The 57,671-nt window shown below is 68.7% G+C and carries 40 protein-coding genes and 6 pseudogenes (1 of these 46 running past the window's edge); 19 read left to right on the top strand and 27 right to left on the bottom strand.

All coding sequences use genetic code 11. The features are described 5' to 3' along the window. Nucleotides 1-635: the 5' portion of an ATP-binding protein gene (locus IH68_RS51045; RefSeq protein WP_159403867.1), read on the bottom strand. The gene continues 2,224 nt to the left of window position 1, outside the view; the window shows 635 of its 2,859 coding nt (coding positions 1-635); the start codon lies at nt 633-635; the stop codon falls past the left edge of the window. A 195-nt stretch (nt 636-830) separates the two neighbouring features. Here IH68_RS51045 and IH68_RS59335 point away from each other — a divergent pair, with 195 nt between their 5' ends. Then, nucleotides 831-956: a hypothetical protein gene (locus IH68_RS59335; protein WP_267883794.1), complete on the top strand. Its 126-nt coding sequence runs from the start codon at nt 831-833 to the stop codon at nt 954-956. 149 nt (nt 957-1,105) lie between these two features. Here the strand turns inward: IH68_RS59335 and IH68_RS56000 are convergent. Continuing rightward, nucleotides 1,106-1,279 (bottom strand): annotated as a pseudogene (locus tag IH68_RS56000) (IS5/IS1182 family transposase); the annotation flags it as partial. Nucleotides 1,280-1,328: 49 nt separating this feature from the next. Between IH68_RS56000 and IH68_RS0146685 the strand changes: the two are divergent. Continuing rightward, nucleotides 1,329-1,748 (top strand): hypothetical protein, encoded by a 420-nt coding sequence (locus IH68_RS0146685; protein WP_159403866.1) that lies wholly within the window; start codon nt 1,329-1,331, stop codon nt 1,746-1,748. A gap of 193 nt (nt 1,749-1,941) precedes the next feature. Here the strand turns inward: IH68_RS0146685 and IH68_RS0146680 are convergent, their stop codons facing one another. From IH68_RS0146680 to IH68_RS58845, 5 genes and pseudogenes are all read right to left on the bottom strand, one after another. Next, nucleotides 1,942-4,179, bottom strand: coding sequence for a pentapeptide repeat-containing protein (locus IH68_RS0146680; protein WP_051834096.1), 2,238 nt, complete (start codon nt 4,177-4,179; stop codon nt 1,942-1,944). 1,643 nt (nt 4,180-5,822) lie between these two features. Continuing rightward, nucleotides 5,823-7,199, bottom strand: coding sequence for a hypothetical protein (locus IH68_RS59330; protein ID WP_267883793.1), 1,377 nt, complete (start codon nt 7,197-7,199; stop codon nt 5,823-5,825). Further along, the gene (locus IH68_RS52220) at nt 7,129-8,970 is read right to left on the bottom strand and encodes a PHP domain-containing protein (RefSeq protein ID WP_037886452.1); all 1,842 of its coding nucleotides are present in this window, start codon (nt 8,968-8,970) and stop codon (nt 7,129-7,131) included. The genes IH68_RS59330 and IH68_RS52220 overlap by 71 nt, the downstream gene beginning before the upstream one ends. Further along, entirely contained in the window at nt 8,963-10,075 is a 1,113-nt protein-coding gene (locus IH68_RS51030) for a DNA polymerase Y family protein (RefSeq protein ID WP_234341826.1), read from the bottom strand. The genes IH68_RS52220 and IH68_RS51030 overlap by 8 nt, the downstream gene beginning before the upstream one ends. A 61-nt stretch (nt 10,076-10,136) precedes the next feature. Further along, a pseudogene (locus IH68_RS58845) lies at nt 10,137-10,457 on the bottom strand (DNA polymerase Y family protein); the annotation flags it as partial. Nucleotides 10,458-10,638: 181 nt separating this feature from the next. Here IH68_RS58845 and IH68_RS0146665 point away from each other — a divergent pair. The 5 genes and pseudogenes from IH68_RS0146665 to IH68_RS60060 all read left to right on the top strand — a co-directional run. After that, nucleotides 10,639-11,751, top strand: a complete 1,113-nt coding sequence (locus IH68_RS0146665; protein ID WP_030949337.1) for a tyrosine-type recombinase/integrase — start codon at nt 10,639-10,641, stop codon at nt 11,749-11,751. Further along, nucleotides 11,748-12,098 carry a helix-turn-helix domain-containing protein gene (locus IH68_RS0146660; RefSeq protein ID WP_030949335.1) on the top strand — a complete coding sequence of 117 codons (351 nt, stop codon included), beginning with the start codon at nt 11,748-11,750 and terminating at the stop codon, nt 12,096-12,098. Before IH68_RS0146665 ends, IH68_RS0146660 begins: the two co-directional genes overlap by 4 nt. 757 nt (nt 12,099-12,855) lie before the next feature. Continuing rightward, on the top strand, nt 12,856-13,881 hold the full coding sequence (locus IH68_RS0146655) for a hypothetical protein (protein ID WP_159403865.1): 1,026 nt from the start codon (nt 12,856-12,858) through the stop codon (nt 13,879-13,881). 656 nt (nt 13,882-14,537) lie between these two features. After that, on the top strand, nt 14,538-14,879 hold the full coding sequence (locus IH68_RS0146650) for a trypco2 family protein (protein WP_030949327.1): 342 nt from the start codon (nt 14,538-14,540) through the stop codon (nt 14,877-14,879). Between the two features lie 43 nt (nt 14,880-14,922). Then, nucleotides 14,923-15,498, top strand: a pseudogene (locus IH68_RS60060) (trypsin-like peptidase domain-containing protein); the annotation flags it as partial. A gap of 237 nt (nt 15,499-15,735) precedes the next feature. On the opposite strand, the gene IH68_RS55995 reads toward IH68_RS60060, so the two are convergent. After that, on the bottom strand, nt 15,736-15,954 hold the full coding sequence (locus IH68_RS55995) for a hypothetical protein (protein ID WP_159403864.1): 219 nt from the start codon (nt 15,952-15,954) through the stop codon (nt 15,736-15,738). Nucleotides 15,955-16,314: 360 nt separating this feature from the next. Here IH68_RS55995 and IH68_RS60055 point away from each other — a divergent pair. The 4 genes and pseudogenes from IH68_RS60055 to IH68_RS54620 all read left to right on the top strand — a co-directional run. Then, nucleotides 16,315-17,319: pseudogene (locus IH68_RS60055) on the top strand (tetratricopeptide repeat protein); the annotation flags it as partial. A gap of 556 nt (nt 17,320-17,875) precedes the next feature. Then, nucleotides 17,876-19,279 carry a tetratricopeptide repeat protein gene (locus IH68_RS0146635; protein WP_051834095.1) on the top strand — a complete coding sequence of 468 codons (1,404 nt, stop codon included), beginning with the start codon at nt 17,876-17,878 and terminating at the stop codon, nt 19,277-19,279. Between the two features lie 81 nt (nt 19,280-19,360). Then, nucleotides 19,361-19,516 carry a zinc finger domain-containing protein gene (locus IH68_RS60050; protein WP_420719041.1) on the top strand — a complete coding sequence of 52 codons (156 nt, stop codon included), beginning with the start codon at nt 19,361-19,363 and terminating at the stop codon, nt 19,514-19,516. Between the two features lie 168 nt (nt 19,517-19,684). Then, nucleotides 19,685-20,490, top strand: a protein-coding gene (locus IH68_RS54620; RefSeq protein ID WP_199932008.1) for an IS5 family transposase whose coding sequence is annotated in 2 segments (ribosomal slippage) — nt 19,685-20,018 and nt 20,018-20,490 — 807 coding nt in all. Because the reading frame shifts where the segments join, the coding sequence is not laid out codon by codon here. A gap of 31 nt (nt 20,491-20,521) precedes the next feature. Here IH68_RS54620 and IH68_RS0146620 read toward each other — a convergent pair. The 5 genes from IH68_RS0146620 to IH68_RS56850 all read right to left on the bottom strand — a co-directional run bounded on the left by IH68_RS0146620 (nt 20,522) and on the right by IH68_RS56850 (nt 26,231). Beyond that, nucleotides 20,522-20,974 (bottom strand): DUF6228 family protein, encoded by a 453-nt coding sequence (locus IH68_RS0146620; protein ID WP_030949305.1) that lies wholly within the window; start codon nt 20,972-20,974, stop codon nt 20,522-20,524. Between the two features lie 118 nt (nt 20,975-21,092). Beyond that, a complete protein-coding gene (locus IH68_RS0146615) occupies nt 21,093-22,208 on the bottom strand; it encodes an oxygenase MpaB family protein (protein ID WP_420719040.1) in 1,116 nt (371 codons plus the stop codon). A 796-nt stretch (nt 22,209-23,004) separates the two neighbouring features. Continuing rightward, on the bottom strand, nt 23,005-23,514 hold the full coding sequence (locus IH68_RS0146610; RefSeq protein ID WP_159403863.1) for a hypothetical protein: 510 nt from the start codon (nt 23,512-23,514) through the stop codon (nt 23,005-23,007). A 1,396-nt stretch (nt 23,515-24,910) separates the two neighbouring features. Then, the gene (locus tag IH68_RS0146605) at nt 24,911-25,906 is read right to left on the bottom strand and encodes a terpene synthase family protein (RefSeq protein ID WP_030949296.1); all 996 of its coding nucleotides are present in this window, start codon (nt 25,904-25,906) and stop codon (nt 24,911-24,913) included. Nucleotides 25,907-26,075: 169 nt separating this feature from the next. Then, nucleotides 26,076-26,231, bottom strand: a complete 156-nt coding sequence (locus IH68_RS56850) for a hypothetical protein (protein ID WP_159403862.1) — start codon at nt 26,229-26,231, stop codon at nt 26,076-26,078. Between IH68_RS56850 and IH68_RS57515 the strand changes: the two are divergent. After that, nucleotides 26,202-26,394: pseudogene (locus IH68_RS57515) on the top strand (ISL3 family transposase); the annotation flags it as partial. The gene IH68_RS56850 and the pseudogene IH68_RS57515 overlap by 30 nt on opposite strands. 52 nt (nt 26,395-26,446) lie before the next feature. Here the strand turns inward: IH68_RS57515 and IH68_RS0146595 are convergent. The 7 genes from IH68_RS0146595 to IH68_RS57510 all read right to left on the bottom strand — a co-directional run bounded on the left by IH68_RS0146595 (nt 26,447) and on the right by IH68_RS57510 (nt 35,909). Beyond that, entirely contained in the window at nt 26,447-27,952 is a 1,506-nt protein-coding gene (locus tag IH68_RS0146595) for a prenyltransferase/squalene oxidase repeat-containing protein (protein WP_159403861.1), read from the bottom strand. Between the two features lie 280 nt (nt 27,953-28,232). After that, complete coding sequence (locus IH68_RS0146590) at nt 28,233-29,825, bottom strand: prenyltransferase/squalene oxidase repeat-containing protein (protein ID WP_159403860.1); 1,593 nt, start codon at nt 29,823-29,825, stop codon at nt 28,233-28,235. A gap of 47 nt (nt 29,826-29,872) precedes the next feature. Further along, entirely contained in the window at nt 29,873-30,832 is a 960-nt protein-coding gene (locus tag IH68_RS0146585; protein ID WP_078912928.1) for a 4-hydroxy-3-methylbut-2-enyl diphosphate reductase, read from the bottom strand. Next, nucleotides 30,829-31,920, bottom strand: coding sequence for a polyprenyl synthetase family protein (locus tag IH68_RS0146580; protein ID WP_030949287.1), 1,092 nt, complete (start codon nt 31,918-31,920; stop codon nt 30,829-30,831). The genes IH68_RS0146585 and IH68_RS0146580 overlap by 4 nt, the downstream gene beginning before the upstream one ends. Continuing rightward, nucleotides 31,917-33,047: a flavodoxin-dependent (E)-4-hydroxy-3-methylbut-2-enyl-diphosphate synthase gene (gene ispG, locus IH68_RS0146575; RefSeq protein WP_030949284.1), complete on the bottom strand. Its 1,131-nt coding sequence runs from the start codon at nt 33,045-33,047 to the stop codon at nt 31,917-31,919. The genes IH68_RS0146580 and ispG overlap by 4 nt, the downstream gene beginning before the upstream one ends. After that, complete coding sequence (locus IH68_RS0146570) at nt 33,047-34,828, bottom strand: 1-deoxy-D-xylulose-5-phosphate synthase (protein ID WP_030949280.1); 1,782 nt, start codon at nt 34,826-34,828, stop codon at nt 33,047-33,049. Before IH68_RS0146570 ends, ispG begins: the two co-directional genes overlap by 1 nt. Nucleotides 34,829-35,327: 499 nt before the next feature. Continuing rightward, on the bottom strand, nt 35,328-35,909 hold the full coding sequence (locus IH68_RS57510; protein ID WP_030949277.1) for a hypothetical protein: 582 nt from the start codon (nt 35,907-35,909) through the stop codon (nt 35,328-35,330). Nucleotides 35,910-35,992: 83 nt separating this feature from the next. Here IH68_RS57510 and IH68_RS59605 point away from each other — a divergent pair. Then, nucleotides 35,993-36,126, top strand: a pseudogene (locus IH68_RS59605) (IS630 family transposase); the annotation flags it as partial. A 121-nt stretch (nt 36,127-36,247) separates the two neighbouring features. On the opposite strand, the gene IH68_RS0146560 reads toward IH68_RS59605, so the two are convergent. The 4 genes from IH68_RS0146560 to IH68_RS52215 all read right to left on the bottom strand — a co-directional run bounded on the left by IH68_RS0146560 (nt 36,248) and on the right by IH68_RS52215 (nt 46,478). Beyond that, nucleotides 36,248-37,090: an SDR family NAD(P)-dependent oxidoreductase gene (locus IH68_RS0146560; RefSeq protein ID WP_030949275.1), complete on the bottom strand. Its 843-nt coding sequence runs from the start codon at nt 37,088-37,090 to the stop codon at nt 36,248-36,250. A 431-nt stretch (nt 37,091-37,521) separates the two neighbouring features. Beyond that, a complete protein-coding gene (locus tag IH68_RS0146555; protein WP_051834092.1) occupies nt 37,522-39,378 on the bottom strand; it encodes an acyl-CoA dehydrogenase in 1,857 nt (618 codons plus the stop codon). Nucleotides 39,379-39,414: 36 nt separating this feature from the next. Continuing rightward, a complete protein-coding gene (locus IH68_RS0146550; protein WP_267883795.1) occupies nt 39,415-45,108 on the bottom strand; it encodes an SDR family oxidoreductase in 5,694 nt (1,897 codons plus the stop codon). A gap of 38 nt (nt 45,109-45,146) precedes the next feature. Next, entirely contained in the window at nt 45,147-46,478 is a 1,332-nt protein-coding gene (locus IH68_RS52215; RefSeq protein WP_159403859.1) for an acyltransferase domain-containing protein, read from the bottom strand. 1,155 nt (nt 46,479-47,633) lie between these two features. Between IH68_RS52215 and IH68_RS0146540 the strand changes: the two genes are divergently transcribed. The 3 genes from IH68_RS0146540 (at nt 47,634) to IH68_RS54610 (ending at nt 51,499) form a co-directional block, all read left to right on the top strand. Further along, nucleotides 47,634-48,974, top strand: a complete 1,341-nt coding sequence (locus tag IH68_RS0146540) for a tetratricopeptide repeat protein (RefSeq protein ID WP_030949268.1) — start codon at nt 47,634-47,636, stop codon at nt 48,972-48,974. 797 nt (nt 48,975-49,771) lie between these two features. After that, nucleotides 49,772-50,731, top strand: coding sequence for a helix-turn-helix domain-containing protein (locus tag IH68_RS0146535; protein ID WP_234341825.1), 960 nt, complete (start codon nt 49,772-49,774; stop codon nt 50,729-50,731). A 228-nt stretch (nt 50,732-50,959) separates the two neighbouring features. Then, entirely contained in the window at nt 50,960-51,499 is a 540-nt protein-coding gene (locus IH68_RS54610) for a lactococcin 972 family bacteriocin (protein ID WP_078912926.1), read from the top strand. A 1,729-nt stretch (nt 51,500-53,228) separates the two neighbouring features. Here the strand turns inward: IH68_RS54610 and IH68_RS0146525 are convergent. Together IH68_RS0146525 and IH68_RS0146520 are read right to left on the bottom strand one after the other, a co-directional pair. Further along, complete coding sequence (locus tag IH68_RS0146525) at nt 53,229-53,648, bottom strand: hypothetical protein (protein WP_030949261.1); 420 nt, start codon at nt 53,646-53,648, stop codon at nt 53,229-53,231. Then, entirely contained in the window at nt 53,645-54,532 is an 888-nt protein-coding gene (locus IH68_RS0146520) for an IS5 family transposase (RefSeq protein WP_051834090.1), read from the bottom strand. Before IH68_RS0146520 ends, IH68_RS0146525 begins: the two co-directional genes overlap by 4 nt. Before the next feature lie 558 nt (nt 54,533-55,090). Between IH68_RS0146520 and IH68_RS0146515 the strand changes: the two genes are divergently transcribed. Then, nucleotides 55,091-56,026: a hypothetical protein gene (locus tag IH68_RS0146515; protein ID WP_051834089.1), complete on the top strand. Its 936-nt coding sequence runs from the start codon at nt 55,091-55,093 to the stop codon at nt 56,024-56,026. 217 nt (nt 56,027-56,243) lie between these two features. Further along, entirely contained in the window at nt 56,244-56,426 is a 183-nt protein-coding gene (locus tag IH68_RS54600) for a recombinase family protein (protein ID WP_107057661.1), read from the top strand. 112 nt (nt 56,427-56,538) lie between these two features. Here the strand turns inward: IH68_RS54600 and IH68_RS0146505 are convergent, their stop codons facing one another. After that, entirely contained in the window at nt 56,539-56,967 is a 429-nt protein-coding gene (locus IH68_RS0146505) for a hypothetical protein (protein ID WP_030949258.1), read from the bottom strand. A gap of 248 nt (nt 56,968-57,215) precedes the next feature. On the opposite strand from IH68_RS0146505, the gene IH68_RS56845 reads away from it, so the two are divergent. Then, entirely contained in the window at nt 57,216-57,467 is a 252-nt protein-coding gene (locus IH68_RS56845) for a hypothetical protein (protein WP_159403858.1), read from the top strand. Nucleotides 57,468-57,671 lie beyond the last annotated feature (204 nt).

Raw genomic sequence — 57,671 nt, 5'->3', positions numbered from 1 at the left:
AACTGATCAGCTGCCGCGCAGGAGTCGAGGGCGTCGCTGTGGCTGTAGCCGTGTAGGTCGGCGAAGAGGATCCCTCCGGGAAACCAGCGGCGTTCAAGGGCTTGGTGAGCTCCCTGGATGGCAAGAGCTGTCTTGCCGACCCCCGGCATGCCCGCCACGGATGAGACGACGATCGCCGACTCGGCTGCGCAGCCGTCAGGGTCCAGCCAGTCCAGCAGTTCCTCCAGCACGGCCATTCGGCCAGTGAATGCGGCCACGCGTGGAGGTAGTGTCACCGGCCCGACGGGCGTGGCCGCAGGCGCGGCTGTACGGGGGCGCCCGCCGCGTGCAGCGGAACGCTCCTCCTGTGCGCGGGTGAGGAGTTGCTCCCACCACTCCTTCGACCGGGCCGCGTATCCGCCGCCTTCTTGCACCGCCCTGCCCTGTAAAAATGCCGCCAGAACGCTGAAGTAGGGGGCTTGCCTCGTGCCGGGGACTGTCTTCCTCGTCAGCCAGTCGCTGATCGTCGACTTGGAGATGATGAGGCGGCGTTGCTGTTGGCTGCCCAGCGCCACCAATCTCTCGAGGGTCGGCCTCCGTGCCTCCTCGTACACCTTGTGCAACTCATCCCAGAATCGCTCGGCGTGTTCCCCCATGGACATGCCCCGCCTTCCGGATCCACTCCGATTCCGGACGATATACCCGACCGGACGCCAAAACAGCCGTTTCTACCAGGCATGTTGGACATCGGAGCGGACCGGATGTCGCCGGAATCCCTCCGGAAGGGGGCTCATGGCACCAGCTCGGCAGCGATCGGCTGCCGACTCTGTACCCATCAGGGAGAGGTCGTCATGAACCGCAAGATCACGGTCAAGCGCGAGACGCGTTCCGAAGCTCTGACGTTGATTGCGCGCATCATTGCCGGTGCCGCGTCCGGCACTATGCGGGCGTTGGTCGGCTGGTGGCTCGACCGCTGAGTAATGTCCCGACCGAGCTGCGTGATCTGCCGGGGAGCAGGCCACCCTGGCAACTGCCGCCGGGTATCGGGCTGTCGGGAGTAACCGCCTGCCGCCGGTTTACGGAATGGAGCGAGGCCCGGGTGTGGGCCAAGCTCGACCGCCTGGTCCTGGACGAACTCGGTTCCAGGTGTGGCCACGAAGATGATCGCGGCCAGCACCTCACGGCCCTCTCGCCAACGATGTCCACCACCCTGCGGGCGTTCCGGAGCCGGTGGAACGACCCGCTGGAACAGCTCCCACAGGTCTTCTGGCGCCGACCGTTCGACAAGCGCAGCGGTCATCGCCTCAGATTGCCGCAAGATCACGCCAACTGAAATGGCGTCTAATGCGATGACGCTGCGCAGCTGGGCTGCGGTGAAGTCTCGGGCCAACGACGCTGGTCTCAGCGACGAGCAGGTGGAGGAGAGCATGTACATGCTCGCCGAGCGGGACTACGTTGACGTGACGCTTCGGGCCAGCGGCGCCCATGACTATCACCTGACCCGAAAGGGCTACCGCGCCGGGATCTCCACCGTGCTACCGAAAGCCGAGGAGCACCGCCGAGCGGTCATCGCCGAGCTTGTCAACGACCAGCCGACGAGTAGCGCGGTCATCGATTGCCTCGCCGCACGCACAGAAACTCCGCCCCTGGTGGTGGAGCAGATTCTTAACGATCTTCAGGCCCAAGGAAAGCTGTCTTACGGACGCTATATGGGAAATTCGAGCAGGCTGCACTCGGTCAGCGCGACGCTCCGGCGACTTCTGAACTAGCGCCACCAGGCGTTGAAGACGGCACTCCACGCCTCAAATGGATGCAGATGCTCCGGCTTCAAGTCGGCTCGGCCTGCTGGTACCCATCATATATTCCAAGTGCAGGTGCGCGGTATTCCTCCGCCGCACGAAGACGTAGGGGGGTATGCCTCAGCGGCTGGCGACCGGCTGAACGACCTGTAGGCGGCGTGGATCAGCGTTTGATGCGCCCGCGGATGGCGAGGGCTCCGAGGGCGAGCAGCGTGGGTTCGAGGAGGCGTGAGGCCATCTCGATGTAAGTGCCGGCGGTGGTGAGGTTTTGCCCGGAGGAGCGGAAGATCACCGAGTTGACGGCGACGAGGGTGGCTTTCTCCGCGCGGGTCCAGGTCATGCGCTGCGACCATGTGGCTTTCAGGGCGGGGTTAGGGGTGCTGGTGGTGAGGCTGATGTCGCTGCCGTGGAGAGTCCCCGCGGTAACGGGGTCGGGGGTATGGGTAGGTAGGCCGACACCCATAAGGAGCAGCACAGTTAGCGACATCGCGGCGAGCAGCCAGGTGAACGCGCGGGAGGCACGCAGGCCGTAGCCGGACAGCAGCCAGTAGCCCCACAGCAGATGCCGTTCGCCTTTCGGGGTGCCGGTGCGGTCGTGGCGGCGCATCTCGCACTCGCCGTAGTAGAAGTCGGCGGCTCCGGGTTCGTTCTTGCCGTCCTCGAAAGCTTTGCGCAGTTGGCGGTAGAGGGCAGCGACGTCTTCGGGGTCGGGTGTGAGATCGGGGTCGGGATGGTGGGGGCCGGGATGCCACTGCCGTGTTGTGTTGGTGATACCTGAGGGTGGGGTGGGCAGGTCGGCGGTCTGCGCGCGCCAATGGTGTTCCTCCGCCAGCGTGCGTCGGCGGGTCCACCGCGCTGGCCAGATTCCGCGATGCTGCCAGCCGGTGGGGGTGGGTGCGAAGGTGCAGCGGCCTTCCAGGCGTAGTTGGTCGAGGTGGAAGGCTCCGGAGAACAGACAGTCACTCAGATCCGTGTCGGTCAGGACCAGGTGCGCGGCGTCCACGCCCTGTACCGAAGCCACTCTTACTCCTGCTGAGCCGGAGAAGCCGTTCTCCTCGGCGGCTCGGCCGAAGTTGGTGGTGAAGGGAATTGGGTGGGCGGTGACTGCTGCTGGGGCTGACAACACCGCATGGCTGAAATTTGCTGTGGCGTAGCGCAAGCGCACGGTTGCCGTCGCCTCCCACCGAGTCCTCACGCAGTACACCTCACGCGCTGCGATCTCCAACGTTACTGGCACCCCGAACACGGCACCTGACAGATCCAACGCCCCCGAGCAGACAATCGGTCCCAGCCACGAGTTAGCCAAGAACTGCACCTTGACGAACCCGGCGGTGCCGGAGAATTGCGCCTCGCCGAATCGGACATCGCTGGAGAACTGTGCCTCGTCGAACCGAGCGTCACCGGAGAACTCTGCCTCGGCAAATTCGGCGTCACTACAGAATTGCGCCCCGCCGAAAACGGCACCACCGTAGAATCGCGTCCTGACGAACCTGGCGGTGGACGAGAACTCCGCTTCGGTAAAATCGGCGTCGCCGTCGAACTGCGCCTCGGCAAAACCGGCGATGCCCGTGAACTGTGCTTTATTGAATCGGGTGTCGCCGGTGAACTGTACCTCGCCGAATCCGGCGCCACTTGAGAAGCGTGCCTTGACGAATCCAGCGGTGCCGGAGAATTGCGCCTCGCCGAACCAGGCAGTGCTGAAGAACTCCGCCTCGTCAAACCGAGCGTCACCGGAGAACTCCGCCCGTCCGAATCCGGCGTCGCTGGTGAACTGCACCGCTTCGAACCCGGCGCTACCGGAGAACTGTGCGCTGACGAACCCGGCGGTGCCGGAGAATTGCGCCTCGCCGAACCAGGCAGTGCTGGAGAACTTCGCCTCGCCAAACCGGACGTCACCGGAGAACTGCGCCCCTTCGAACCCGGCGGCGCTGGAGAAATGTGCCTTGAAGAAAATGGCGCTGCCAGAGAATTGTGCCCCGCCGAACCAAGCGGCGCCGGAGAACTGCGCCCTGGCAAACCCGGCGATGCCGGAGAACTCCGCTCCTCCAAAACGGGCGTCGCCAGAGAACTGCGCCCCGTCGAATCGGGCGTCACCGGAGAACTGTGCTTCCTCGAACCATGCCTTGCCGAGACGAGGTTTCGCGGTCGTGGGGTCGCGGAGTGCATCAAGGAGCCGGGTCAGAAGCTCTTCAGTTAAGGGGGTGCCGCGGTGGTCGACGTCGGTGCCGGGCGCAAGGCCGGCCAGGTAAGCATCTCGGTCTGCGTCGGTCAGGTGGGCGAGGCACAAGGCGCGGCCTGGAATGCGAATGCCGCGGCAGAAGGGATCGGTGGCGGAGCCCGCGCCTTGAGCGCAGTGCGGCCAGGACAGCGGCACGAGGATATGGGGAGGGGGTGTGCTCATGGCGTGGCTGCTCCACTGTCATGTACTGGTCCGGGTCTCGTCAGGAGGACGAATGGCCGCGCCCGGCCAGTTCCGGCTGGAGAGGCGCAGGCGCACATCGACAGAAGCAAGCCCGCGCTTGCGCTGCCGCGTTGGCGGTGGCACACCGAACGGGGTTCGCTTGGCGTGACGGACGAGAGGGGGTGAGTACGGCGGTGAGGCGCGGCTGGCCAGGTATGCGTTCCAGTCGCGGCAAGCCGGGAACCGATCCGGGAGCCACGTCCCGAACTCGGCTCCCAAGAGGCCCGAGCCGCGATGCGAATCGGGCCCCTGACCTGCCGTTTCTCTGTTGGGGGGATTTGAACCCACGGCCTCTTCGTCCCGAAGCAATCTTGGTAGCGGTGAGGCCAGCAAGGAACGGGGCGCTGACCTGCGCTATCTGTACCTGAAAGTGCGTGGACGTGCGCCGTTGTACGTGGCCCTTGTCATGCACTTAGGCACGCAGGACTGCGACGGGTAGGCACCTCGCGGTCAGCGACGGCTTTCCATCCAGAGGATCAGAACCGTGACTACTCCGCTACCGGCTCGGTAGGCAGCACCCCGGAGAGCCTCGTTGTTGAGGTCTTGGAGGCCGACAGACCAGAGCCGCCGCGCCCAGGCTCGGAGCTTCGTAGATGTCCTGTCTGCGCGGGGTTTACCATCTTTCATGTGCTTCCCTTCTGTCCTTTTGGGTGATGGATGGGTGGCTGCAAGGGAGCCCCCCCGGCCAGTGGCGTAGGAACCGTTGCCGGGACGGGGCTCCTCTTGCGTTGGGCCTCAGTTGACGCCCACTCACATGCCCAAGATTGTGCCATCTGGGGCGAGTTGTCGCCTGCAAGGGTCGCAACTGATGCCTCAAACGGCCTTCCGGGCTCCGGCGGAAGTCGCGCCTGCAAGGCCCGGCTACCCCGTCGTGACGTGGGAAGTTAAGCCGTTGTTGCAAGACATGCAGAGCCGTTTGGAGGCAGACCCGCTGTACCCCCGATCGGGCTGATCGGGGGTACAGCGGGGGTGTTCAGGTGGCCGAAAGCTGATGCCGTCCCGGCCGGTGGCGTAGGCGACGGCCCTCGCGCAGGCCGCGGACGCCGATGACGTGCCTCAATATGACGAAATGGGCCTAGTTTCAAGGTCGTGTCCCGCGACGCGAGGCAGGGAATGAAGCGTGACGCGGTCCGCTTAGGTCTCTGCGGCACGGACAGCGGCGGTCCACGAGGCGCCCCGACAAGGCGAGTTGAATGCTCGATCCGGCGGGACTGCCGTCCCTGACCTGCGGATTCCTTGGCCTAGTGCCACCGAAAAATGTACTTGCGTTTCATAAAATGAGACACGCGTATCGCTGCATGGACGGCCTGCGTGAGAGCCTCCATGAACGCCCCGACCTTCGCGGTCGGGGCGTTCGTGCAACCGGTGACGGTTGGATCACGGTTGGCCTGGGCGAGTAAGTCGAGTTGATGCGTAGCCGGCGCTCCTGGACGTACGTTCCGGCGCATGAGCAATGAGTTGCAGAACGAGCAGGATCGCGCGCTGGTCGAGCTGGCCGCGGAGTAGTTGCTGAAGACCTCGAGCGCGGCATTCCGGGGGCGTTGTCGTGGGCGCGGGTTGAACCTTTGTTTCTCCGCGGATCGTCACCGGAATCGCCCCGGTTGATGAGCGCGTGCGTGGCCCGCCAGGGCGTGTGCGCGGTGCACGATCATGTTGACCGAGCCGCGGTCGCGCTCGATGTGCCCCTCCAGCACAACTGCGGGGGCGCCGAGAACAACCTCGCGTGTGCGGTCCCAGACCGGGGGCGAGAACACCAGGTTGATCATGCCGGTCTCGTCCTCCAGGGCTCCGAACGCCACCCCCTTGGCCGTCGGGGGCCTTTGGATGTACTTGGCCAGTCCGCCGACCTGTACCCGGGTCTGGTCGGCCAGGTCACGGGCCGCGCGTGCGGGCAGCGCGCCGCGCGAGGACAGCAGGGGGCGGAGGTGCTGCGCGGGGTGGGCGGTAGCACTGGCGCCGGAGGCGTCGAGGTCGGCGGCGGTGGTCTCGGCCGCGGTCATGGCCGGCAGCTCCGGCGCGAGTGCCAGGTCGCCCAATCCGGGAAGGACGTCCTGGATCTCGCCGGTGTAGGTGCCAGCGGACCACAGCGCGGTGCGCCGGTCCATGCCGAGCCCGTCGAACGCGCCGGCGGTGGCCAGCTGCTCCATCAGCTTCGCCGGCAGCCGGGTGCGGCGGGCGACGTCGGCCACCGAGCGGAAGGCCGAAGGGCCGCGCGCGGTCAGGATCCGCTCGGCGATCAGCTCACTGATCCCGGTCACCGAGGTCAGTCCTCGGCGGATCGCAGGCCGCCGCGTCGGCTGATCGGCGTGAGGCTCGAGCGTGGCGTGCACGCCGGAGCGCTGGATGTCGACGCTGCGGACCTCGATGCCATGCTGCTTGGCGTCCTGGATAAGGGTCTGGGAGTCGTAGAAACCCATCGGGAGATGCGCCATAATCCCAGCCAGCATGGCGTGCGGATAGTGGTGCTTGACCCAGGCGCTGGCATAGATAATACCCGCCATCGACTGCGCGTGAGATTGCGGAAATCCATAATCCGAAAACGCTTCTATCATGCCGACAATGCGCTCGGAGGCGACGCGGTCGATGCCCTTGCCAGCCATACCGGTGAGCAGCCGGCCGCGCAACTGCGCCACCCTTTCCGGGGAGTTTTTGGCGGCCATTGCCTTACGGAGGCGGTCCGCTTCACCCGGGGTGAAACCTGCGCAGTCTATAGCCAGCGCCATGGCCTGCTCTTGCCACAACGGTACTCCGAGCGTTTTGGACAGTGCAGGCTCGGCGAGCGGATGCGGATAAGTCACCGGCTCCAGACCGGCCCGCCGCCGCAAATAGGGGTGCTTTGATCCCGCCTGAATCGGGCCCGGCCTGATGATCGAGGCGGCCACCGCGAGGTCATCGAAACAGCGCGGCTGCAGTTGCGGCAGCGTCGAGACCTGTGCCCTCGACTCGGCCTGAAAAGACACCGATCGTCCGGCCTGCGGCGATCATGGCATACACGTCCGGGTCGTCCTGCGGGATGGAGGCCATATTCACGGTGATTCCATGGTGTTCGGCGATCAGGTTGCACGCGGTGTGCAGGGCGGCCAACATGCCCAACCCCAGGATGTCGATCTTTAGAAGTCGGGCGGCGGCCACATCGTCTTTATCGCCCTGCAGGACCGAGCGGCCTTCGCGTGTGGCCCATTCGACCGGCATGATGTCCCCGATCGGCTGGCGGGTCAGCATCATCCCTCCGACGTGGACACCCAAATGCCGCGGCAGTGTATGCAGTTGCCCGGCGAGGGAGCGCACATCGTCGGGGATGTCGGCCTCGGGGCCGGGGGGATCGTGGTGGATATGACGGGTCATCTCGTTGATCCGTGCCATCGGATAGCCGAGCGCACGTGCCGAGTCCCTCAGACTCAACCGGGGCTGGTAGGTGATGAGGTTCGCCACCTGGGCGCAGTGCGACCTGCCGTATTTGGTGTAGAGGTACTGGATGACCTCCTCTCGGCGGTCGTTCTCGAAATCGATATCGATGTCCGGGTCGGCCTTTTCCGCGTGCAGGAATCTTTCGAAGAGCAGGCCGTGTTTGAGTGCGTCGACGGACGTGATGCCCAGGGCGTAGCAGACCACTGAGGACGCGGCGCTGCCGCGGCCCTGGCACCAGATCCCCTGCTCGGCCGCGTACTGGGTGATGTCCCAGCAGATCAAGAAGTAGCCTGGCATGCCCATGTTGCAGATGACGGACAGCTCGTAGTCGAGCTGTTTCCAGGCCGCCGCGGCAGAGGGGGCGGTGCGCGGACCGTAGCGGCGGGCACAGCCGGCCTCGGCGAGGTGGCGCAGGTAGCTGTCGGGTGTGTGGCCGGCGGGCACGTCGAAGTCCGGCAGCTGCGGGCGCAGTTTGTTCAGGTCGATGACGCTGCTGCGGGCGAGGTCGACAGTCGATGCGACGGCCTGCGGGTAGCGGGCCATGACGATGCGCATCTCCTCGGCGCTGCGCAGGTGCGCCGTCGGGGCCGGCGGCAGTTCCCCGATGGCGGTGTCGAGGTTCTCGCGGCGGTGCAACGCGGTCAGCGCCGCGGCCAGACGCGCGGAACGCGGAGCCGCGTAGCGGACCGCGTTGGTGGCCACCACCGGCAGCCGCCACCGCTTGGCCGCCGCGTGCAGGGCGGCGTTGCGCGGGCCGTCCTCCGGCAGGCGGTGGTCGACGAGTTCGGCGTGCAGATGGGTGCGGCCGAAGAGTTCGGTCAGCCGGTCGATCCGCGTGTGGAGGGCGTCGGTGTCGTACGCCGCTTCACCGACCGTGGGACAGCCGGTGAGGATCGCCCACTCGCCCTCGTGTGCGGCAGCCGCCAGCGCGTCGAGGTCGTAGAGCGGGGCGTTCTTGGCGCCGGCCAGCTGCCCGGCACTGATCGCCGCGGACAGGCGGGTGAAGCCCAGCAGGCTGCGGGCGAGAACAACGATCGACCCGAGGCTCTGGTCGAGGGTGAGTTCGGCGCCGTAGATGGTGCCGACGCCGTGCTCAACGGCGGCCTGCGCCAGGCGCCTGGCGCCGTAGAGCCCATTGGTGTCGGTGATCGCGATGGCCTCGGTGCCGAGGCGGCCGGCCTCGGCGACCAGCGCCTCCACGTGGTCGGCGCCGAAGAGAAAGGAGGTGGCCGAGTGCACATGCAGCTCCGCCCAGCCGCCGCCGGGCGGTGGCGTGGTGCGTGGATGGGGGAAGCGCAGCACCGTCCCGTGGCGGTCAGCCATAGAGGGCCTCGACCGCCCATCGGCCCTCCCGGATGTGCAGGAGCCAGGCGCGGCCGTCCGCGCACGCGAGCTGCAGCCGAGCCAGGCGGCGGGCCTGGGCGGGGATCCACCAGTCCTCCAGCACCGGCCACGGTCCGGTCCACCCGGTCACCGCGACCGGCGCGACGCCGTCGATGGACAGCGCGGCCGGGGGCTGGGAGAGCAGAGCGCGTCCGCTTACCCCGACCGGGCTGCCATCCGCCGCCAGCAGCCGGGCGGGGCGCGGGGTGGGATAGACGACGGCCGGATGCGGGGCCGGCAGCCGCCCCGGCCACGTCCCCTCCACCCGGGGGCGCGAGCGCGCGTCGCCATAGGGGATGGTCACGACCCGCTCGCCCGGGCCACGCCCGCCGGCGAGTTCCTGGCGCACCACCGCGCGGTGCCCGAGCATCGCCTGCAGCTGTCCCGCGGCGTGCTCCAGCTCCTGCGGCGCGATCCGCGGCCCGAACAGCAGCGACTGCCTGTCGGTCGCTGCCGACAGTCCCTCCGGGACCAGCCGCAGTGTGGTGATCCCCGCCGCGGCGGCATCGAGCTGCCCGGTCTCGGCCCAGGCGGAGATCTGCCAGCGCACCCGCTCGGCCACCGCCAGCGCCGAGAGCCGCCCCTCGTGCCGCCACAGCCGCGACAGACGCAGCCCGGTCGCGAGCCCCACTTCGACCTGCAGCCTGGCGCACACCGCGCCGACCCGCGCGAGGCGGGCGTGTCGCTGTTCGGCGAGCGCTTTGGCGATGAATGCGACCGGCTCGAGGTTGTCCTCGGCCGGCTCGAACGCCTGCGTCACGCTGTAGTCCTGCTCCGCCCCGGACACGTTCAGCGGCCGGGCCTCCAGGCCCCGGGCGGTGCGCTGGGCCGCGGCGGCATCCTGCCCGAACCGGGCCAGCACCCGCTCGCCCGGCAGTGCCGCGAACGCCCCCAACGTGGCGATGCCCAGGCGGGGCAGCAGCTGAGACAGCCGCGGTCGGCCCAGCACCCCCACCGGATACGGGGCCAGAAAGGCCGCGGTCTGCCCGATCGGCACCAGCTGGCCGGCCTGAGGGGCGCGCACCGCCAGAGCGGCGGCGAACACGCTCCGCCGCCCCGGTACGCGCCTCGATCCCGGCTTCCGCCAGCACGGTGGTGATCTGCTCGGCCAGGGCGTCCTCGCCGCCGAAGTACCGGGCGGGCCCGCGGGCGGGCAGGGCGACCAGACCCGGCCGCAGGACCTCCATGTGCGGGGCGATTCGCTTCTCCAGCAGCCGCAGCACTGGCTCGAACGCCCGCATCTCCCCTTCGGGATCGCGGTCGAGCAGTCTGAGCTGGGGGCAGCGTCCAGATGCCTGCCGTACCCGCATCCCGCGCTTCACACCCTGGCGGCGAGCCGCCTTCGAACAGGCCACCACCCGCTCCCGCGCGACGATCGCCACCGGCTCCGCATGATCCGCACCCGCGGCCACCACGGGCCAGTCCATCGCCCAGATCACTAGCGCACGCACGTTCTCCGGACTATTCATCTGATGCAACACCCCGCCTGCAACGTCCGGTTCGCGACGTCGGGCACGGAGCGGTGTGCTGTCGCCACGACCTGCAGGGTTGCCCCAACGCTGGCCCTAGCACAACAATGTTGCATCTGATGCAACAGCGGGAGGTGGTATGCGCCGACTGGACATGCCGGGCGCGGCGCACCTGGTGCTCGCCGAGGGGGTGATCCATCTCGACGAGGCCGCAGCCGTGTTCGAGGCGATGCTGGAGGGCTGGGCGAGGCAGCAGCAGAGCCGGTTCCTGCAGCCCACAATGATCAATCCGCGGTTGTCGCTGCTGCGGCGCTTCCGGGACTTCAGCGGCGACTACCCGTGGAGCTGGGGACCCGGCGATGTCGAGGACTTCACCGTGGCGCTGTGCGCCAAGCAGCGAGCGCACTCGACGATCCGGGGCTACCAGATGGACGTGGGCTTGTTCTGCGACTACCTCGTCGATGCCCGCTACGGCTGGCAGGCGACGTGCCTGGAACGCTTCGGCCAGGCCCCAGTACAGATCTGCCACGAGTACAACACCGTCGCCCATCTGAATGAGTACGAGGGCCGTCCCGAGCGGCGGCCGATGACGCACGAGGAGCTGCAGGCGTTCTTCGATCATGCGGATGCCCGGGTGCAGCGGATCGTGGACAGGGGCCGTAAGGGCGCGATGGCGGCGTTGCGGGACGCGATGCTGTTCAAGGTCAAGTACGCCTGGGGGCTGCGCCGTCGGGAGCTGGTCCGCCTGGACCTTCCGGATCTGCGGCCGAATCCGCACGTGCAGGAGTGGGGCCGGTACGGGTCGCTGCACGTGCGCTACGGCAAGGCGGTGCGCGGCAGTCCGCCACGCCGGCGCACCGTGCTGAGCGTGCCGGAGTTCGACTGGGCGATCGAGGGCCTGACCCAGTGGGTGGAGGAGGCCCGGCCGCGGATGCGCGGGGCGGGGCATCCGGCGTTGTGGCTGACCGAACGGGCCAGCCGGGTGTCGGTGGACTACGTGGACACGCGGTTCGCCGAGCTGCGCGACGAACTCGGCCTGGACAAGGCCCTGGTGCCACATTGCCTGCGCCACAGCTACATCACTCACTTGATCGAGTTCGGTTATCCGGAACAGTTCGTGCGCGAGCAGGTCGGCCACCGCAGTGCGTCGGCGACGGCGATCTACACCTCGGTGAGCAACGACTTCAAAAACCAGATACTGGCCCGGGCATTGGCCCGGGTCTACGCACCACAAGGAGGCGGCCCGCGATGACGCGGAAGATGACCTTTCACTGGCACCTGCGGCAGCTGATGGCCGCCCGGGGCATGTTCCAGACCTCCGAGCTGGTGCCACGGCTCGCCGAGCGGGGCGTGCACCTGTCCCGTGAGCAGGTCTACCGGCTGGTGACCCAGCCGCCCCAGCGGCTGAACATGGAGGTCTTCGTTGCCCTGTGCGACATCCTGACCTGCACACCCAACGACCTCATCGAACCGTTCGAACTCCCGCAGTCCCAGCGCCAGGACGCCGCGGTCGGCGACCAGCATGCCGGGAGCACCGGCGTCGGTGAGCTGCGGCCGGTACGCGCCCGGATCGTCAAGCCGCCCGAGGAGTCGAACTGAGCTACCAGCGGCCCCGCGGGCGCTGCACAGAGTGCCGGCGTGACGGGCTGGAGCTGCGCCTGGTCGGCGAGAGCGGCGGGTTGTGCAAGGCGTGCTACGCGCGACGGCGCCAGGAGCCGTGCATTCGCTGCGGACGGCTTCGGCCGGTGAACCGGCGCCTGGCCGAGGGGCCGCTGTGCCTGCGCTGCTACCGGCACGAGCCGGACGTGCAGGTGATCTGTATCCGCTGCGGCCGACGCAGCTGGGCCGACTCGCGCACGCCGGACGGCCCGTTGTGCGGCAGCTGCAGCCCACGCCGGCTGGTGCGCTGCGCACGCTGCCGGAACGTGCGCCCAGTCTTCCGCGTCGACCTGCCCGACAGCCCGATCTGTAAGCACTGCTACGGGGCGCTGTGCCGCACGGTGCACCCCTGCCCGAGCTGCGAGCAGCCCACCGTGGTGATCTTCCCCGACCCGCGGGCACCGGGGCGGCGGGTGTGCGCCAGGTGCGCCGGGCGCCGTTCACCGTTCGCCTGCCGGCGATGCGGCAGCGAGGAGCACCACTACGGGCGCCACTGCGCGGCGTGCGTGCTGGCCGAGCGCGCCACCGTGCTGCTCACCGCCCCGGATGGGGAGGTGCACCCACGGCTGCAGCCGGCGCTCGATGCGCTCCTGGCCGTCGAGCGGCCCAAGTCGACGATCTACTGGATGCAGATCAGCAAGGCCGCTGTCCTGCTTGGAGACATGGCCGCCGGACGGTGCCGATCAGCCACGAGAGCTTGGACGCCCTGCCGCGCACGGGCTGGGCGGACTTCCTGCGCGACTTCCTCGTCGTCGTGGGTGTCCTCCCCGAGCGCCAGCTCCACCTGGCCCGCCTGGCGCCGTGGCTGGACAGTCTGCTCGCCGACCGGCCGGCCGAGCAGGCTCGCATCGTGCGCACCTACGCCACGTGGCAGGTTCTGCGAAGGCTGCACGCCAGCTCCGCTACCGCGCCCGTCAGCTACGCCCGGGCGCACCGCGCCCGCTCCTGCATCAGCCGCGCCGCCGACCTGCTGGCCTGGCTGGAGCAGCGCGGGCAGGACCTGCCCACCTTGCGTCAGGCAGATCTGGATCAGTGGCTGCGCGAGGCCCCCGGTGGGCGCAACTACGTAGCGCCGTTCCTGACCTGGGCGCGCTCCCGCCGGCTGACCGGCGACGTGACCGTGCACCGGCCGCCGGAGAGCGAGCCGACCGCGGGGATCGATCACGACGACCGCTGGGCGCTGGTGAACGAGCTGCTGCACACCCAGCATGCGGCCATCGAGCTGCGCGTCGCCGGCCTGTTCGTCCTGCTCTTCGCCCAGCCGCTGTCCCGGATCAGCACTCTCACGGTCGGGGACGTACACCTGGGAGACCGCCGCGTCGAAGTCCGCTTCGGTACGGACATGATCGTCCTGCCGGATCCGCTGGCCGACCTGGTCCGCGACCTGGTCGGCCGCCGCGGCCACTCCAGCTACCCCGATCAGCAGCGCACCTGGCTCTTCCCCGGCGGCGCCCCCGGCCGACCACTCACCGATCTCGCCCTGGGCCGGCGCCTTCGCGATCTCGGAATGCCCCGCATCCGCAGCGCACGCAACAGCGCCCTGATGCATCTGGCGGCCCAGCTGCCGTCGCCGATCCTGGCCAGCCTGCTCGGCCTGCTCGGCCTGCTCGGCCTGCACCCAAGCCGCGCCGCCGCCTGGGGAAATCTGGCCAAACGCGACTGGGCCGCCTACACCGCGCACCGCGCACACCGACCAGACCGGCGCGACAGCACGGACTCGTAGGGCGCCCGCCTGCCTCCGCAGGCCAACCTGTCTCGGCGATCGTTTCCTCACAGCACGAGAATCGGATATTTGTTCGATCCAGGCAAGGTGGCCAGCCGGTATTCACCTGATTGGCAACAAGCCGCACCGCAGGTCGATCCAACTGACCTTCTGGTACGTGCTGTTGGCGAGGGGGCGCGTCGCGGGAGTGGTGCACGGCGCAAATCGAACGAACGCGGACCGAGCGTTGTTGTTGGCCGGCGGACGGCCTCCATCAACCGCCGTATGGCAGAACTGCGCCTGACCCGCGCAGCCCTGCACGAGCCGGCGCAACGAGCCGCCGACACCGAGCCGGCCTCGTGCACCTGCGCGGATACCTGCCGCATCATCAGCCCTCGTGCGCGAGACGCCTCGCCGCAAGCGATCCAGGCAGCGAGTCGCGAGCCGCGCGTGGGGGTGTGCTGATCCGGACCGTGGCATCGCAACTGCCCGGCCGGGAGTGCGGGCAAGCACCCGGCTTCCCCGGTTATCGCAACATCCATGTGGGCCTGCAGCGGCGGGAGCGGTGCGAGGAACTCCTCGACCTGCAGGGGAGGTGCTGCTGGTTTCGCTGTCTCAGCCGTGGGGATTGAGTAGCTGATGTCCGGTTTCGAGGCCGGACAGGACGGGGGCCTGCAATGCCGGACACGCATGGCACAGGCGATGACTGGCTGGACCTGGCGGACGCGATCATGTTGCTGCGCAACCAGATCGTCAGCGCCCAGTCCCGCATCGCGGATCCCAATGGGCAGGGGGACCGGGGCGTTCGCTTCGGGCTGGGGGAGATCACCGTGGAGCTCGGCATGGAGCTGGGCCGGAACACGGGGGCGGACGGTTCGCTGCGGTTCGCCGTCGTGGGCGTTGGAGCCGCTCTCGGCGGAAAGCGCGAGAGGACCGAGACCACCACCCACAGGGTCACGGTGCGCCTGAACCCGCACACGCCGGACGGCCGCCCGAGCGAGGTCGGGGACCGGGAATAGCGACCAGCGCGGACAGCAAGGCGAGATCCAGGGGGCGTGGGGCATGGGGGAGTTGGACCGGCTGGTACAGGTGCGCCTGCGCCCGCCAGGGGAAGGGGACAACCCGTACTTCGGCAGTGGCTACATGGTGGGGCCGCGGCTGGTTCTGACAGCCGCTCATATCCTGGGCGCCGACGGGTCCGTCCCTCGGCGGGGAGCGATCACGGTCTGTCGGTCGGGCTCTCTGTCTGCTGAGCCTGCCAGTGGTACGGACCGGGAGTTCCCGGCGACCGTGCGCTGGTACCACAAGGACAAAGACGTGGATGCGGCACTGGTCGAGGTCGACGACACCGACGGCTGGCCCGTGCCCGAGTCCCTCCAGGACACCGGCACCCGCCCGCCGCAGCGCTGGGGCCGCCTCATCGGCACCCGCCCGCACCCGGTGAGCCTGTTCGGCTATCCCCGCATGTACAGGGAATCCGGCCCTGGCCCTCGCCGGGGCATGCAGCTTGACGGGCGCATCTCCCCCACCAGCGAATACCTGGCTGGCCGCTACGAGATCACCAGCACCGATCCCACCCTCAAGCCGGACCTGGAGCCAGCCTCGCCCTTGACCCGCTGGTCGGGCATGTCCGGGGCTGCGGCGCTGGCCTACAGTCGCGACGGCGACCTGCTGTGCGGCGTCACCCGCTACGACCTCAAAGCCGACGGCGGCACCATCCTCACCGCCACCCCCACCAGCAGCCTCCTGGCCGCCCCCGGATTCCGCGCTGCCCTCACCCGCCACACCGGCTGGACCCCGGCCCTGGAACCGGTCGAACCCGCCCACCTGCTCGCCCCCGCAGCCCTCCACCGCGACCTGCGCTCCCCGGCCATGCTACTGCGCGCCGACACCGAGGCAGTCGCCTTCCACGGCCGCGACAGCGAACTGCAGCGCCTGCGGGCCTGGTGCAAAACCGGCCCCGGTGCTCTGTCCGTCCAGGCGATCACCGGCCCCGGCGGACAGGGCAAGACCCGCCTGGCCCGCCGCCTGGCCGGCCTCCTGGACGAACAGGACTGGGCAGAGTTCGGCCGTCCTAGGTGGGTTATCGGGCACGTGCACTCCCGCCTCACCGACCACGACATCCACACCGACTTCACCCCCCTGGACACCGCCCTGCCCTTACTGCTTATCGTTGACTACGCCGAGGCCCGGCCGCAGCTCCTGCACAGCTTGATCCAGCACCTGCAGGCTTCCCGCCACAAGGTCCGCGTGCTGCTGCTGGCCCGTTCCGACGGGCCCTGGCGCACAGCCGCCTTCAGACTCACCACCGACACCACGCACCAGATCCTCAATGCGACTGTCGTGAGCGAACTGGATCCGCTGCTGCCCGCCGCTCCCACACCCCTGGCCCGTACCCGTGCGTTCACCCGCGCTGTGACCGGGCTCGCCCGCCTGCTGCCCTTGGTCCCTGACATGCCTGCATACGACTGGGGCGCCCTGGCCGCCGCCGTCCAGGCCCCGGACGACATCCGCAGCCCGCGCTACGACAACATCCTCACCCTGCAGATGACCGCCCTGACCACACTCCTGCAGGACGGCCCCGCCCCCGTCACGATCACACCGGTCCAGAACACCGAGGACGTCCTACTTCAGCATGAAGCGCGCTACTGGGCTAGAAGTGCACAAACCCCCGCCTTCGAATTGGACGCCCTGACGCCGAAGACGCTGGCACACGCGGTGGCGGTCGCGGCCGTATGCGGAGCCGCCACCGACGACGAGGCCCGCAAGGTGACCCGCACTATCCGCGGAATCCCCGAGACCCAGATCGGCACCACAACAGAGTGGCTCGCCGCGCTGTACCCGCCGGACGCCGGGCGCTACTGGGGCTCCCTGCTCCCGGACCGGGTCGCCGAATACCACGCCTCCACCGTCCTGACCGGCCCCGGCACCCGCCTGCCCGTGCTCATGAAAGCCGCTGCCCCAGACCAGAAGGCGCAACTCATCATCGTCCTAGCACGCGCTGCCGTGGCCCACTACAACGCCCGGCGCACCCCCGCCAGCCGCCAGGTCCTGGACGACTTGAACACCACCTTGGACACCATCACCCCCCACCGCCGAGTTCTGGAGAGCGCCCTCGCAGCACTGCCCACCTCCCACGTCCTCGCGTCCCTCGCAGCACGACTCACTGGTGACCTCGCGGCAACCCAACGCAACCGAGCACAGGAAGAACTCGCCCTCCTCGCCCACTCGCTGACCGCCCTCGGTAACTGGTTGGGGACGGCGGGGCGGCCGGCGGAGGCCCTGCAGGCGACCGCAGAGGCGGTGGCGATCTATCGGCGACTGGCCGATCCAGTCACCGGCAACCCCGCCGCCCACGAACCCGCCCTCGCCCACTCGCTGACCAACCTCAGCATCGAGCTGACTGCGGCAGGGCGGCGAGCAGAGTCCTTGGAGGCGGCCAGAGAGGCGGTGGCGATCTATCGGCGCCTGGCCGATCCAGTCACCGGCAACCCCGCCGCCCACGAACCCGCCCTCGCCCGTTCGCTGTCCAACCTCGACCGCAGGTTGTCGGAGGAGGGGCGGCCGATGGAGGCCATGGAGGCGGTCGCAGAGGGGGTGGCGATCTATCGGCGACTGGCCGACCCGGACATCGGCAACCTCGCCGTCCACGACCCCGACTTCGCCGCCTCGCTGTACGAACTCGGCCGCGGGTTGTCGGAGGAGGGGCGGTCGGCGGAGGCTGTGGAGGCGACCGCAGAGGCGGTGGCGATCTATCGGCGACTGGCCGACCCGGACACCGGCAACCCCGCCGCCCACGAACCCGCCCTCGCCCGTTCGGTGTACAACCTCGGCCTCCATCTTTCGGCGGCGGGGCGGATGGCGGAGTCCTTGGAGGTGGCCGCAGAGGCGGTGGCGATCTTTCGGAGGCTGGCCGGTCCAGTGACCGGCAACCCCGCAGCCCACGAACCACCTCGGCGACTCGTTGTCGACGGCGGGGCAGCGGGCGAAGGCCCTGGAGGTAGCCACAGAGGCGGTGGCGATCTATCGGCGACTGGCCGACCCGGACACCGGCAACCCCGCCGCCCACGAACCCGCCCTCGCCCACTCGCTGGCCAACCTCGGCGTCTGTCTGTCGGAGGAGGGGCAGCGGGCGAAGGCCCTGGAGGTGGACCTCGGCGACTCGTTGTCGACGGCGGGGCAGCGGGCGAAGGCCCTGGAGGTAGCCACAGAGGCGGTGGCGATCTATCGGCGACTGGCCGACCCGGACATCGGCAACCCTGTCGCCTACGAACCCGCCCTCGCCCTCTCGCTGTACAACCTCGGCGTCTGTCTGTCGGAGGAGGGGCGGCGGGCGGAGGCCCTGGAGGTGGCCACAGAGGCGGTGGCGATCTATCGGCGACTGGCCGACCCGGACACCGGCAACCCCGCCGCCCACGAACCCGCCCTCGCCCGCTCGCTGGCCAACCTCAGCATCGGGTTGTCGGCGGCAGGGCGGCGAGCAGAAACCCTGGATGTCAACGCAGAGGCGGCGGCGATCTATCGGCGCCTGGCCGACCCGGTCACCGGCGACCCCACTGTCCACGAACCCGACTTCGCCGCCTCGCTGACCAACCTCGGCCACGGCTTGTCAGACGCGGGGCGGCATACAGAGGCCGTGGAGGTGGCCGCAGAAGGGGTGGCGATCTATCGGCGTCTGGCCGACCCGGACATCGGCAACCCCGCCGCCCACGACCCCAACCTCGCCCGCTCGCTGAACAACTTCAGCGTCTATCTGTTGGCGGCGGGGCGGTGGGCGGAGGCCCTGGAGGCGGCCACAGAGGCAGTGGCGATCTATCGGCGTCTGGCCGACCTGGTCACCGGCAACCCCGCCGCCCACGAACCCGACCTCGGCCGCTCGCTGACCAGCCTCGGCAACTGCCTGTCGCCGGCGGGGCGGCATACAGAGGCCGTGGAGGTGGCCGCAGAGGGGGTGGCGATCTATCGGCGTCTGGCCGACCCCGTCACCGGCAACCCCGCCGCCCACGAACCCGACCTCGCCCTCTCGCTGACCAACTTCGGCAACTGCCTGTCGCCGGCGGGGCGGCAGGCGGAGGCCCTGGAGATAGCCGCAGAGGGGGTGGCGATCTATCGGCGTCTGGCCGACCCCGTCACCGGCAACCCCGCCGCCCACGAACCCGACCTCGCCCACTCGCTGCACAACCTCGGCGCCCATCTTTATGCGGCGGGACGCTGGGCGGAGGCCCTGGAGGTGGCCGCAGAAGCCGTGGAGATCTACCGCACGCTTATAGCCGTGGAACCCGCAGGGTTCATCTCGATGCTGCGTAGCGTGTTGAGATTGCAGGCCGGGGCACTCCTCGGCCTCGGTCGTCTCCAGGATGCGCAAGTCGTACGCGATTGGCTTGCGGCGAATCCTGGAGATCCCGACTCTCACAAATGAACCTCTCCGAGAGAAAGATCGAATACGGCCGCCGAACCGGCCCCGACGCCTGATCAACTCTCAGAACCTGTCCTCAACCAAGTGGTAGCGGACCTCCGTTCCGGGTCCGGGCGTGATGACCCCCAGGACACCACCAAGACGGACGCCGACGACGTCGAGCGCCATCCCTGCCCGCGCTGCGGAGCCCGACCCGGTTCGCCCTGCCGCTCACGCTCCGGTGCGGTCGCCGGGATCTGAGGTTGGAAAAGGTTCACTGCTTGGATCAAGAAGAATCCGGCGGCTGCCTACGCCTTCTGCGTCACCGCCGTAGGCCTAATCGGGCCTTACAACGGCTAACACAATGAGGTGGATCGGCGCTGATCGCCGTGTCTGAGGCGGGAGTTGAACGTTCCGTCGGGTGTGGGGATGTCGCCGTGGATCGTGTCGGATGAGCTGTGGGATCGTCTGGAGCCGCTGCTGCCGCAGCGTGAGCGGCGGTTCCGGTATCCGGGCCGTATGCCGCTGCCGGACCGGGAAGGGCTGTGCGGGATCTTGTACGTGCTGCACACCGGAATCCAGTGGGAGTACCTGCCTCAGGAGCTGGGCTACGGCTCGGGTATGACCTGCTGGCGACGGTTGCGGGACTGGAACGAGGCCGGCGTCTGGCAACGGCTACACGAGGTCCTACTCGCCGAGCTCAATGCCGCCTCACGGCTGGACTGGTCCCGCTGCGTGGTCGACTCTTCCCATGCCAGGGCCCTAAAAGGGGGATCCACACGGGCCCGTCGCCGGTCGACCGGGGCCGAGCCGGCTCGAAGCACCACTTGATCACTGACGGGCACGGCACGCCGCTCGCAGTCCTGCTGACCGGCGGCAACCGCAACGACGTCACCCAGCTCCTGCCGCTGCTGGACGCGCTCCCGCCGGTCCGCGGCCGTGTCGGGCGACCGCGCCGCAAGCCCGACTCGCTCTTCGCTGACCGCGGCTACGACCATGACCTCTACCGCGACCAGGTCCGCGAACGCGGCATCATCCCGGCCATCGCCCGCCGCGGAACCCGACACGGCACCGGACTGGGCATCTATCGCTGGGTGATCGAGAGGAGTTTCGCCTGGTTGCACGGCTTCCGACGCCTGCGGATCCGCTGGGAACGACGAGCCGACATTCACGAAGCGTTCCTCAAACTCGCCTGCTGCCTGATCACCCACCGGCAGATCAAGGCGCTGTGCTGACCGTCAAGGACGTTCAGCCGGACGCCCTCGCTCACTTCAGCGGCTCGAACTCCAGGAAGCTGCGCATCTCGACGGCGAGGTTGCGCATGTCCTCCCCTGGAGCGTGATTCGTCGTCGCCTCGAAATGCCACTCGTCGTCGGGGATGCGGTCGTGCAGCCCCCAAGTCAACTGCACGCACGATCCTGTGTGCTCAGCAGACAGCGTCAAGTCCCTTTCCAGTGACCGCCAGGTCCGGGCACCGATCCACCCACGGAAGTCCTCCGAGAGCTCGTCCAGAAAGACGTCAAGACCGTCACCGCCCCAGGTCCTCACCGTGACCTCGATCCGCACCCCGTCACTGTGTGCTGTCACGACGAAGTCCCGCATCGGGTCGTCCGGCTCGTTCGGGAAAGAGCGCGTCAGCCGATCGAAGCACAGCTTGATCGCTCGCGGGCTCTCGCCGCCCACACGGACGGCCGGACTCGTCTCGCCTTCCTCCTGCATAGGCGCAGGCTACGGGTACACGAGCCACCGTGACCAAGGCGTTTGGCACGGTTGCTGAGCTACCGCCTGTGACAGGAGTGCGAGCGCAGAACACATCGCTTCATTCTGTTAGCCGTTGTTAGGCCGGGGTCAGACCGGTCGGGACCTGCCACTGATAGCGGCGGCCCTTGTTGGTCAGACGCAGGCCCTGCTTGAAGACGGCCAGCCCCAGTTCGTTGGACGCCCTCGCCAACAGTGGCACGGTGTCACCGGCCTTTGCGTATCCCATGCTCAGCGGGGACTGGGCGGCGAGGACGAGCCGGGTGTGGTCGGCCGGCGGGACTGAGACGAAGTCTGCGGTCCGGTCCCCGGCGAGGTGGCGCACCAGAGTGGGGCCCACGCCGGCGAACAGCGGGGTGGGCAGAATCTCGCGGATGAAGTCCAGGATGCCCTTCGTCAGGACGGTGCCGGCCTCGGAGGGCCGCTGCTGGCGCCGTAGAACGGCGTCCACCAGAGCAGCACCGTCGTCGAAGGAGGAGGGGTTGACCTTCTCCTCGACGCCGAGGACCTGGCCGATGATCCGCCAGATGTGGAAGAAGGCGTCCCTGTCCTGGGAGGGGAGCTCGATGCCGAGCCGGGCCAGCCCGCGGGGGATGATGACGGAGAAGCACATCAGGGTGGCGGCCAGGTCTTCCTGGTTGACGGGCACGCCCCAGGAAGTGTCCCAGTCCTCCCTGCGCGACAGGTGGTAGCGCATCGTGGCGTGCAGGAGGCGGATCTTCTGGGCTGTACGCACCCCACGCGCGCCCGGCGCGAGGCTGCCGGTCTCCAGGACATCGACGACGAACTGCGCGGTCTCCATCAGCCGGCGGAAGACACCCTGGGTGAGGCGGGTGGAGTGGTAGAGGACCTGTGTGCCGTCGCCGCAGCTGTAGCACAGGGGCAGGGAGCCGCACAGCAGCGTGCTGGTGATGTGCCCCTGGTAGCGGCCGAGCAGGCCCTGACCGCGTGCCGTCAGCTCCGGGTCGGCCCACTGGGGCAGGACTGCACTGCGGGTGAAGTATTCCTGCAGTTTCGGCGGCAGCCCGTCCGGGACGCGCTCACTGTTGCCCTCCAGGGCGAGGAGGGCCTGGCGGACCTGTTCCTGCCGGCCGAGCGCGTAGACCTCCTCGATCGCGGCGTCGGCCATGGGATCGCCGGTCTTCCGCAGCGGGGCCAGCAGGTCATCGGTCCACTTCATAGCGGGCACGCGCATCTCCGTTGCCATAGCGCTGTAGGCGGGTGGGGAAGGAAGCAGACAGCCCGCCAGGCCGTGACTTCGTAGCCGGGCGTGCAGACCGCTCGACCTCCGTTCTACTGGCCTTCGTTGAGCACCTGGAGCCCTCATCACCCGAACAGATCAGGCTGAATCGATCCGTCGTCGCTCTGGCGGGGCCTGTTCCACTCAGCGGCGGGACGCGCCGGGTGCGAGCGACTGTGCCCGGCGGGGCCGTGATGCCTGGCTCCCTCTTGGTCACGTCTGAACGACGCACGGGACTTCGCCGCCTGCCGGGCCGCGGCGGACACCGGCTTCAGGAAGAGCGAAGTCAGCGACTCTGGCGACCGCAAGGAGCAGGCATCGAAGTCGGCGCCGCCTTCTGCGTGGTCACAGGCCAAGGGGCTGCTGCACTCACCGGAATTGGCGAGATGTGCGGGCTCCGCACCGGCGATGCCTGCCACGAGCATTAGCGGAGTCCTCTACGTCTGGACGAAGAAGTGACCAGGAGTCAGTGGAAAGCCGGACGATCCGTGGTGGGACCGGCTGGAATACGGCGGAAGTGTGCCTCTGAGGCAAGATTTCGCAGGTCAACGCATTGTGACGCCATGCCGGGCTGCTGCGGAAAACCGCATGCTTACCGCGTCAGCGGCTGCCTCTTCCGGCCGTATTCCAGTCTGGCCCCCATGTGGAGCGTCCCGTTCACCGGCCCATATACGGGTCTCGGCAGGATCCCCACCCATACCTCGGACAACGACGGACCTGTCCACCCGTCACGGCAAGGACCGTTGCAGTACTAGCCGCTGTAAGGCGTGTTGTCCGTGTTGACCCGGCAGACGATCATGTTCGTCTCGGGGTTCAGGCACGTGATTTTCAATGCAGAGTCGAGGAGAGCCGAGAGGGGCCCTGCGATGCCATTGAAGGTTTTGACGTCGCTCGCCCCCGGCGTGGCGTCTTGCGTCGGGCCCGTGGACCCCACCAGGGTCGCCTCACCGGTGGCCTTGTCGATCACCTCGACAGTGACAGGCGCGTGGAGGAGCATCTCCAGATCGCCGCCTGTGGCCTTCTGCAGGACACTGCTGGGCTTGAGGGTGGCGTTCGGCACCTTCAGGGCGATGAGCACGCCGCTATCGGGGGTGCTCGGGGACGTGTCCGCCTCCATCCAGACCCCCCGGACCCCCAGGGCAAGTCCGTCCGGACCGGTCTGCGCGATGAGGTGGGTGTTGCCCTTGAATTCGAGCGTGAGGGCGCCCACGACGTACAGCTTCAGCGGAACATAGTCGGCCCGCATGAGGGGGATGTCCACCCACACAGGTGACACGGGGACCCGGGGCAGGGCAGGTGCCGCATGGGCGCTTCCGGACAGCATCGTCCCGGTGCAAATCGCCACTGCAGCGGCCACGGCAACTGCCCTCTTCCTCACGAACCCATGGCGGCCTCGCTCGCACCTGGACATGCGTTGCTGAACCATCCGGCTTCTCCGTTCTCTGCTGCGACAGGACATGCGGCGCCCGACGAAGCCAACGCCTATGCCTGGCGGGCCCGTTCATGACGGCACGGAGTAACAACTAGTGCACATAGGGTAATTGGGCAAAATCTTGCGGCTCGCCCTGTTTCTGCTGCTACATTCACGCGCGCCTGAGCGCCCTTGACGGGTCGGGCCGCACCCCGGTTGGCGACGATGGGGTACTGGCGGTCACCCCTTCGACCGCCTGACGTACGACTGCGGTCCCCGTTACGAGGCACGTGACGGGGACTGTGGCGCGTCCGCTACTGGCCGACAGGAGTCCGGGATCAAGCCGATGCCGGCCGCCGCATGGCACGCGCGTCCGGCGTCCCATCGGAGTACCCGATCAACGGTCTTGCGATCATTCACCCTTCCAAGGCCGTGCCGATCTTCCGAGGTGTCGTTGGTTCAGAGTGCTCCAGCTGGTACCGCCGACAACCGACCCAGCGGAAGGAAGCCGACCACGGAGGAGCAAGGTGGCGCCCTTCAAGGAGCGGACGTGCGTGCTACCCGGCCTAGCGTCGTGTCACGCAAACGAGTGAACGCTCCGATCGGTCCTGTCGCAGTGCAGTTGGCAGGCGGAGGGCTACTGGCCTGCTGGTCTGCCAGGTCGGTTGAGAACGTTGACCCTCGCTGTTCTCAAGCGACCTGGTGTTCGAGCAAACCGGAGTCGTGCTGATGGACCGAGTAGTTCCCCACGGTCGCTCGGGTTCCCCGCTCAGCGCGCGACGGGATGAGAATCCGTCGGTACGAAGGAGAACGAGTGGGAATCCGACTGTCTCGACTCATTAGATCTTGCAGTGACAGAGCCGTTGACCTGCGGTGGCAGGTTGAGTTGCGACTCAGGGAAAGCAGCGTGAGGCGGCCTGAAGGGGCTGAGTCCGGCGCCGGGGGCGCGTCTCATCGATATTGTCGGGGCCAGTCTCAGGTTCGTGGCCAATTGGCCACTGGTAGGCCAATCGCCGCGAGATTCGGCCATGAAATTTGAGACCCTACACGGGCCGTGTAGGTTCTCAGGACGCGTGTCATACGGCGCCGCTGTGACCTGCGGTTCTGTCTGCCGTCTCACGCCGTGTCGTGCGTCGGTTGTCTCAGCTGCCGTGTCATTTCCTCAGCTCTCGTGTTCGATGCGAGCTGCAGACCCGAGCACCGCCCTCTGCTGCGGCTGAGGGGACCGGATGAGGCTGGTCCTTGGTCAGGAATGGTCTGATGTCCAGCCAAAATCTTGGAACTCGGTGCCAGGCTGACATGTGAGAAACCCTTGGTGCCGGTAGAACTCAATGGCCCAGCGGGCCGTGTTCAAGATCCCATGTTCTGGACAGTCAGTATCGGTGCGGGTGTCGTGGGAGTTGGCTAGGCAGATGGCGAACTCCTGGTCGACCAGCCGGTTCACTTGCTGGCGGGCAGCGTCCACTGCCGTCGCTCGTGTTTGCCCTGTTCGTTCTTCGTCTTTCGCGAGAATCGTCATGGAGTTGATATTCTTCTCGGATAGTTCCTTACGGTAGCTGCGCATGTCGTTGGCGAGTCTTACGCAAACCGCTGCGTGACGCATATGAACGGTCAGGTGGTCGATGTGGCGAAGCGCGGAAGCATCGCCTGTTCCGATGAGCATCGTCCAGAGGCAGGGGATCACTCCGATGCTCCGCAGACCGTTTTCGATGTAGTCCGCGTACGTCGGCTGAGTACCGTACTGCACGTAGTTCTGCCGCCATTCCTGCTCCTGCAGCATGGCGAGGAGGGTGTCGCTCAGGCTCCGTGCCAAGTATGGGCGTGCGGCGGTGAACACGTCAGAACGAGACAGCGCTTCGCATACTTCGTGCAGCAGGGCCGCGAGCGGATCTTCTCGTGAGCCATCGGGCACATCGGCGATCCCACGAGCGATGCCCACGTATCGCTCGAACCGGGGAGCGAATTCCTGGGCTGTCAGGGCGCCTTCGTCGACCAGGTCATCGAGTGCGAAGGTCCACAGAGCCCACATGCTGCTGGCCACCAGTGCCTCGATGCTGAGCCAGGGGGCGGGTTCGGCAAAGTACAGGCAGGTCGCATAGATCCGCTGTGGGTTGACCTCCGGCCAGCCGTGGGCCCAGCCTTCTAGCTGCTGGGTGGCTTGCCGTACGCGTTGAGCGCCCGCCGTGTCGTAACGCATGGCGGTGAAGTGTCCGGCGTCGCTGCACTGTGGCTTGTGGTTCATGGGCGCGTCTCCGGTGGATGTCGGGACAGTTGCGCGGCGAGGTTTCGTATGCGGGGCGGCTCGTGCTCTGACCGGGAAAGTCCGCGGGGTGGCGGTCCTGGCGTTTGGACCGTGTCCCGACGAGTGGTGGGATCGGTTAGGGACCTGGACATTGTGAGAGGGCGGGCGCCTACTGGGATGACACCTCGACCGAGTGGCGGTCGGCGACTTGGTTCCAGGCGAGGAACCCGGCGGTGGTCGCCAGCAGCCCGTTGCAGTCCCCGTCCATGACGAGCGGGGCACGTCCCAGGACCGAGCGAGGACGGCCGCTCGCGACCTGCCCCACCGGCACAGTCTCACCAACGGCCTCGAAATCGACCGAACCGCTGTCGACGTCGGCGGCCTACCACAGCGGCCGCACCGAAGGCGTCAACACCCGCACCAAGAAGATCATGAGACAGATGCACGGACTCGCCGGATTCGACTTTCTCCGGCACCACACCCTCCTGCCCCTGACGGACACCCGGCGTCACCACCGACTACGGGCCAGAGGCGAACGATTTACAGTCCCGGTGAGTGGGTGGTTGGGCTGGTGGTTCGTGGGAGGTGGTTCAAGGCGATCAGGGTGGGGGTGTTGGCGAGTTGCGGGAAGTCGTAGGGGATAGGGCGGGGACCGACTTGGTCGGGTGGGGAGGCGAAGGTGCCGTCGTTGCGCTGCTGGTCGATGAGGTAGTGCAGGGCGTGGTTGATCGAGCTGGGTCGGCGCGTGTGCCGGATGATAACGGGGAGGGCTTGAACGGAGGAGAGGAGGTCGCTGGGGGGGCCGGGTTGGTGCCCCCAGCCACCGTCGGGGTTCTGGGCGGACTCCAGGAATGTGGTGGCTTTGTTGATCGCGTGGGTGATGCTTGCGGCGCGGCGGTGCCCGGGGAACGCGAGGTGGCGTGTGTCGTCCATGGCGTCGATGACGTGAAGGATGACGGCTGATGCGCTGAGGGTCCAGCTCAGATCGAAGTTCCCGTCGCGGTGTTGTGCATCGAGGATGTAGTCGAGTGACCGGTTCAGGGTTGGAGTGTGGTGTGGCCAGTCCGGTGACAGGGCGATGATGGCTTCGGCGGTGAGTTCGACTTCGGGCCGGTGCCCTTTGACATAAGTGGGGAAACCACCGGCGGGATCGGCGATGTTCTCCAGGTATCTGCGTGCACTGCGCAGGGGGCCGCGGTGCGCCGCCGGGCTGAGTTTGCGGAGGAACGCGATGCATTTGGAGGTGTCGTCGACATCGGTCTGGGTGGTTGTGCGTGTGTAGCCCCAGCCGCCGTCGTGTCGCTGTGTCTGCGTGATGAAGTGTCCCATCTTGGCTAGCGCGGGGTGGTTCAGGTTTGTCGCCTCGGCTAGGGCGACTCCGGCGAGAGCGGTCCCCCAGATCTCCTGTTCGGTGCAGAACGGGATGCCTCCGTCTGGGTTCACCGTCTGTACCAGGGCTTTGATTCCGTTGCGGATGATGTCGCCGTGTGTTTCGGAGGGGTGGAGCGCGTGCAGGGCGACGAGGTGGACGAGCAGGTGTCCCTCCCACACACGGTCACCGTCGTTGTCTTGGAGAAGATTCGCCAGGTAGGTGAGATCGGTGTGGTCGGGTGCTCCACCACGACCGCGAACATGCAAGATCTTCATCGCGCAGAGGAGTAGATCGGTCCATCGGGCTTGGCCGCCGTATCGAAGCGTTGTCGGATCCGTCGATGAAGAGGTATCTAAGGGGACTGCACCGATGAGCGCGAACAGGGTGCTGAGCAGCAGATACTTTCGCTCTCCGGTGAAGTGCCGGAAGCCGCGAAGGTGTTCCTCGATCTGCTGGCGGTCGCAGTTGTCACCCAGAGCCGCTGACCTCGACTGGGCCTCGAGGAAGGAGTCGGGCCTGCCGGTGCGAAGGTAATGGCGGAGCCTGAGCTGAACATCCGGGTAGGTGCCGTCCTTGCCCAGCAGGTCGAGCAGCAGTGCAGACTCCAGCATCCGGCTGCCGCATTGATCGTGAATGTAGCCGGCCTCGCTGAGCAGGGCCGCATGGTGTCTCACGAGCCGCTGCTGGACGGAGCGGCACTCTGTGAGGAGGGTGGTGGGTATTGCTGTCCGTACATCCACGTTGTCTGCCTCCTTGGCCTGGGTATGCGTTGCTGGGCCGACCATGGCTGGGCTGTGTTCATCGCTCGGGTGTTGATGCGTCCGGCACCGCGGGGACGACGCTGGCGCAGAAGCCGCGGGGTGAGGCCAGCAGCACGCGTTTGCGCGGCGGCTTACGAGGTCCTTCGGGTCACGGTGTCCGCCGGGTGACGCAGGTGGGGGATGGCGTGCGTGGTCAGGGTGGTGGCTGAGTCCAGGGTGTGGAGTGGCCTGGTGGCCGGGCCCGGGCCGGGCCGACCGGGTGCGGGCCCGTCAGGGCCAGGAGAGCGGCCCGGGCCCCGCCGGTGGCGAAGGCGTGCGTGTGGAGGGGAGGGTGGGCGAGGAAGGGCCGGGGGCCGGCCATGATCGGCTCGCCGTCCCAGTGGCCGGCCGCGTGCTGCGTCTCCACCAGGTACGCCAGCCCCCTCGCCAGGGCGTCGCGGTGAACCTGAGGGGCCCGGACCAGCGCGGACAGCGCCAGTCCCGTGGCGGCGGGCGAGCTCGCCGAACCGGGGCGGGCGGGCCACCCGCCGTCCCGGTTCTGAGACACGATCAGGTCCCGGTAGGCCCGCTGCGCCTGCAGGGAGTCGCAACCCACGACGTGCGCGATCTCCGCCGCAGCGTAGGCGGGCGGGCTGTACCACTGGGCCGTCCAGCAGCCTCTCGTGTCGTGGCAGGCGCGCAGCCACTCCACGGCCGCCCCGGTGGCCGCCCCGGTGCAGCCGGTGCGGTGCAGGGCATCCACGACGTGGGCGACGACGTCCTCGGCCGGGAGGTCATCGTGCGACTGCCAGGTGCTCCACAGCCCGTCCGCCCCCTGCTGTGACAGCAGGAACGCCTGTGCGGACGCGAGCCGGGCAGGATCGGGGCCGTCCGGGGCCAGGGCGAGCAGGACGGCCGCGGTCGTGTCGTTGTCCGATTCGAGAGCACTCGTGCAGCCCCAGCCGCCGTCGCTGTTCTGCGCGGCTTCCAGGAAACGGCGTGCCGGCCCGGCTGCGTCGCGGTCGAGGTGGCCGTGTCCGCCCATCGAGCGCAGGCACAGGGCCGTGTCCCAGACGTCGAAGGCCAGGAACCGCCAGGTGCCGTCCGGTTCCTGGGCGCTCAGAAGCCATCGCATCGCCTTCTCCCGAACGTCGCCCGCACGCGCGAAGCCGGACTCCTCGGCACGGGCGGACGCCCACAGGGCCAGCGCCGTCACGACCGGCATCCCGTCGAACGACCCGTCGCAGCGCTGCGTGCGCACCAGCGTATCGACCGCTCCCACCGCGGCCGGCCTGCCCGTGCTCGTCTGGACCAGGATCGCGGCGGCCGCGGACAACGACCTCTGCCACTTCCTGAGCGGCAGTCCACCCAGGGACCACTGCGAGGACGCAACCGACGGCGCGCTCGGGACAGGGGTGAGCCCCGCGGCCAGCGCAACCGCCTCGATCAACGCCCAGCGGCCGGGATGCTCGCCGGCCACCTCCCGCGGCAGCGCAGGACGCCGGTGCGGATCAAGGACGACATGACGCAGCCAGCCCTCCACCTCGCGGGTGAAGGCCGAGTGATCCTGCGGCTCGGCTGTGCTGAGCCACCGACGGGAGCGCCTGACCGTGTCCTGCGCGAGGCCAAGCTCGCGCAGCACGATCGCGCACAACGCCGTCTCGAAGATCCGCGGCTCCGGCAGCGACCACCAGCCACCGTCCGCCCGCTGCTGCGACACCGCGAGCCCGACGGCCCGGTCCACCACCCGCTGGGCCGCCGCGTACAAGGCGGGGGCGGGTTCTTCCTGCGGCCTGTTGTCCGCCACGTGGTCTTCTGGAACGCCCCCGTGCGCTCGCGCTTTGGCCGAGTGCGTCATGACCGCCTCACCGTGTTTCGATGCAGTTCGCGGGGAAGGGCGAAGTGCTGGCTCTCGTCCGCAACGTTGAGCAGCGCAACGTCCTGATAGCCGTGGACGGCAAGCCGGTCAAGTACCTGTTCGACGAGCACCTCGGGCACGGACGCGCCGGATGTGACACCTACTGTCGCCACATCGTCCAGCCACGCGGCGTCGATCTCCCCGGCGGTGTCGACCAGGTACGCGTCCTGGGCGCCGGCTTGTTTGGCGACTTCGACCAGACGCTGGGAGTTGGAGGAGTTGCGGGAGCCGACGACGATGACGAGGTCGGCTTCGGCACCCATCTGCTTCACCGCGAGCTGGCGGTTCTGGGTGGCGTAGCAGATGTCGTCGCTCGGCGGGGAGAGCAGGTTGGGGAACTTGGTCTTCAGAGCGTCGACCGTCTGCATCGTCTCGTCGACTGAGAGCGTGGTCTGGGAGAGCCAGACGACCTTGTCTGGATCACGGACTTCGACGCGCTCGACGTCGCCCGGGCCGTCGACGAGGGTGATGTGGTCGGGTGCTTCACCCAGGGTGCCGATGACTTCCTCGTGGCCGTCGTGGCCGATCAGGAGGATGTCGTAGTCCTCACGCGCGTAGCGGACGGCTTCGTTGTGGACCTTGGTGACGAGCGGGCAGGTCGCGTCGATGGTCGTCAGGTCGCGCGCGGCGGCGTCGGCGTGAACGGTCGGGGCGACGCCGTGGGCGGAGAACAGCACGAGGGAGCCCTCGGGGACCTCGGCCGTCTCGTCGACGAAGATCGCGCCCTTCTTCTCAAGTGTCTTGACGACGTGCGTGTTGTGGACGATCTCATGGCGGACGTAGACCGGCGCCCCGTAGACCTCCAAGGCTTTCTCCACGGCTTGGATGGCGCGGACGACGCCGGCGCAGAAGCCGCGAGGGGTTGCCAGCAGCACGCGTTTGCCTTTCGTAGTCACGAGGTCCTCCGGGTGGCGGTGTCCGCCAAGTGGCGCAGGTGCGCGATGACGTGGGGGTTGACGAGGGCGGCCGAGTCCAAGGTGTGGAGCACGGCGTGACGGCGCTGTTCGATGAGTTCTTCGACGTGGGCGCGGGCGCCGGTGACGGTGAGGATGCTGCGGATCTGCGCGGCCTCCGCCTCGGTCAGGGCGGGGCTGCCCAGCAGCCGGTGCAGAAGGTTCCGGTGTGGGGGTGCGGCGTCGCGCAGGGCGAGGGCGGTGAGCAGGGTGTGCTTGCCTTCGCGCAAGTCGTCCAGGCGGGACTTTCCGGTGATGTGCGGGTCGCCGAAGACGCCGAGGAGGTCGTCGCGGAGCTGGAAGGCTTCACCCAGGGGGAGGGCGTAGGCGGACAGTTCGTCCAGCAGCGGCCCAGGTGCTCCGGCGAGGGCGGCGCCGATGTGCAGCGGTCGCTCGCAGGTGTACTTGGCGGTCTTGTAGCGGATGATTGTCTGGGCCCGTTCGACGTCGTCCGTGGGCTGCCCGCCGGCCGCAACGTCGAGGTACTGGCCGTACAGGACCTCGTCGCGCATGGCGTCCAGTACAGGTAGCAATCGCGCCAGTTGGTCTGCGGTGAGGCCGGCGGTGTGGATGAGTTCGTCGGTCCAGGCCAGGGCGAAGTCGCCGACGAGGATGGCGGCGCTGGTGCCGAACCGGTCGGCAACCGGCCGCGAGTGGTCTACGGCGTGGCGGTCGGCGAAGGCCCGGTGCACGGTGGGCTTGCCGCGGCGGGTGGCGGAGGCGTCCATGACGTCGTCGTGGACGAGGCAGAAGGCGTGGAACATCTCCAGGGCGGCTGCCACTTGGAGCACCGGGCGGGGTGGGGGCGCGGTACCGCCGGCGGCGTGCCAGCCGAGCACACACAGCACGGGACGAAGCCGCTTGCCGCCTGCCGTGAGGAAGTCCGTCAGGGCTTCGGGGAGTTCGGTGGGTAGCCGGTGCGTGGCGGCGTCGGCCTGCTTGCGCTCCAGGAATTGGGTCAGGATCGTCTCAGCGCGGTCGCGGGCTTGGGGCAGGTCGACTTCGCCTGTGGGGGGTGGTGCGAGGGTCATGCCTGATCGCCTTCCGTGGGAAGGTCGCTGGTGAGGTGGAGGGCTTCGTCGAGGAGTGCTTCGACGATGTTGGATTCGGGGACGGTCTTGATGACCTGGCCGTGGCGGTAGATCTGGCCTTTGCCGTTGCCGCAGGAGACGCCGAGGTCGGCTTCGCGGGATTCCCCGGGGCCGTTGACGACGCAGCCCATGACGGCGATGCGCAGGGGGTGGGGGAAGCCGTCGAAGGCCGCTTCGACCTGGCTGGCGAGGCGGTGGATGTCTACTTGGAGGCGGCCGCAGCCGGGGCAGGAGACGATCTCCAGTTTCCGTGGACGTAGGCCGAGGGAGGACAGGATGTGGCAGCCTGCCTTCACCTGCTCCACCGGCGACGTGGACAGCGAGACCCGGATGGTGTCCCCGATGCCCTCCGCCAGGAGGATCCCGAAGGCGACCGCGGACTTGATGGCGCCCTGGAAGGCGGGGCCGGCCTCGGTGACGCCGAGGTGCAGGGGGTAGTCGCAGCGTTCGGCGAGCAGCCGGTTGGCGGCGATCATTACCACCGGGTCGTGGTGCTTGACGGCGATCTTGAGGTCGGTGAAGCCGTGTTCCTCGAAGAGGGATGCCTCCCACAGTGCGGATTCGACGAGCGCCTCGGGCGTCACGGATCCGTACTTGGCCAGCAGGCGGGGGTCGAGGGATCCGGCGTTGACGCCGATGCGGATCGGTACCCCGGCGGCACCAGCAGCCTTGGCGATCTCACCGACCTTGTCGTCGAACTTCTTGATGTTGCCGGGATTGACGCGCACGCCCGCGCAGCCGGCGTCGAGGGCGGCGAAGACGTAGCGGGGCTGGAAGTGGATGTCGGCGATGACCGGGATCGGTGACTTGGCGGTGATGGCGGGCAGGGCGTCGGCGTCGTCCTGGGAGGGGACCGCGATACGGACGATGTCGCAGCCGGCCGCGGTGACTTCGGCGATCTGCCGCAAGGTGGCGTCCACGTCCGCGGTGAGCGTGGTGGTCATGGTCTGCACGCTGATGGGTGCGCCGCCGCCGACGGGGACATCGCCGACACGGATCTGCCGTGTGCGGCGGCGCACCGGCGTCCGCGCGGGCAGGGCGGGCAGGCCGATGTCGATGGCCGTCATCAGGGCCTCCGGGCAGGATGGGAGAGGACAGGGCGTGCGGAGGGGAAGCCGGCGGCGGGATCCGTGATCAGCGCTCGTACGGATCGGGCGATGCCGGCAGCGTCCAGTCCCGCCTGGGCGAGTAGGTCGTTTCGCGGGCCGTGGGGGATGAAGGCCCGGGGCAGGCCCAGCACGGTGACCGGCGTGTCCACGCGGGCGTCGCGGCATGCCTGGGCGATGGCCGAACCCACGCCGCTGGTGCGGGAGTTGTCCTCAACTGTGACCGCGAGGCGGTGACGGGCCGCCAACGCGGCCAGTGCGGGGTTGACCGGCAGTACCCACCTGGGGTCGGCGACCGTGGTCCCGATGCCCTGTTCCTCCAGCAAGGCCGCCGCGTCCAGAGCCGCCCCGGCCAGCGGGCCGGCCCCGACGAGCAGTACCTCCAGGGGGCGGTGCGGGCTGCGGTGCAGGATGTCGATCCCGTCCATCCGCGCCAGCGCCGCGATGTCCCGCGATGCCGTGGCCTTCGGGATCCGTAGCGTGGTGGGCCCCTGGTCGTGGGCGACGGCCTCACCCAGCAGCTCCTCCAAGCGTGCGGCATCCCGCGGGGCGGCCACCCGCATGCCCGGCACCATGGAGAGCAGCGACAGGTCCCACATGCCGTGGTGGGAGGGCCCGTCCGGGCCGGTGATGCCGGCCCGGTCCAGGACGAAGGTGACCGGCAGCCGGTGCAGGCCGACGTCCATCAGTACCTGGTCGAAGGCCCGGTTCAGGAACGTCGCGTAGACCGCGACCACCGGGTGCAGGCCGCCCATCGCCAGACCTGCCGCCGAGGTGACCGCGTGCTGCTCGGCGATGCCGACGTCGAAGACCCGCTCGGGGAAACGTTGCTGCATCGGGTGCAGGCCGGTGGGCCGCAGCATGGCCGCGGTGATCGCCACCAGGTCGGGCCGCTCGGCGGCGAGTTCGCAAAGGGCCCGGCCGAACACCGCGGTCCAGGACGGCAGGCCGTCGCTGCGGGAGCGTCCGGTGGCCGGGTCCACGGTGCCGACGGCGTGGAGACAGTCCGCCTCGTCTTCCTCGGCCGGGGTGTACCCCTTGCCCTTGACGGTCACCACCTGCACCAGCACCGGTCGGTCGATGGTTCGGGCCCGCCGCAGCACTTCCTCGACCGCCCCGGTGCTGTGCCCGTCGACGGGCCCGAAGTAGCGGAAGCCGAGGTCGGTGAACAGGTTTTGGCACGCAGCCGCGTCCTTTCCGGACTTGAGCGTGTGCAGGTGTACTGCCAGGGCCCCGGTGGTCGGTTCGTAGGAGCGGCCGTTGTCGTTGAGCACCACGATCACCGGCCGGTCCTGAGCGGCGCCCAGGTTGTTCAGCGCCTCCCACGCCATGCCGCCGGTCAACGCGCCGTCGCCGACGACCGCGACCACCGCCCGCTCCTGTTCTCCGGCCAGCTGCCGGGCTTTGGCCAGGCCGTCGGCGTAGGACAGGGCGGTGGAGGCGTGCGAGTTCTCCACCAGGTCGTGCACGGACTCGGCCCGCGAGGGGTATCCCGACAGGCCGCCGGCCTGCCGCAGCGAGGCGAACCGCCCGGCACGGCCGGTCAGCAGCTTGTGCACGTACGCCTGATGGCCGGTATCGAAGATCAGGTTGTCGCGCGGTGAGTCGAAGACCCGGTGCAGGGCGAGGGTCACTTCCACCGCGCCCAGATTCGGGCCCAGGTGCCCGCCCGTCGTGCACACGTGCTCGATCAGAAACGACCGCAGCCGGGTCGCGAGCCGGCGGAGCTCCGGCTCGGACATGCCCTTCAGCTGCACCGGATCCGGGAATGGGCAGGAGACTTCTGCGCGAGTGGGTGGGGCCGGTAGGTGCGCCATTCGGCTGGTCCTTCCGCCTGATGGAGCGGCAAGCAGTACGGCACGGGCACGGCGAAGCAGGCCCCTGCTGAGTCGGCCTCACGCCAACACGCCGCGGCGAAAGGTCAGTTCAGCACCGCCTCACCCCGCCGAGCCAGGCGTGGAAGCCGTGAATAGGTCGCACAAGCCGCAACTTAGTGAATTTGTGAAACGCGGATGCGGGGCCTCAGTGCCCGCACGGCGTGGCGAGCGAGCCGCATGCCGTGGTGCTCCCGGTGCCGGTGGGGTGATCGCGAGGCCGGCGCGGTCACCCGGGCCGCAGCAGCTGGCACCACCGGCACCCTGCGGACTCTTCCGCACAGGTCGGCTCCCGGCCCGTGCGCGCGGCTTCATAGGGGGTGTGCCCAGGACGCAGGGGGTGGGAACCGGCGCCCGGCATACGCGGTCACGTCCGCTGGAGTGGTGTATCGACGGCCACTCGGTGATCTCGTTTCGAGGCTATGCAGTGAGTTCGGTGGGCAGGACGGTCTCGTCGGTTTCTGACTCGATCGGTGGAGGCGGGCCGTGGGAGTACGAGATGGCGCAGTGCACGCGCGGGCAATTGTGGAGAGCATTGGACGGGTTCGTCGATGCCGTGTTCGTCCAGCAGAGTGCGGGCGGTGTGGTGGAGCAGTTCGTGGTCGGTGGGCAGGATCCGCCAGCGAAAGCGCTGGTGCTGGCCGTGTTGTGAGCGGGTGGCCGGCGCGATGGCGGGGTGCGCGAGGCGCAGGGGTGATCCGGTCAGGGTCTGGAAGATCCAGCGCTGGGCGTGCCGGGCGTCGAGGGCCGGGGCCGCGCGCGGTCGCATGTGCAGGTCCAGCCACGTCTGCGGGTCGATGAAGCGGGGCCGGGTGGTGAACAGGGCGCGGCGGCGGCCGTAGTTGATGGGGGAGCCGTGCACATCGAGGTGCTCGGCCAGCAGGAGCAGTACGTGCAGCCCACCGGCGCAGTCGCTGCGGCAGGTGAGTTCGGCGGGGAACGTGGACACGGTGTGCCGCTGAAGGCGGTGCCGGTCAGCCGGGTCGCGTCCTGGATCGAGGGGATGTTGCCGGCCAGCAGGCAGGCAATGGTGAGGAGTTCTACGCCATCGCCGACGGCGAGGTCACACCCGAGGACGGCGAGCCAGAAGTCGTCTTCTGCACGGACGAGTTCGGCCCCTCAATCTCCAGCCCCACCCCGGCTGCCAGTGGAGCGGACGCGGCGGCAGCGAGACTACGCGCACCGCATCCGACGGCTACCTGTCGCGGATCTGTCCGGTAGGACGGGGCGAACGTTGCTTGATGTGGCACTCGCAGCCTCGGGGGAGTCCTGTCCTCAAGTGCCAGGTCAGGTGGCGGCGAAGGGGGAAGGCGGCTTGGGGTGGCCGGCGAGGCCGCTGTCTGGTACCGCGAGCCCACCGTCGACGACCAGCGCGTGCCCGGTCACGAACGACGAGGCCGGGGAGGCGAGGAAGAGCGTCGCGCCAACCATCTCGTCGGCGGTGGCCCACCGGCCGAGCGGGACATGGCTGGTGAGCCAGTCCGACACGGGGCCGGCCTCGCTGGCGAAAGCTGTCAGGTCCGTACGGGTCCAGCCGGGGCACACGGCGTTGACGCGGATTCCCTGGCGTGCCCAGCCGACCGCGAGGCTGCGGGTGAGGGAGAGCTGGCCGGCCTTGGTGGCGGCGTACGCCTCCATCATGGGGGTGCCGACGAGTCCGGCGACGGAGGACATCAGGATCAGGCTGGCGCGGTCCGAGTCGGCCAGGTGTGGGTGAGCGGCCCGGCACAGTGCGGCCGTGGCATTGAGGTTGATGGCGATGACCGTGTCCCAGTCCTGTTGGACTGTCTGTTGCAGCGGTGCCATCAGTGGGGTGCCGTCCTGCGCCGTTGGCAGGGTGCCCGCGTTGTGCACGATGACGTCGAGGCCGCCCAGTGCGGCGACGGCCCGGTCGACCAGGTCGGCGGCGGTACCTGGTACGTCGAGGTCGCCGTCGAGGGCGACGGCTTTCCGGCCCCGGTCTTCCAACTCCCGAACGGTACCGTCGAGGGCGGGCAGGGTGCGGGCGGCGACGGCCAGGTCGCAGCCCGCGTCGGCGAGGCCCTTGGCGACGGCCTTGCCGATGCCTCGGGAGGCGCCGGTCACCAGCGCCCGTGCGCCGTTCAGGCGGAACAGGTCGACAGCGTTCATCGAAGGGCCTTTCTTACGACGAATCGAAAAGAAGGGATGCGAGGAAGACAGGGGGGATCGCGCGCTCCGCTCCAGGTAGGCAGCGCGCTGCCTCAGGTCATGCCGGCGCCGAACATCGCCATGAGGGCGTTCGCCGGGCGGCGGGCAGAGCGCATACGCCACGTCGGCCTGTCCGAGTGCGGCGGGGGTGAAGGCAGCGAAGACCAGCACGCCCACGTCGGTGACGTCGGTGCTCGCGGCTCCTGCCGGCGAGGGGAGTGTTTGGAAGGCCAGGTCCGAGGCAGCCTCCTCGAGGCGGCCACGTGGCGTTTGAGTACGCCGGTAGTTCGCCGATCCACTGGGCGGTGACTCCGGGCTCGCGCCACGGCCGCGTCGGTGCGGACGGTGGGCGGCGGGTGGTGCCGTGCCGAGGGCTCCGATGCGGCGGCCGGTCATGCCGTCTCCGCTCGCGTCCAGGTCAGCGTGGTCTCCAGGGCGGCGTTGTAGTCCGTGGCTGTCAGGGGTGCCGCCGCGATGTCGTCGGGGTGGGAGAAGGCTTCCGTCAGCAGCGGCAGGTGCGGCAGTACCGCGTCGCACAGCCGGTCGGCAACGGCGGGCAGGGCTTCGACGTCCTGCGGTCGGAGCGTTCCGAGAGTGAGCAGCGGTCCGGCCCAGCGGTGGGCGGACGTGACGCCGTGCAGGGCGGCCAGTGGTGCGAGGGCCTGGGCGAGGGTGCGGTCCTGCGTTTCGTCCAGCGTCTGGGCCAGGTCCTGGGCCACGAGCCGCGTCGCATATGTCCCCCCGAGCAGACCGGCCTCCTCCAGCAGCGGGTTCCACGCGTCGAACGGGGTCGCGGCACCCGCGTCGCGCCGACGGGCCAGGCGACGCGTCAGCTCCTCCTGGTGCCGACGCAGGACCGCTGACCACCACCGGGGCGAGGTGACCGGCGGGTCGAGGGGCGGCGGGTCGGGCTCCGCGGCGACGGGTCCCTGTTCGACGAGGGCGCGGCCGATGTCGTAGAGGATGAGCTGGCTGTCGCCGCCGGCCGCGTCGAAGGCGTGGTGGAATCCGTGATACGCGGCGAGCCTGTTCATGTCCAGGTGCCCGGAGACGCCGCAGCGGTGTTGGCAGTCGGCGGTGACACGGGCGGCCATGCGCACGGCGACGGCCTTGTACGCGGCCAGCGGCCGGCTGACGGCGGCCCATGGAGTGAAGCTCATCGCCTCGCCGCTCTCCGCCGGCGCGGGGGCTGAGAGGGATTGGGTCCACACCTCTCGTGCACCGTGTGCTGCGCAGGTAAGGGCGAACGCGTCGGCCAGGGCACCCAGGACCACGCGCTGCTGGGCCCGGTAGGAGAGCAGGGGCACGCCGGGGGCCAGCCGTCCCTGAGTGCGCCGTTGGCGCGCGTAGTTGACGGCCTGCACGGCGGACTGCCGGGAGGTGGCCGCAGCGATCGCCGGCATGCACGCCCACAGGCCCTGTCCCACACGCAGGGTGCGCTGCAGGCGCTGCTCGGGCGACCCGGCGGGATCGTGGAACGCGCCGTCACCGCCGATGCGGGCACCGTCGGAGAGCCAGTGGGCGTAGGGCACCCGGACGTGGTGGAACCGTACTTGGACGTAGTCGAGGGGCAGGGCGCCCAGGCCGATCGGCGAGGACACTTCGATGCCGGGCAGCAGACCCTTGTCATGGGTGAGCGGGACCACGAAGGCGAAGACCCCGCGGTCGGTTTCCCCGGTGAAGAGACGGGCGAGAACAACGCCCGTCTGCGGGACGTCCAGTGTTCCCGCGCTGGCGAACTTGGCGGCATCCGGATCGGGTGTGTGCAGGACGAACCCTCCGCCGACCGGATCGAACACGGCACGGGTCCGGGTGGCGAGGTGGCTGTTCGCCTGGCCCGCCTCGGTGATCAGGTACACGCCCTTGGCCCGCCCGGCCCTCAGCGCCGCCATCTCGGGGGCCAGACGGTCGGGTTCGTCGGAAAGGTGCGCCATGGAACCCCGGCAGAGCACGTGGTGGACCAGGGCTGCCAGGCACAGCGGAGGGTCGGCGACCGCCGCCCAGGCTTGCGCGGCAGCCAGCCGTGCGGGGTCGACGAAGGGGTCGTGGCCCGAGGGCAGCACCTCACCCAACGCGCCCAGGCGGCGTAGCAGCTGCTCGCCCCTGCCGGTGCCGGCCGCCGAGGCGTCCGGCCGGCCTCCGGCGGCGAGTGCCTTGTGCAGGGCGGAGACGAAGGAGGGCTCACAGGGGCCGTACAGGAGCCGCTGTATCTCGTCGCGTGCGGCAGGGGAGAGGGACGCGAGGAGCATCTCGGCAATCTCCTTGTGGGCAGGTACGGTTGGGGATCAGGCGGGGCGTACGGTCAGTTCGGTGACGCGCAGTAGGACAGTGCCGTCCGGCGCGAGCGCGTCGGCCGATGCGGATTCGGCGTCAGCCACCAGAGAGATCGCGTCGCCGTGCGCAGCGAGCAGTGCGGCGTCTGGGCGGTCCGTGAACAGCTCGACCCGATCGATGCCGACCGGCGCGGCGCTCACGGTGTGCGGCGTCGGCGCGCCGGGGTCGACTTCCTGAAGAAGGAAGAGGAGCTGGATGGCCGCGTCCAGAAGGAGCACCGGGAGCCCGGGTCGCGAGAAGCTCGCCTCCCACGTATCGAGCCGGGGAGCGAAACGGGCCGTGGCCTGTCGCCCGATGACGCGTACCTGGTCGAGCGACGCGTAGGGACCGCTCAGAAACAGCGGTCCGCCTCCTTCTCGGTACCAAGGGGGTACGACGGGAAGTCCCCCGTCCGGCCCGGGGGGCACGGCCGACGGAGCAGGGGGCTGCCGGTTCGCGAGCTCGGCCGTGAGTGTGGCGTGAAGCCGCTCGCCTACGACAGCTTGGCCTCCCGGAGGCCGCAGCGCGCTGACGATGCGTACGGTGCCGTCGGTGCCAGCCCGTAACTGATGGCCGGTCGGCGGTTCGGCTCGTAACGGCAGCCGGAACGCCAGGTCGCGCAGGGCGGTGACCACTCGTCCGGTGTTCGCGGCGCGTACGGCCTCGCAGGCGAGCGCGGCGATCAAAGCGGCGGGGGCGACGGGTTCGCCGTGCAGGAGGTGGTGGCGCAGATGGCCGTCGTCGCCGGATACATCAGGGCGGAAGGACAGAGAACCATCGGCCGTTTTCCGCAGCGCCGACGGGACGACCAGCGCGTATTCCGGCTTGCCGAGGTAGACGACCTCGGCGTCGGGGTCGTGGGAGGCCAGTTCGTCGAGGTAGAGCCGGACACCGTCGTGATCGGAGACCCCCGACAGGGCTGCCTGGCGACGCAGCAGATCGCGCATCACCGGCTCGGCGGCGAAACCGGACTCGTCCCACAGCGCCATCGCCAGAGTGGTCTCGGCCACGCCGGAGAACGAACGGGCCCAGCGGGACGTGCAGTTGAGGAGCTCGTTGCCGGAGCAGTAGTCCGCCTCACCGGGCCAGCCGAGTACCGCAAGCAGCGAGCCGATGTTGTGCCACCTCGTGGGAGGGCGGCCCACGAGAGCACGGTGGAGGTTGAGATAGCCGAGGATCTTGGTGTCGCGGACCCGGCGGACCCGTTCGAGCGAGGCGGTGCGTACTAGGCCGCCCTGGTGCACCCCGGAGGCGTTGATCAGCAGGTCGATCCGATCATGCGCGCGGTGGACGCTGTCCATCGCGGCCTGCACGGCCGCCGGATCCGTCACATCGCAGGCGAGGTGGGTGACCCGGTCGCCTCCGCAGAGCGCAGCGAGGCGCTGGACGGTGCGCCGGGTCTCGGCGGCCGCCCTCAAGCGATGGTGTTCGGTGATGAGTTCGGCCAGGCCGGCCTCCGGACGGCGGGTGCGCTCGGCGGCGAGGAAGTCGGCACGGGAGACCACGGTGGCAGTCGGGGAAGGTGGTGTTCGGCCCAGCACATAGGTCCGTGGGCCGCCGATCTCACCGGCCAGGGCTGTCAGCAGCTCCGCGGTGATGCCCCGGCCTCCGCCGACAGCCACCACGACGCTGTCCCTGCCCAGAGAGGGCCGTAAGGCCGCTCGGGGTTCGGCGAAGCCCAGCGTGTAGGCGTGGCGTTCGCCTCCGAGGTGGACGGACACCGAGAGATCCTGGTGACGGCCGGACTCCTCGGAAAGAAGTGCCAGCCCCCGCTTCGTGTCCCGCTCGTCGGTCAGGACCGCGAAGGCCGCCGCGTCTGGTGCCTCCCGGGCCAGGCTCTTGACCAAGCCCGTGAACGGTCCCGCGGACGGATGAACCACACCTTCCCGTACGGCATCGAGCAGCAGGATCCCGTACGAGTCGCCTGTGCCGCCATGCCATCGCTGCGCGGCGAGGAAGGCCAGGTCGTGCAAGATGCGCAGCCGGTGCACCGCGGTCAGGTCGTCCGGCGAGGTGCGGGTGGCGGCCAGGTCCGCGACCACCCGGACGTGGCCGCGCTCCCCCGTGGGCAGGAGGGCCGCGAGCGAGGCGGGGGCGGGGAGCGGCGTTCCCGGCGCGGACGGAGGCGGAGCCTGAACGACTGTGGTGGTGCCGGGGAGGGGAACCCCGTCGAGAAGGCCACGGTCGGGCACCAGAAGAATGCTGTCCGTCGGCACTGCCGCAAGCGCCTCGCGCACGGAGCGAGGTGCCGCAGGGGCGAGCCGGCGGGCCATCCGCCACACCGGCGGAGGTTCGGCCACCGGGTCCTCGGGCCGTGAGTGTTCGAGCGCCGGAGTGGAGGGCTCAGGCATGGCGGAGTCGGTGCTGTCGAGATGGAGCTGCGTGCCCCAGTCAGCTGCGCTGCCGATCGTCGTCCGCCCGGGCGGGGCGGCGAGGTGCGCGAAGACGGCGGTCATGGCGTCCGCGCCCAGATAACTACGGCCGGAGTCGGCGAGGGGCACACGGCAGGACGGACGGGTCGACGGGTCGGGCCTGCCGGTCGTCGTGCGCAGCTTGGTCAGGATCGGCAGACCGTGTTCGCGGGCGGTGGACTCGCGGGCAAGGACGAGCAGAAAGGCGCCCTCGGTCAGTTGGGCGGAGGTGGCCAGGGCTTCGACGAGTTCGGGGGTGGAGTTGCCGTTGACCCCGGCCACCACCGCGAGATCGAGACTGCCGTGCCGCAGATGGCGCTCGGCGGTCCGCAGTGCGTCGGATGCCGCGTCGGGGCCGGTGTCGATCGTCGTACTCAGCCCGTGGAAGTCGCACAGCGCCGCCAGCCGGGCCGAGATGATGTTGGGCATGATGCCGGGGAAGGAGTCCTCGGTGCTGGGTGGCACCAACTCCCTTGCCTTTTTGGATATTTGTGTGAATTCGGGGCCTGAGCCGATCGTGTTCTCCAGGTCGCCCAGATAGCAGCGCAGCGCGTAGTGAATCGCTTGCCGGGTCGGCCCCATGTGTCCCGCGATCACGCCGGTTGTGTCGTGAAGTCGGTTGCAGACCTGGCGTACGGGGTCGGGCAGTCGGTGATAGGCGCGCAGCAGCATGATCTGGGTGCGGTCCATGTTGCGCAGCGTCGGCGGAGGAATCGGCACCTCGGCGAACCTCGGCAACGGGTAGTCGTCACCGAAGCCGCCTTCCGGGGCGGGCCCTGTCCCGCGCAGCCAGGCTGTGACGGCTCCGGAGTCCGCATCGCCCGGCAGGTCGTACGACGTTCCCACGACCACCGTGCGGTCGGTGTGCAGCGCTGCGCGCGAGCGGCGGCCCGTGGCCTTCTGACCGATGACGAGATGGGCGTTGGTGCCGCCGAAACCGAAGGCGTTGACCGCGACGGTGTGCGGCTGGGCGCCTGGCAGCGCGGTGGGCCGCGTCGGCGGGGTGAACCGGCTGCCGTCCAGGATGGGCAGGGGTTCGCGCAGATAGCGCTGGGCGCTGACGGTGCCGTGGGCGAGTCCGGTCAGGGCCTGGACCACCGAGACGGCACCCGCGGCCCAGCCGGCGTGGCCGACGATCGCCTTGTTCGACGAGAGCAGGGCGGGCGGTCCCTGCCCGGCGACTCGGTGCAGGCCGGCGAGTTCGGTGCTGTCACCGGCTTGGGTGCCGGTGGCGTGCGCGATCACCCAGGAGACGGACTCCGGTCCCGACGGGCTGTCGGCGTACGCGCGGCGCAGCGCGATCTCCTGGCCCGCCTGGTTGGGCGCGTAGATGGCCTTCCCCTTGCCGTCGCACGAGAGCCCGATGCCATCGACGACTCCGAGGATCCGGTCGCCGTCGGCCTGGGCCCGATCCAGGCGTTTGAGGACGAGTACCCCGGCGCCGTCGGAGAACAGGACACCACTGGCGTTGCGGTCGAACGACCTGACGTCACCGGACCGGGAGAGTCCGCTGAGTTTGGAGAACAGCACGACGTTGCGTGCCGTGTAGCCGAAGGCCCCGCCGCTCACCGCGATCGAGCATGCCCCTTCGCGCAGCGCCTTGACGGCCAGATCGATGCTGTAGAGCGAGGAGGAGCAGGCGGTGTCCACCATGACCATTTCGGTGGCGTCGGGGAGGATTCCGGAGACGGCGTTACGGCCGATGCGGTGCGGCAGGCACTCGGCCGCCGGCGTTCCGCCCCGACCGTAGTGATCCGCCAGGGCGGCCCGCAGCGTGCCGCTGTCGCCTTCCGCCGCCGCGTCCGCCAACAGCCGTTGATAGCCGGAGCGCACCAGGTGCTCCTCCAGTTCCTGGCTGCCGTCGGCGGTGAACCCGAACGCGGCGAAGTAGCGGTCGGCCGGAGAGCGGGCCACTCCGTCCAACGCCGTGTGCAGCCCGTGCCGCAGCCAGAGAGTGGTGTCCTCGCGGCTCGGCAAGGTGTCGCGTTCGAGCTCGGCCTGCAGGGCTGGGTGTGGGACGAAACCGGTGATGAAACCGGATTCGCGAGTGTAGGACCGGTCCTCGGCCGCAGGGTCGGGCGAGTAGAACGCGTCGGCGTCGAATCGGCCGGGCCGGCCGAACGTATGGTGCTCACCGTCCAGTACCCGGCGCAGTTCGTCGGGTGAGTTCGCGCCCGGGACAACGGCTGCCATGCCGACGATGGCGATGACGGCTTCGGCGTCCGGCTCGATGCCAGGGGCGGGGCCGGGATCCGGAGTGGGGGCCGGGGCCTTGGCCGGGGCCGACGCGGGTGCGGGAAGCGGTTCAGCGGCGGGAGCCGCGTCCTCTGCCTCCGTCCCTGGGAGGCCCAAGGCTGGGTGAGGGGCCCGCTCCGACTGGCGGGCGTGGTCCGCTTCTCCGTGTGGAACTGCTGAACCGGCGGCAGGCGCGGCCTGGATGGAGGGTGCGGCGGTCCGGGCCGCGCCGGTCCCCGTTTGCGCGCCGGTCCCCTTGTCCGGCCCAGGAGCCAACAGCATCGCGCCCAGCGACAGGCCGCCGTCGGCGAGGAGATTCTGTCCAGTGACCCACGAGGCCGCCGGTGAGGCGAGGAAGGCGACCACCTCCGCCACCTCCTCCGCCCGCCCGAGCCGCTCGCCGAGCGGTGTCGCCTCCCGGACTCGGTCCTTGAACCGCTCCGCCTCGGGGAAACCGTCCACGACGGGGCTCTCTAGCACCCCGCACGTCGCGGTGTTGACCCGGATGCCGCGCGACGCGTACTCCACCGCCAGATAGCGGGTCAGAGCCTCCACGGCCGCCTTGGCCGTACCGCAGGCACTGAAGCCGTGCATCACGAGCGAACCACCGCCGATGGAGGAGACGTTGACGATCGCCCCACCGCCCCGGGAGTCCATCAGCCGGGCTGCCTGCTGCGCGCACCACAGGCTGCCTCGCAGATCGGCGGTCCAGGCTCGTTCCCAGTAGCGGTCGTCGATCTCATCGACAGACCCCAGAGCCCCGGCCCCCGCGTTGTTGACGAGAATGTCCAGGCCGCCATGTCGTGCCCTGACCTGGTTGAACATGTCCTCCACCTGCGCCCGGACGGCGACAGAGGCACGGAGCAACTCAGCCGAGCCGCCAGCGGCGAGGATGCTCTCCAGCAGCGCGGGCGCCTCTTGCCGCGAATGGAAGTAGTTGACGACGACGTGGGCGCCCCGGGCGGCAAACGCGCGGCTGATCGCCTCCCCCACGCCCCGCGCCCCACCTGTGACCAGCACGACCTTCCCAGTGAGGTCCCCCGGACCGTGGCCGGTCTTCACCGAACCGCCTGCCCGTCTGCGTGGGCGATCACATGGTCCGCTATGGCGCCGAGCGAGTTCAGCTCGAGAATGCGCAGTCCGCGAGAACCCTCCGCCAGCTTGAACTCCTCGGCGACCCGGACAAGCAGCGCGGTCTGCTTGAGCGAGTCCACACCGAGCTCAGCTTCCAGGCGCGCGTCCGCGGTCAGAATCTCCGGCGGGTACTCCAGAGCCTGCCCGTACAGATCGCGCAGTCGGCCGAGTACGGCCTCACGGTCCGCTGACGCCGGCTCCGGGATGCCCGGGGCAGGCTCGTGTTCGTCGCCCTCGTCGGTCGGCGCCGGCGCAGCCTCCGGCGTGCTGGGAGGCGGGGGCGCCCAAGCGGAGTCTCCGCAGTCCGTGATGACTGACCGCAGCGCCTCGCTCTCCCGTTCCGGATCGAGCAGCGGCGCATACGTGGTGATGCCGGGCACCGTCAGTTCCGCGCACCGGGTCAGTGCCTTGAGCGCACCGGTCTCGACGTACCCTGTGACACCGCGCGCGTGTAACTGACGCACCGTGTCGGTGAAGCGCACCGGCAATACCAGGCACTCGCCGAGCAACCGCAGGAGATCGTCGCCGTCGGCGTAACGCCGGCCGTGGATCGGGGAGATCACCGGGTGGTCCATCGGTCGCTGTCCGATGCCCTCGGTCAGCATGATGAACCGGGTCACGGCACCCCGCATCGAAGGATGGTGCGAGGCATAGGGAAGATACAGCCGGGTGAAGAACAGATCGAGTGCTGCCGCTGCCTTCCCCGCCCGCTCGATCGCGTCGACCGGTCCGCTGATGACCGTCTGGCGCGGGCCGTTGACGCATCCGATGACCAGATCCGGCTCGTCGAGGGCACCGATGAGATGCCCTACGAGCTCCTCATCGGCCCCGACAGCGGCCATCGCTCCCCGGCCTTCCCACTCCTGGAGAGCCTCGGCACGGGCACAGACCAGGCGCACACCGTCCTCAAGTGTGAAAGCGCCAGAACAGACGAGCGCTGCGATCTCTCCGAAACTGTGACCCACGAGAGCGTAGGGCCGGACTCCTGCGTCCACGAGAAGCCGGTGCGTGGCCACCGAGGCGCCGAATATGGCCATCTGGAGCAGTTCTGCGGGGCGGTCCATCATCTCGTCGATGGCCGGCGGCACCGCGCCGAACAGCACGTCGGAGACCGGCGGCACCCCGTGCTCGGCGGAGAGGCGGTCGATCGCGTCAAGAGTCTCGGTCACCTGGGTGTGGTCCTGCCGCGCCTGGGCGAGCATTCCGGGCGAGTACGCTCCGAGACCGGGGAAAAGGAAAGCGGTACGACGAGGCACGCTACTTACTCCTTGTCACGGGACAACTGTGCGGTTCAGGTTCGTGCGACGCGCAGCCGGGGAAGCGACCATCCCGTGAGGAGCTACCCCGATGGCCTCGACCTCCTCACGACCGCAGCCCGGCCGCGAGTCGACTGCTCCGGCGCCACAGATCTTGGAGCCGTGCTGGATCCGGGAGCCGGTCGTGACGTCTTCCTGAACCGGTGCGGCCGACAAGTCCGCCATTCGGCTGGTCCTTCCGCCTGATGGAGCGGGGGAGTGTTATGTCACGGGCACAGCGAAACAAGCCGCTGTTGGGCTGAACTCACGCCAACACGCCGCAGCCATGCCAGTTCAGCACGGTCCCGTATTGCCGAGCCAGGCATGAAAGCCGTAGACGAGTCGCACAACTCGCAACCTGGTGAATTTGTGAAACGCGGACACGGAACCTCACACCCGCACGGTGCGTCCGGCGAGCCGCATGCCGCGTTGCTCCCGGTGCCGGTGGGGTGATCGCAGGGCCGGCGCATGCCCGGACCGCAGCAGCGGGCACTGCTGGTGCCCTGGAATTCCTCCAACAGGGGTCGTTCGTCGGCCCGTGTGCGTGGCTTCACCGGGGGTGTGCGCGGGACACGGGGGGTGGGAACCGACGTCTCGCATATGCCCGTCGCACACGCTTGCTTCCCCCCGGATCGCTTCGCTTCACTGCCGTAGCGCGCCCAGCGAACGCATCCGCGAACGAGGCGTGCGAGCGGAAGGGAAACCCGCCGTGCAAGATCCTTTCTTAAGTGCCGAAGCCGTCACTGTCGGGAGGGCTTTCGGTAGCCTTTGCCCTGCCGTGCGAAGCTCAACGCCGTCCTCTCCTTCGGGCACGGAGCGAAGGCCGGTGTCAGGACGGTGCGCATCGGCGCACACCGACGCGAAGCGAGCCGGCGCCGTTTCGACCGACCCGGCCCGCGACCGGAGCGGGTAGAGATCGCGCACCGCTTACGACTTGGTGAAGGTGCGTTAGTGCGATCGCCCCACGCGTCCCGGGGCATATGACCAATACGTGGGTTGTCCCCGGACGTGTGCAAAGCGCACCGGCGACCGCTGCGATGGCGCACGGCTGCAGAACCCGCCTCGGCTTCAGATACCGGCAAGAGCGCCACGCGCTCGCCCGCCCGGGAGGCAGGCATGCCACGCACCCCCAACACCCGGCTCACGCTCTTACTGGAGGCGGCCGACTGGGGACCTGCCCAGTTCGCCGCCGCACTCCGGGGCGTCGCTGCCGAGCAGGGCCTGACATTGATCGTCCATCCCACCACCGTGCGGCGCTGGCTGGAAGGCTCCCAGCCCCGGCCCCCGCTTCCCGCTCTGATCCTGGAATGCCTCTCCCGCCGCCTGGACAGGCGCATCACGGCCCACGAAGCTGGCCTCACCCGAGCCCCAGCCCAACTCGTGGATCCCGCCTGGGAGGCCGACCCCATGCGCAAACTCATCCACCTCACCCACGCCGAACTCGACCCCCACCGTCGCGCCCTGCTCGGCGCGGGCGTCTTCACGGCCACCGCACTCGCCCTGCCCGCCCAGACCCGGATCCCGGCCATGTCCCAGGGCCCGGAACGCTCCGGCCGCCGCGCCACACAGAGCGACGTGGAACAACTACGGGCCATGGCACCGGTGTTCGCCACCTCGGCCGACCAGCACGGCGGACAGCGCATGCGCGCCGCCCTGGCCGCCTACCTCGCCCACGAGGTCATACCCCTCCTGCACCGCCCAGCCCGCGCTCCAGTGCACGACGGCCTGCTGGCTGCCACCGCCCAACTCGCCTTACTGCTTGGCTCGATGTGCGCCGACAGCGGCCACCACGCCGTGGCCGAGCACTACCACCAGATCGCCGCCCGCCTCGCCACCGACGCCGACGACCACACCACCCTCGCCATCACCTTGCGCACCATGGCCACCCACGCCCACGACCTCGGCCACCACACCCCCGCCATCCTGAACCTCGCCGAACAAGCCGACCGGCACGCCCGCCACGCCCCGCCCGCGGTCCGCGCCTACACCCACGTCCACCTCGCCGTCCTCCACGCCCACCACGACCGCCAGGCCTCCCAGGCCGCCCTCGCCCGCGCCGAATGCCTCCACACCCAGACCGACACCGCCCCCGGCCCCTTCACCAGCTATCCGGCCGGCGCGCTGCACTACCAGCGCGCCCAGACCCTCACCACCCTCGGCGACCACACGGCCGCCCTCACCGCGCTGACCACCTCCCTGCGCCTGCGCACCCCCACCGAACAACTGCCCGCCGCACTCACGCGCGCCCGCCTCGCCGAAACCCACCTACGACTCGGCCACCTCGATGCCGCCCTCACCCACTGGCACGCCTTCCTCGACACCTACCCCAGCCTCAAATCCGCTCGTGCCGACGAGCGCCTGACTGCAGCCCTCCAGCACCTGCGGCCCCACCAACGCCATGCCGACGCAGCCGACTTCCTTGGCCGCGTCACCGAGCTCACCCGCCCCGCTCCGTGACGGACCGCCCGCTTCATCGAGCGAACTGCCGCGCCTGCGCCCCCGACCAATTTCGCGCGGAGGAAGTACCGACGGATCTGGGGCCTGCGCAGCCCTGCCGGAGAGCCGGGGCGACAGAGCAATGGCCGCATCGATCGGATCTTGCACGACCAGGCAGCCGCCGACCTCCTCGCCCGCGCCGCCGCCCTCCTGTGAGGGCGCCGCCGTGATGCCGCAGACCACCGTGGCTGGCTGAATTCCAGGCAGCGGATGCACCGATAGCGCATCCGAGCCCTTCGTCGCCGAGTGGGGGGCCGGGGACGGAAGAACCAGGGCAGCGTCGAAAGGATCTTGCATGGCGCCAGAATGAATCGGCCCAGCCCTTGATCCGGCGGCGCCCCGCCCATGGGCGCCGGCCGGGTAACCGCAGAATCGTTGCTGTTGAGCCGCTTGGCGCACCGTGATCCCTGCTATCGACTCAGCGATCGGTGACAGAGGACTCACTTGCTGACGACTGACATGCCGTTTCTCTGCTTGATCAAACTTGAGCCTAGGCACCTCAAGGAGCACAGGAAACCGCGTGTTTCACGTATCGGCCCAGGCCGCAAAACCCTACTGGGCGGGTGGAACGAACACACCATCGTGAGGGTGCGCAGCCGAGGGACCGATTCACGCCGAACGGAGCGAAACTCTTTGCTGCTTCTTTGCTCCTCGGCATGCTGGTGGTGTGCCCGGGTCACCAGGGCCCGGTGTTCATCCACGCGGCTACGGGGGTAGAAGCGATGATCGAAACAGTGTTCAGGAGCGAGGACTTACCGGTGGCCGACCGCGTCGACGCGTGGCGGGAGAAGTTGTCCCAGACACACGCGCCCGTGGACCTGGTCTGCCGTCCCGACTCCGACTTCCGCGCGCAGCAGTGCGTCGTCCGACTGGGGGGCGCGCTCGTGTGGTCCTCGGTCTGGTCGCCCCAGACCATCAGGCGGACTCCGCGGCTCATCCGCGGCTCCGACCCGGAGATGATCCACTTCTCGCTGATCACCAAGGGCACCGTGGGTTTCCGCATGGGCGGCCCGGACGCCCTGTACGGCCCGTACGAGCTCCGTACCAACGACTCCTCCCGTCCCTTCGACATTCTCCTGGGCCCTCAGGGTGAAGGCGTGGCCGCCGTGAGCGTCGACCTGCCCCGAGCACGCCTACCCCTGCCCGCGGATGATCTCGACCGGGTAATCGGTCACCGGATGACGGGACAGGAGGGCGTAGGGGCCCTGCTGACGGCCTTCCTCACCACCCTGAGGGACAACCCCCGTTCGTACACCGCCGCCGACGCGCCCCGGCTGGAGACGGTCCTGCTCGACCTGCTCGCGGCCGTGTTCGCGAACGCGCTCGACGCCATGGAGCGCCTGCCCGCCGAATCCCGGAGACGGACCCTGACCCTGCGCATCCAGGCGTTCATCCGCGACCACCTGCACGACCCCGACCTGACACCGGCCACCATCGCCGCCGCGCACCACATCTCGACCAGCCATCTCCACCGGCTGTTCCAGGACCGCGAGACCACGGTGTCTGGCTGGATCCGCCACCTGCGTCTGGAACGTGCCCGCGAGATGCTCGCCGATCCAGCCCGGCGTGACGCGCCGGTGCATCTTGTCGCCGTGCGCGCGGGCTTCGAGCACCATCCGGTCTTCACACGCGCGTTCCGCTCGGCCTACGGCATGTCGCCCCGCGACTACCGACGCCGGGCCCTGCTTCAAACCGGAGACGGACCCGCAGCCGACTGAGCGCGGACGGATCGTCAAACAACCGTGGACTCGGCGTCAACATGTCCGCGCGGGCTGCCCAGAAACTGACATCAGCCGCCTGACACCGGGCGGAACTGACGTCCCAACCGAAGCCTCAGCGCCAACGCCCCTCGCCGGTCACCCGTCAGCCCGTTGCTGACCTTGCTATGCACCGTCGTCGCGGAACCACGGCGCCAGGTCGGGCCGCACCATCAAAGAAAGGTGACCATGACACGCGCAAAGAAGCTCCTGTGCACCATCGGCATCACCATCGCCTTCGCAGGTGGCGCAGTCACAACTCCTGCAGCAGCAGAGGGCCACGCCCCTGCCGTCGCACCACAGGACGAAGCCATGCCCGTGGCGCCCTCGCTGGCGGACGCGCCTGCAACCGCCAGCGCCGCCGCCTCCGGAGCAACCGTCACCGTCCACTATCGCGGGGACGGTGCCCAGCCGCCCGCAGAGCTGGGCAACCCCTCTGAATGGGGTGTGGTGACGTTCAAGATGGACGCTTCGGCGGAGTCTGTTAGCCCGCTGTCGGAGGCATGCGTCAACGCCAGCGGCGGCAAGTGGTGTTACGGCTGGTACATAACAGGAGTCGCCAGTAAGTACTGCTACTCGAATTACTTGCACCAGACGGAGTGGCATCATTCCACGGTGAAGATCGCCGGCAAGACGGCAAAGGGTGTCGCCGCACCCGGCGACGCATCTCACGCCAACATCACTGCGGGGGCCGCTTACACCTGCTCTACCTACTACAGCGTCGATTAGGTCCTGATGCCTGCACCAAGGGGGTAGCGCCCCGGTAAGTTGGGTAGATCGGTGTGCCGCTCAGGGGCTGCATTGTCACCCGCGCGGTCGGCGGTCTTTGAAAGTGGGTTTTGGATCACTTTCAGTGCCGGGGTCACGGAGGGGCACCGCAAGCGCGATCATGAACGGCCTCGCGCGGTCGAGAAGGATCCGCTTGCGGATAGGAGGTCGAAGTCGGCGCGGCCGAACATCTGCCGCTTCAGCATTTTGATCTTTCTGGCCCTCGACGGCCCCGAAGCCGTGGCGGATGAGCCGCTCCGGGGCTGATGGAGGCTCCGACCGACCCCGGAGCGGTTCACCGGTGAGTCGTGCGGGCTCTTGAGAAGCGTATGGCAACGCCGTTCTTGAGCAGGGCGAGGTGGACGGTGGCGAGGCTGGTTCCTTCGCGGTCGGCGATGTCTGCAGGGAGACGTCGCGTTGTTCGTACCAGGTGCGCCATTGCGCTACGCGGGTGGCGGTGGTCTGGGTGCGCCGGAAGCGTGGACCGCTCCAGTCGGCGGGGTGCTGGGACAGCAGGTAGACGACGTGGGCGGGGGTCGTTTGCAGGGTGTGAGCGAGCCGGGTGATGGAGTAGTCACCGCCGGGCACGGCCTGGTGGAGCCGGGCGGCGGCGATGCTGTCCGGGTCGGGTCCGGGGAGTGCGAGGCGACGGAGCGTGCGGGAGGGCAATCGGGGAGTCCACTGGATGGGTTCGTCGATGCCGTGTTCGTCCAGCAGGGTGCGTGCGGTGTGATGGAGCAGTTCGTGCTCGGCAGGCAGGATCCGCCCGCGAAAACGCAGGTACTGCCCGTCTTGTGAGCGGCTGGCGGGCGCGATGTCCGGGTGCGCGAGGCGCGGGGGTGACCCGGTCAGGGTCTGGAAGATCCAGCGCTGGGCGTGCCGGGCAGTCGAGGGCCGGGGCCGCGCGCAGTCGCATGTGCAGGTCCAGCCACGTCTGCGGGTCGATGAAGCGGGGCCGGGTGGTGAACAGGGCGCGGCGGCGGGCGTAGTCGATGGGGGAGCCGTGCGCATCGAGGTGGTCGGCCAGTAGGAGCAGTACGTGCAGCCCACCGGCGCAGTCGCTGCGGCAGGTGAGTTCGGCGGGGAACGTGGACACGGTGTGCCGGCTGAAGGTGGTGCCGGTCAGGCGAGCCGTGTCCTGGATCGAGGTGGTTTTGCCGGCCAGCATGCAGGTGACGGTGAGGAGTTCGTCCGCGCGTTGGGCTGTGGGGCGGCCGTCGGCGTGCCGGGGAGACAAGCGCAGGGCCCACGCGGGCCACAGAGCCGTCGGCAGCATGTCCGCCCTGGAACTGCGTGCATCTGGGCACGTTGGACTTGATCGCGGGCAACGAGAACGTCGTCTTCCTTGGCCCGGGCGTTATCAACGGTTCGTGTGTCGTCCGGTCGTGTCTGCGCTGGTCAGGCTACTCCTTCGATGGATGCCACGTGGGGTTGGTGAAAGCGCTGCCGCAAGGGACGCACTGGTGGCAGAGTGCCCCGTCGAGAAGGGGACAGTGGCAGAGGGAGCAATGGGACGGGCGTCAAGTGTGACGGTCCGACTGGCGAAGGTCGCTGAGGCTATGTTCGATCCACAACTCAGGGCTCTTGGCCTCGGTGTGGAGCAGATCGAGACGCAGGGCTTGGACGAGCTAGTCCTGAGTGGGTGTTCTGCGACGGTTCGTGCTGAGCAGACATTGGGCTGTGTCGGTGCTCAGCCCGACTCGGCTGGCGAGGACGGCGTCGGCCGGGACAGGGTGAACAGGCCGGGTTCGGGCTCGGTGAGGATGTCGCGGTCGACCAGGCGTTTGAGCTTGGGGCGGACGCTCTCGGTGTGCCGTGGTTCGGTGCCGATGCCCAGGATTTCGCAGATCTCCCTGGCGCGGAGTCCGTGTCCGGCCTGTTCGCAGGTGGCGAGGACCTCGCGGTAGCCGGGCGGCAGTGGTTCGGGCGGTTCGATGCCGTCCTCGGCGGCCAATTCCAGCATGGTTGCGCGGGTGATGTCCAGGCGTTCCAGGGTGCGTTCGGCGGCTGTGAGCTGTTCGGTGAGGAGTGCGATCAGTTCACGCAGTTGCCCGGCGGTCTCGCGTATCAGCTGCTGCCGGGTTTCGATCTTGTCCAGGAGGTGCTTCATCGATGCTCCCGCTCTGTGGGGGTACCGGCCGCCGGGCGGCCGGGTCGCGCCGGGTCGCGCCAGGTCGCGGTGGTGGTGCGGGTGAGACGGTGGAGCATGACGTCGGTCATGGACCAGTGGATCCAGGCCACCGAACTGGCCGTCCTGGTCTCGTAGTCACGCACGAGACGTCTGTGCAGCATGAGGGTGCCAAGCGTCTGCTCGTCCACCCACCGCTTGGACTGCGGAGTGAACCCGCGTGTTCCGGGCTCGCGTTGGACGATCTCGACGTCGATGCCGAGGCGGGCACCGTGCTCCACGACGGCCTCCTTGAACCCGGCGTCCACCCACGCCTTCGTCACTGTCGGCGCGGTCGCGGTGACCTTGTCGAGCAAGGCGGTTCCGATGGCGTTGTCGTGCACGCTCGCCGCGACCACAAGTACGGCGATGACCAGGCCGATCACGTCGGTGGCGATGCCTCTTTTCCGGCCCGGGCTCCTCTTGCCCGGATCCAGCCCGGTGGTCTCCTGGGGCGCGTTGACAGAGGCCCGCACGGTCTGCGAGTCCAGCACGACGGCGGTGGGGGCCTCGCGCCGCCGACGCATCTCCCGGGCCTGCCAGCGCAGCAGCTCGTGGATGGTCTCGGCGGTGCCGTCGTCGCGCCACAGGCCGAAGTAGTAGTACACCGCGCTCGTGGGCGGCAGGTCGTGGGGCAGGTAGCGCCACTGGCAGCCGGTCCGGGCCTGATACAGCAGCGAGTTCACGATCTCCCGCATCGCGTAATGCCCTTCGTGGCCGCTGACCGAGGGATGCTTTGCCTTCCACGCGGTGATCACCGGCCGGATCAGCTCCCAGGCTTCATCCGACAGGTCACTCGGGTAAGGCTCACGTCCGTCCACACCCATCAGTGCACCGCGTACCCGGCCAAGGGTGAAACCGTCGAACCGAACAATCAGCCCAAGCACTATGAGGACGGATGAACCTCGCAGAGCATCCAGTCAGGGCCCGGCCAGTCGGCCTTGGGACATCGGCACGGTGATGTCGGTGAGAAGGATCGTGGACGGCGGTGGGGCCCATGCGACGAAGTGGTGACCCTGTTGGTAAAACCGCGAGGGTCTTCGTGACGTCGGTCTGCGCGAGCCCGTTGGGGTTGTACAGACCATCGTCGCGATCAGGAACCATTCCATGGGCGCCGCCATCAGCCTCACCCGCCTCTCCGCCTGCCTCACCGGCATACCCAAACTGCGATCGCAGCGCTGGCTGGTCGATTCAGAAAGCGGTTCGGACGTCACGCCCCACAGGGCTCTACCGCCCCACATTCCAAGGAGAGACCGCCGTCGCTCGCGGCAATGCGCTCACGGATCCGTCTGTGCGCCCCTGCGCGGGAGGCGCACTTGACGTGCCTCCCGACGCATACTCATGCCGCCCGGACTGATGGGCATTCAGCAACTGGAGGTACGTGCATGAGAGTTCTGCACACGACCCGGCACAGCAGGGTCGCACAGAGGCGGTGGATCAGGACAGCCCGCCGTACCCCCGGCGGTGGCGCCATCCGGCGCATCCACACCGCACCGGTCCTTGCCGGAGCCTTCGCCCTGGCCGCGGGAATGGCCGTCTTCGCCCCGACCACCGCACAGGCGGCCGTGGCGTGCACCGAGACGGCGCTGATCAACGCCATCAACACCGCCAACTCCGCCGGCGGGGGCACCGTGGTCCTGACGAAGGACTGCACGTACACCCTCACCACGTCCCACGGCAGCGACACAGACGGGCCGGACGGACTGCCGATCATCACCACCGCCATCACCCTGTCCGGCAACAACAACATCATCACCCGCTCAACGGCCGTGGGTACCCTCCCCTTCCGTATCGCCAAGGTCGCCCCCACCGGCAACTTCACCCTCAAGGGGAACATCACCCTCAGCAACGGCCTCGCCGGAACTGACGGCGGTGGCATCCTCAACGACGGCACGGTGACCCTCACCGCCAGCGCCCTCACCGGCAACACCGCCCTGGGCAAGGGCGGCGGCCTGTCCAACGCCGACATCAGCGCCCCCGCCACCGGGGCAACGGCGACGTTCACCGGCAGTACCGTGTCCAACAACACCGCCGTTGGCAGGGGCGGCGGCATCTACAACGGCCTCCGAAGCACGCTGACGACCACCAGCAGCTTCGTCAACGGGACGAACACCGGGTCGCAGGGCGGTGGCATCGCCGCCATCAACTCCACCGCAACCACCTTGACCAGCACCCCGGTCAGCACCAACCACGCCACCCTCAATGCCGGCGGCGTCTACCGCGAAAACGGCACGATGACGATCACCACGTCCCCGATCTCCGGCAACACCCCCAACAACTGCACCGGCAGTTCCCCCGCAGTCCCCAGTTGCACCGGCTGACCACACACCCACCAGCCCTCACCAACAGGTAAGAGAGCCGGCCGGGCCGCCCGCAACACCCTGAGGCCGACCCGGCTCCCTTGTGTCCGGACAGGACCTGGCGTAAGCACACCCCGCGGACCTTCCATCACCCCAGCCTGACGCCTGGACTCCACTAGGATCGTGGGAAGAGCGGCCATCACGCCGACAGTCGGTCGACGTCGCGGCGGCGACCCCCATCCGGATCGGTTACGCGCGCTGCTCGACCGCGCAGCAGGAACTCCAGTCCCAACTCGACGCGCTCGAACCAGTCTGCAGGCGGATGTGCTCCGAGAAGATCTCCACCCGGGTCAAGACGCGGCCGAAACTGGAAAGGCGCTCAGACTCGCCCCCGACCCACACCACCCGCGCAGGACCCTAAATCAACCTAAAACCCGACGAACCATCACGGAACACCCTCTGAGAATATGGCGCCATTTTTGAGAACCTACAGGACAAGACGGGACTCACCGCTCGCAGGGAAGCGACCCGCGTCACCCGCCCGAGGCGGCCTTGCGGTAGGTCTCCATCAACGTCACCCGGGCGACCTCCCGCGGGTCCTCACCGACGTCGTGGCGCTCCAGCTCCACACGGGCCCGGCGTCGGGCACCCTCCGAAGTCGGAAGATCGGTCATCCCCGACGGGACGGTCTGGAGCAACTGAGCTGAGAACTTGCCAGAGTTCAGATTCCGGCTCATCGCCTCAGCGAGATAGACCGCCATGGCCCAGTCGGACGCCTCGTAGAACTGGGACTGCCCGGACTCCGCCAGCGACGCGTACCAGCGCGCGGCGATCGGGTGCCAACCCTCGTCACCCGGAGGAATCTCCGGAGCAGCACCGCCCGGCGCCTTCACCAGCTGGGGGCCGTCGTTCTTGTTGCGCCGTCGGCGCTGGTCACTGCGCTTCGGGACGGGGCCCGGCATGGTGTCACCTCCAACCGGGCGAATCCAGGAACTTAACGCCCCCCGGGGTCAGCTCGGGGCGCCCAGGGACACTGCAAGGGGCGGGGCTTGCGAGGCATGGGGGATCACCTCCCGAGCGGTGGGGGATCTTTCGCCGACCCTCGTTCGAGTGATCAGCGCATGCTCGTATGGGGAGTTGGGCATCACTGGGGCGACTCCAATCAGCCGCCGAGCCTGCCCCAACTGACCTATTCGCAAAGGAAGTCACTATGCGCCGCATCGCTGCCGTCGCCCTCGGAACCGTTGTCTCCCTCGGGGTCCTGACGGTTCCGTCCCAGGCCCAAAGCACAGATGCACCCGGCGAAAGTAACGCCGTCGGTGACTCGCTCAATTGGGTGCTTAACACGTCGAACAATGCTCTCATTGGCCAACTGGCGTTTAACGCGCCCGCGACGACTTTCCAACTCAAGTCTCTAGCCGACAAGACGGCAAAGCTGGCAGAGGGTTTGGGCGATGTGTAGGGCAGGCGGAATCAAACCGTCACTACCGCCGTGTTCAGCCCTGGTGACTAAGCTTGGCGTTTATCGTCTGTGGTCGAACATGGCCTCGAACTTGCTGACGCTTTCGCCTGAGCGCCTGACATGAGAGCGGCCTTCGTCTGATTCTGTGCTCCGTCACAGAGGCACTTGACCAGCACGAAGGCCGTAGCGATGAGTCTGCTGCAC

Origin of the sequence: Streptomyces sp. NRRL S-646, assembly GCF_000720765.1 — a bacterium.
GTDB lineage: Bacteria > Actinomycetota > Actinomycetes > Streptomycetales > Streptomycetaceae > Streptomyces.
This window is presented reverse-complemented; position numbering and strand designations above follow the sequence as displayed.

Coding starts and splice junctions, on each gene's coding strand:
- IH68_RS59335 (WP_267883794.1), top strand. CDS start 831: ATGAACCGCAAGATCACGGTCAAGCGCGAGACGCGTTCCGAAGCTCTG.
- IH68_RS0146685 (WP_159403866.1), top strand. CDS start 1,329: ATGACGCTGCGCAGCTGGGCTGCGGTGAAGTCTCGGGCCAACGACGCT.
- IH68_RS0146680 (WP_051834096.1), bottom strand. CDS start 4,179: ATGAGCACACCCCCTCCCCATATCCTCGTGCCGCTGTCCTGGCCGCAC.
- IH68_RS52220 (WP_037886452.1), bottom strand. CDS start 8,970: ATGGCTGACCGCCACGGGACGGTGCTGCGCTTCCCCCATCCACGCACC.
- IH68_RS0146665 (WP_030949337.1), top strand. CDS start 10,639: ATGCGCCGACTGGACATGCCGGGCGCGGCGCACCTGGTGCTCGCCGAG.
- IH68_RS0146660 (WP_030949335.1), top strand. CDS start 11,748: ATGACGCGGAAGATGACCTTTCACTGGCACCTGCGGCAGCTGATGGCC.
- IH68_RS0146650 (WP_030949327.1), top strand. CDS start 14,538: ATGCCGGACACGCATGGCACAGGCGATGACTGGCTGGACCTGGCGGAC.
- IH68_RS0146620 (WP_030949305.1), bottom strand. CDS start 20,974: ATGCAGGAGGAAGGCGAGACGAGTCCGGCCGTCCGTGTGGGCGGCGAG.
- IH68_RS0146615 (WP_420719040.1), bottom strand. CDS start 22,208: ATGCGCGTGCCCGCTATGAAGTGGACCGATGACCTGCTGGCCCCGCTG.
- IH68_RS0146605 (WP_030949296.1), bottom strand. CDS start 25,906: ATGAACCACAAGCCACAGTGCAGCGACGCCGGACACTTCACCGCCATG.
- IH68_RS0146580 (WP_030949287.1), bottom strand. CDS start 31,920: ATGACCCTCGCACCACCCCCCACAGGCGAAGTCGACCTGCCCCAAGCC.
- ispG (WP_030949284.1), bottom strand. CDS start 33,047: ATGACGGCCATCGACATCGGCCTGCCCGCCCTGCCCGCGCGGACGCCG.
- IH68_RS0146570 (WP_030949280.1), bottom strand. CDS start 34,828: ATGTCCGAGCCGGAGCTCCGCCGGCTCGCGACCCGGCTGCGGTCGTTT.
- IH68_RS0146560 (WP_030949275.1), bottom strand. CDS start 37,090: ATGAACGCTGTCGACCTGTTCCGCCTGAACGGCGCACGGGCGCTGGTG.
- IH68_RS0146555 (WP_051834092.1), bottom strand. CDS start 39,378: ATGCTCCTCGCGTCCCTCTCCCCTGCCGCACGCGACGAGATACAGCGG.
- IH68_RS0146540 (WP_030949268.1), top strand. CDS start 47,634: ATGCCACGCACCCCCAACACCCGGCTCACGCTCTTACTGGAGGCGGCC.
- IH68_RS54610 (WP_078912926.1), top strand. CDS start 50,960: ATGACACGCGCAAAGAAGCTCCTGTGCACCATCGGCATCACCATCGCC.
- IH68_RS0146525 (WP_030949261.1), bottom strand. CDS start 53,648: ATGAAGCACCTCCTGGACAAGATCGAAACCCGGCAGCAGCTGATACGC.
- IH68_RS0146520 (WP_051834090.1), bottom strand. CDS start 54,532: ATGGGTGTGGACGGACGTGAGCCTTACCCGAGTGACCTGTCGGATGAA.
- IH68_RS0146515 (WP_051834089.1), top strand. CDS start 55,091: ATGAGAGTTCTGCACACGACCCGGCACAGCAGGGTCGCACAGAGGCGG.
- IH68_RS0146505 (WP_030949258.1), bottom strand. CDS start 56,967: ATGCCGGGCCCCGTCCCGAAGCGCAGTGACCAGCGCCGACGGCGCAAC.
- IH68_RS56845 (WP_159403858.1), top strand. CDS start 57,216: ATGCGCCGCATCGCTGCCGTCGCCCTCGGAACCGTTGTCTCCCTCGGG.